The 57,671-nt window shown below is 33.1% G+C and carries 53 protein-coding genes, 2 tRNA genes and 1 pseudogene (1 of these 56 cut by a window edge); 19 read left to right on the top strand and 37 right to left on the bottom strand.

Annotation, left to right across the window (positions count from 1 at the left end):
* Positions 1 to 1,165 carry the 3' portion of a Fe-S cluster assembly protein SufD gene (gene sufD, locus HNP35_RS03240; protein ID WP_184158508.1) on the top strand. 152 nt of this gene lie to the left of the window's left edge, so 1,165 of the gene's 1,317 nt are visible here — the last part of the coding sequence; the start codon falls outside the window, past its left edge; the stop codon is at positions 1,163 to 1,165.
* 106 nt (positions 1,166 to 1,271) lie between these two features.
* Here the strand turns inward: sufD and HNP35_RS03235 are convergent, their stop codons facing one another.
* Together HNP35_RS03235 and HNP35_RS03230 are read right to left on the bottom strand one after the other, a co-directional pair.
* Positions 1,272 to 1,742 carry a hypothetical protein gene (locus HNP35_RS03235; protein ID WP_184158510.1) on the bottom strand — a complete coding sequence of 157 codons (471 nt, stop codon included), beginning with the start codon at positions 1,740 to 1,742 and terminating at the stop codon, positions 1,272 to 1,274.
* Positions 1,743 to 1,745: 3 nt separating this feature from the next.
* Positions 1,746 to 3,095: a serine hydrolase domain-containing protein gene (locus tag HNP35_RS03230; RefSeq protein WP_184158512.1), complete on the bottom strand. Its 1,350-nt coding sequence runs from the start codon at positions 3,093 to 3,095 to the stop codon at positions 1,746 to 1,748.
* Positions 3,096 to 3,314: 219 nt separating this feature from the next.
* Between HNP35_RS03230 and HNP35_RS03225 the strand changes: the two genes are divergently transcribed.
* The 6 genes from HNP35_RS03225 to HNP35_RS03200 all read left to right on the top strand — a co-directional run bounded on the left by HNP35_RS03225 (position 3,315) and on the right by HNP35_RS03200 (position 7,483).
* Positions 3,315 to 4,529, top strand: coding sequence for an aminotransferase class V-fold PLP-dependent enzyme (locus HNP35_RS03225; RefSeq protein WP_184158514.1), 1,215 nt, complete (start codon positions 3,315 to 3,317; stop codon positions 4,527 to 4,529).
* A gap of 11 nt (positions 4,530 to 4,540) precedes the next feature.
* Positions 4,541 to 4,966, top strand: coding sequence for a hypothetical protein (locus HNP35_RS03220; protein WP_184158516.1), 426 nt, complete (start codon positions 4,541 to 4,543; stop codon positions 4,964 to 4,966).
* 2 nt (positions 4,967 to 4,968) lie between these two features.
* The gene (locus HNP35_RS03215) at positions 4,969 to 5,394 is read left to right on the top strand and encodes a SufE family protein (RefSeq protein WP_184158518.1); all 426 of its coding nucleotides are present in this window, start codon (positions 4,969 to 4,971) and stop codon (positions 5,392 to 5,394) included.
* Positions 5,395 to 5,487: 93 nt separating this feature from the next.
* On the top strand, positions 5,488 to 5,811 hold the full coding sequence (locus HNP35_RS03210; RefSeq protein WP_184158520.1) for an SUF system Fe-S cluster assembly protein: 324 nt from the start codon (positions 5,488 to 5,490) through the stop codon (positions 5,809 to 5,811).
* A 134-nt stretch (positions 5,812 to 5,945) separates the two neighbouring features.
* The gene (locus HNP35_RS03205) at positions 5,946 to 6,455 is read left to right on the top strand and encodes a DUF2480 family protein (protein ID WP_184158522.1); all 510 of its coding nucleotides are present in this window, start codon (positions 5,946 to 5,948) and stop codon (positions 6,453 to 6,455) included.
* Between the two features lie 77 nt (positions 6,456 to 6,532).
* Entirely contained in the window at positions 6,533 to 7,483 is a 951-nt protein-coding gene (locus tag HNP35_RS03200; protein WP_184158524.1) for a DUF3078 domain-containing protein, read from the top strand.
* Positions 7,484 to 7,653: 170 nt separating this feature from the next.
* Here HNP35_RS03200 and hflX read toward each other — a convergent pair whose 3' ends face one another.
* The 11 genes from hflX to HNP35_RS23750 form a co-directional block, all read right to left on the bottom strand.
* Positions 7,654 to 8,889, bottom strand: a complete 1,236-nt coding sequence (gene hflX, locus HNP35_RS03195; RefSeq protein WP_184158525.1) for a GTPase HflX — start codon at positions 8,887 to 8,889, stop codon at positions 7,654 to 7,656.
* Between the two features lie 160 nt (positions 8,890 to 9,049).
* Complete coding sequence (locus HNP35_RS03190; protein WP_184158527.1) at positions 9,050 to 9,910, bottom strand: hypothetical protein; 861 nt, start codon at positions 9,908 to 9,910, stop codon at positions 9,050 to 9,052.
* Between the two features lie 136 nt (positions 9,911 to 10,046).
* A complete protein-coding gene (locus HNP35_RS03185; protein WP_184158529.1) occupies positions 10,047 to 11,396 on the bottom strand; it encodes a DUF5689 domain-containing protein in 1,350 nt (449 codons plus the stop codon).
* An 18-nt stretch (positions 11,397 to 11,414) separates the two neighbouring features.
* The gene (locus tag HNP35_RS03180; protein WP_184158531.1) at positions 11,415 to 14,231 is read right to left on the bottom strand and encodes a carboxypeptidase-like regulatory domain-containing protein; all 2,817 of its coding nucleotides are present in this window, start codon (positions 14,229 to 14,231) and stop codon (positions 11,415 to 11,417) included.
* 185 nt (positions 14,232 to 14,416) lie between these two features.
* A complete protein-coding gene (locus HNP35_RS03175; protein ID WP_184158533.1) occupies positions 14,417 to 15,637 on the bottom strand; it encodes an MFS transporter in 1,221 nt (406 codons plus the stop codon).
* Positions 15,638 to 16,076: 439 nt separating this feature from the next.
* Positions 16,077 to 17,117 carry a Gfo/Idh/MocA family oxidoreductase gene (locus HNP35_RS03170; protein WP_184158534.1) on the bottom strand — a complete coding sequence of 347 codons (1,041 nt, stop codon included), beginning with the start codon at positions 17,115 to 17,117 and terminating at the stop codon, positions 16,077 to 16,079.
* Between the two features lie 77 nt (positions 17,118 to 17,194).
* Entirely contained in the window at positions 17,195 to 18,265 is a 1,071-nt protein-coding gene (locus HNP35_RS03165; RefSeq protein ID WP_184158536.1) for an NADH:flavin oxidoreductase/NADH oxidase, read from the bottom strand.
* Positions 18,266 to 18,379: 114 nt separating this feature from the next.
* Positions 18,380 to 20,530, bottom strand: a complete 2,151-nt coding sequence (locus HNP35_RS03160; protein WP_184158538.1) for a peptidase domain-containing ABC transporter — start codon at positions 20,528 to 20,530, stop codon at positions 18,380 to 18,382.
* Positions 20,531 to 21,673, bottom strand: a complete 1,143-nt coding sequence (locus HNP35_RS03155; RefSeq protein ID WP_184158539.1) for an HlyD family secretion protein — start codon at positions 21,671 to 21,673, stop codon at positions 20,531 to 20,533. It abuts the gene before it with no gap.
* Positions 21,674 to 22,412: 739 nt separating this feature from the next.
* Entirely contained in the window at positions 22,413 to 22,538 is a 126-nt protein-coding gene (locus HNP35_RS23865) for a hypothetical protein (protein ID WP_260402232.1), read from the bottom strand.
* Positions 22,539 to 22,548: 10 nt separating this feature from the next.
* Positions 22,549 to 22,710, bottom strand: a complete 162-nt coding sequence (locus tag HNP35_RS23750; RefSeq protein WP_246453315.1) for a class IIb bacteriocin, lactobin A/cerein 7B family — start codon at positions 22,708 to 22,710, stop codon at positions 22,549 to 22,551.
* A gap of 320 nt (positions 22,711 to 23,030) precedes the next feature.
* On the opposite strand from HNP35_RS23750, the gene rseP reads away from it, so the two are divergent.
* The 3 genes from rseP to HNP35_RS03135 all read left to right on the top strand — a co-directional run bounded on the left by rseP (position 23,031) and on the right by HNP35_RS03135 (position 24,643).
* Complete coding sequence (gene rseP / locus HNP35_RS03145) at positions 23,031 to 24,374, top strand: RIP metalloprotease RseP (RefSeq protein WP_184158541.1); 1,344 nt, start codon at positions 23,031 to 23,033, stop codon at positions 24,372 to 24,374.
* Positions 24,375 to 24,457: 83 nt separating this feature from the next.
* Positions 24,458 to 24,531, top strand: a tRNA-Asn gene (locus HNP35_RS03140).
* A 38-nt stretch (positions 24,532 to 24,569) separates the two neighbouring features.
* Positions 24,570 to 24,643: transfer RNA gene (locus tag HNP35_RS03135), tRNA-Asn, on the top strand.
* Between the two features lie 150 nt (positions 24,644 to 24,793).
* On the opposite strand, the gene HNP35_RS03130 is transcribed toward HNP35_RS03135, so the two are convergent.
* Together HNP35_RS03130 and HNP35_RS03125 are read right to left on the bottom strand one after the other, a co-directional pair.
* Positions 24,794 to 25,465 (bottom strand): hypothetical protein, encoded by a 672-nt coding sequence (locus HNP35_RS03130; protein ID WP_184158543.1) that lies wholly within the window; start codon positions 25,463 to 25,465, stop codon positions 24,794 to 24,796.
* A 120-nt stretch (positions 25,466 to 25,585) separates the two neighbouring features.
* Positions 25,586 to 25,864 carry a hypothetical protein gene (locus HNP35_RS03125; RefSeq protein WP_184158546.1) on the bottom strand — a complete coding sequence of 93 codons (279 nt, stop codon included), beginning with the start codon at positions 25,862 to 25,864 and terminating at the stop codon, positions 25,586 to 25,588.
* A 156-nt stretch (positions 25,865 to 26,020) separates the two neighbouring features.
* Here HNP35_RS03125 and HNP35_RS03120 point away from each other — a divergent pair, with 156 nt between their 5' ends.
* The gene (locus tag HNP35_RS03120) at positions 26,021 to 26,416 is read left to right on the top strand and encodes a helix-turn-helix domain-containing protein (protein WP_184158548.1); all 396 of its coding nucleotides are present in this window, start codon (positions 26,021 to 26,023) and stop codon (positions 26,414 to 26,416) included.
* 77 nt (positions 26,417 to 26,493) lie between these two features.
* Here HNP35_RS03120 and HNP35_RS03115 read toward each other — a convergent pair whose 3' ends face one another.
* From HNP35_RS03115 to HNP35_RS03025, 19 genes are all read right to left on the bottom strand, one after another.
* Positions 26,494 to 27,168, bottom strand: coding sequence for a hypothetical protein (locus tag HNP35_RS03115; RefSeq protein WP_184710776.1), 675 nt, complete (start codon positions 27,166 to 27,168; stop codon positions 26,494 to 26,496).
* A gap of 203 nt (positions 27,169 to 27,371) precedes the next feature.
* Complete coding sequence (locus tag HNP35_RS03110; RefSeq protein WP_184158552.1) at positions 27,372 to 27,884, bottom strand: hypothetical protein; 513 nt, start codon at positions 27,882 to 27,884, stop codon at positions 27,372 to 27,374.
* A gap of 155 nt (positions 27,885 to 28,039) precedes the next feature.
* Positions 28,040 to 29,236, bottom strand: a complete 1,197-nt coding sequence (locus HNP35_RS03105) for an aminopeptidase C (RefSeq protein WP_184158554.1) — start codon at positions 29,234 to 29,236, stop codon at positions 28,040 to 28,042.
* A 210-nt stretch (positions 29,237 to 29,446) separates the two neighbouring features.
* Entirely contained in the window at positions 29,447 to 30,607 is a 1,161-nt protein-coding gene (locus tag HNP35_RS03100) for a BamA/TamA family outer membrane protein (RefSeq protein ID WP_184158556.1), read from the bottom strand.
* Positions 30,608 to 30,657: 50 nt separating this feature from the next.
* Positions 30,658 to 31,626 (bottom strand): SphA family protein, encoded by a 969-nt coding sequence (locus tag HNP35_RS03095; RefSeq protein ID WP_184158558.1) that lies wholly within the window; start codon positions 31,624 to 31,626, stop codon positions 30,658 to 30,660.
* Between the two features lie 72 nt (positions 31,627 to 31,698).
* A complete protein-coding gene (locus HNP35_RS03090) occupies positions 31,699 to 32,877 on the bottom strand; it encodes a helix-turn-helix domain-containing protein (RefSeq protein ID WP_184158560.1) in 1,179 nt (392 codons plus the stop codon).
* Positions 32,878 to 33,001: 124 nt separating this feature from the next.
* Positions 33,002 to 33,580 carry a DUF4136 domain-containing protein gene (locus tag HNP35_RS03085; RefSeq protein ID WP_184158562.1) on the bottom strand — a complete coding sequence of 193 codons (579 nt, stop codon included), beginning with the start codon at positions 33,578 to 33,580 and terminating at the stop codon, positions 33,002 to 33,004.
* A gap of 291 nt (positions 33,581 to 33,871) precedes the next feature.
* A complete protein-coding gene (locus HNP35_RS03080) occupies positions 33,872 to 35,317 on the bottom strand; it encodes a DUF2252 domain-containing protein (protein ID WP_246453313.1) in 1,446 nt (481 codons plus the stop codon).
* Positions 35,284 to 36,687: a DUF1254 domain-containing protein gene (locus HNP35_RS03075; RefSeq protein ID WP_184158564.1), complete on the bottom strand. Its 1,404-nt coding sequence runs from the start codon at positions 36,685 to 36,687 to the stop codon at positions 35,284 to 35,286. The genes HNP35_RS03080 and HNP35_RS03075 overlap by 34 nt, the downstream gene beginning before the upstream one ends.
* 24 nt (positions 36,688 to 36,711) lie before the next feature.
* Positions 36,712 to 38,187: a DUF1254 domain-containing protein gene (locus HNP35_RS03070; protein ID WP_184158565.1), complete on the bottom strand. Its 1,476-nt coding sequence runs from the start codon at positions 38,185 to 38,187 to the stop codon at positions 36,712 to 36,714.
* Between the two features lie 24 nt (positions 38,188 to 38,211).
* Positions 38,212 to 39,495 carry a DUF1214 domain-containing protein gene (locus tag HNP35_RS03065; RefSeq protein WP_184158567.1) on the bottom strand — a complete coding sequence of 428 codons (1,284 nt, stop codon included), beginning with the start codon at positions 39,493 to 39,495 and terminating at the stop codon, positions 38,212 to 38,214.
* A 12-nt stretch (positions 39,496 to 39,507) separates the two neighbouring features.
* Positions 39,508 to 40,311 (bottom strand): hypothetical protein, encoded by an 804-nt coding sequence (locus tag HNP35_RS03060; protein WP_184158569.1) that lies wholly within the window; start codon positions 40,309 to 40,311, stop codon positions 39,508 to 39,510.
* 71 nt (positions 40,312 to 40,382) lie between these two features.
* The gene (locus HNP35_RS03055) at positions 40,383 to 41,396 is read right to left on the bottom strand and encodes an HAD family hydrolase (RefSeq protein WP_184158571.1); all 1,014 of its coding nucleotides are present in this window, start codon (positions 41,394 to 41,396) and stop codon (positions 40,383 to 40,385) included.
* A 59-nt stretch (positions 41,397 to 41,455) separates the two neighbouring features.
* Positions 41,456 to 43,138 carry an arylsulfatase gene (locus tag HNP35_RS03050; RefSeq protein WP_184158573.1) on the bottom strand — a complete coding sequence of 561 codons (1,683 nt, stop codon included), beginning with the start codon at positions 43,136 to 43,138 and terminating at the stop codon, positions 41,456 to 41,458.
* Between the two features lie 540 nt (positions 43,139 to 43,678).
* Positions 43,679 to 45,112 carry a pyruvate kinase gene (gene pyk / locus HNP35_RS03045; protein ID WP_184158575.1) on the bottom strand — a complete coding sequence of 478 codons (1,434 nt, stop codon included), beginning with the start codon at positions 45,110 to 45,112 and terminating at the stop codon, positions 43,679 to 43,681.
* Positions 45,113 to 45,117: 5 nt separating this feature from the next.
* On the bottom strand, positions 45,118 to 45,606 hold the full coding sequence (locus HNP35_RS03040) for an IPExxxVDY family protein (RefSeq protein WP_184158577.1): 489 nt from the start codon (positions 45,604 to 45,606) through the stop codon (positions 45,118 to 45,120).
* Positions 45,607 to 45,731: 125 nt separating this feature from the next.
* Positions 45,732 to 46,472 (bottom strand): ribonuclease III, encoded by a 741-nt coding sequence (gene rnc, locus HNP35_RS03035; RefSeq protein WP_184158579.1) that lies wholly within the window; start codon positions 46,470 to 46,472, stop codon positions 45,732 to 45,734.
* A gap of 9 nt (positions 46,473 to 46,481) precedes the next feature.
* The gene (gene fabF, locus HNP35_RS03030; RefSeq protein WP_184158581.1) at positions 46,482 to 47,735 is read right to left on the bottom strand and encodes a beta-ketoacyl-ACP synthase II; all 1,254 of its coding nucleotides are present in this window, start codon (positions 47,733 to 47,735) and stop codon (positions 46,482 to 46,484) included.
* Positions 47,736 to 47,972: 237 nt separating this feature from the next.
* The gene (locus tag HNP35_RS03025) at positions 47,973 to 48,209 is read right to left on the bottom strand and encodes an acyl carrier protein (protein WP_007137004.1); all 237 of its coding nucleotides are present in this window, start codon (positions 48,207 to 48,209) and stop codon (positions 47,973 to 47,975) included.
* Positions 48,210 to 48,384: 175 nt separating this feature from the next.
* Between HNP35_RS03025 and purN the strand changes: the two genes are divergently transcribed.
* From purN to rnhA, 3 genes are read left to right on the top strand one after another with little or no spacing between them, the layout of a single operon-like run.
* The gene (purN, locus tag HNP35_RS03020) at positions 48,385 to 48,948 is read left to right on the top strand and encodes a phosphoribosylglycinamide formyltransferase (protein ID WP_184158583.1); all 564 of its coding nucleotides are present in this window, start codon (positions 48,385 to 48,387) and stop codon (positions 48,946 to 48,948) included.
* Positions 48,949 to 48,952: 4 nt separating this feature from the next.
* On the top strand, positions 48,953 to 49,558 hold the full coding sequence (locus HNP35_RS03015) for a hypothetical protein (protein ID WP_184158585.1): 606 nt from the start codon (positions 48,953 to 48,955) through the stop codon (positions 49,556 to 49,558).
* Between the two features lie 2 nt (positions 49,559 to 49,560).
* On the top strand, positions 49,561 to 50,037 hold the full coding sequence (gene rnhA, locus HNP35_RS03010) for a ribonuclease HI (protein ID WP_184158587.1): 477 nt from the start codon (positions 49,561 to 49,563) through the stop codon (positions 50,035 to 50,037).
* Between the two features lie 50 nt (positions 50,038 to 50,087).
* Here the strand turns inward: rnhA and HNP35_RS03005 are convergent, their stop codons facing one another.
* On the bottom strand, positions 50,088 to 50,438 hold the full coding sequence (locus HNP35_RS03005; RefSeq protein ID WP_184158589.1) for a DUF6249 domain-containing protein: 351 nt from the start codon (positions 50,436 to 50,438) through the stop codon (positions 50,088 to 50,090).
* Between the two features lie 274 nt (positions 50,439 to 50,712).
* On the opposite strand from HNP35_RS03005, the gene HNP35_RS03000 reads away from it, so the two are divergent.
* The 4 genes from HNP35_RS03000 to HNP35_RS02985 all read left to right on the top strand — a co-directional run bounded on the left by HNP35_RS03000 (position 50,713) and on the right by HNP35_RS02985 (position 54,790).
* Positions 50,713 to 51,300 carry an RNA polymerase sigma factor gene (locus tag HNP35_RS03000; protein ID WP_184158591.1) on the top strand — a complete coding sequence of 196 codons (588 nt, stop codon included), beginning with the start codon at positions 50,713 to 50,715 and terminating at the stop codon, positions 51,298 to 51,300.
* Positions 51,284 to 51,679, top strand: coding sequence for a hypothetical protein (locus tag HNP35_RS02995; protein WP_184158593.1), 396 nt, complete (start codon positions 51,284 to 51,286; stop codon positions 51,677 to 51,679). Before HNP35_RS03000 ends, HNP35_RS02995 begins: the two co-directional genes overlap by 17 nt.
* A gap of 206 nt (positions 51,680 to 51,885) precedes the next feature.
* Entirely contained in the window at positions 51,886 to 52,809 is a 924-nt protein-coding gene (locus HNP35_RS02990) for a PfkB family carbohydrate kinase (protein WP_091490398.1), read from the top strand.
* An 82-nt stretch (positions 52,810 to 52,891) separates the two neighbouring features.
* Positions 52,892 to 54,790 carry an amidophosphoribosyltransferase gene (locus HNP35_RS02985; protein WP_184158595.1) on the top strand — a complete coding sequence of 633 codons (1,899 nt, stop codon included), beginning with the start codon at positions 52,892 to 52,894 and terminating at the stop codon, positions 54,788 to 54,790.
* Positions 54,791 to 55,397: 607 nt separating this feature from the next.
* On the opposite strand, the gene HNP35_RS02980 is transcribed toward HNP35_RS02985, so the two are convergent.
* Both HNP35_RS02980 and pth read right to left on the bottom strand, forming a co-directional pair.
* Positions 55,398 to 56,009, bottom strand: coding sequence for a superoxide dismutase (locus HNP35_RS02980; protein ID WP_132987705.1), 612 nt, complete (start codon positions 56,007 to 56,009; stop codon positions 55,398 to 55,400).
* Positions 56,010 to 56,149: 140 nt separating this feature from the next.
* A complete protein-coding gene (gene pth, locus HNP35_RS02975; protein ID WP_184158597.1) occupies positions 56,150 to 56,827 on the bottom strand; it encodes an aminoacyl-tRNA hydrolase in 678 nt (225 codons plus the stop codon).
* A gap of 235 nt (positions 56,828 to 57,062) precedes the next feature.
* Here pth and HNP35_RS02970 point away from each other — a divergent pair.
* A pseudogene (locus HNP35_RS02970) lies at positions 57,063 to 57,671 on the top strand (hypothetical protein); the annotation flags it as partial.

Here is a 57,671-nt window from a genome sequence, read left to right as displayed (position 1 = left end):
ATCGCTAAACGCCATCCTAAAAAATGACTTTACGGTTTTTCCAAAGCAGGAAAATGCAATCGAATTCAATCAGGTAAAAAAATACTTTTTACACGAAATTGATACATACAAATTAGTATTTATTGACGGGGTTTTCAGTTCGCATTTGTCTTCTACAACTCACGACGGAATTGACGTTTGTTTAATGTCTTCGGCATTAACAAAACCAAAATACAAAATGGTTATTGATACGTACTTCAATCAAATTGCTAGTAAAGATGATAGCTTGACTTCATTGAATACTGCTTTTGCAATTGAAGGTGCTTTTATCAATATTCCGAAGAAAAAAGTGGCTGACAAACCAATTGAGATTATGTATTTCTCAACTGGAAATGAAGCAGCTTTAATGGTTCAACCAAGAAACTTGGTTATTGTGGGTGAAAATTCACATGTTCAAATTATTGAGCGTCACCAAAGTTTGAATGAAAATCCGGTTTTAACAAACTCTGTTACAGAGATTTTTGCTCAAAAACGTGCGATTGTTGATTATTACAAAATTCAAAACGATAACAGCGAAGCGAATTTAATAGACAATACTTACGTTTCTCAACAGCAAGAAAGCCACGCTTCTGTTCATACTTTCTCATTTGGAGGAAATTTAACTCGTAACAACTTAAACTTTTACCATTTCGGAGAAAGATTAACAAGTACGCTTAACGGAATTTCTATCTTGAATGACAAACAACACGTTGATCATTATACTTTAGTAAACCACGCACAGCCAAACTGCGAAAGCTTCCAAGATTATAAAGGAATCTTCTCTGATCGTTCGACTGGAGTTTTCAACGGAAAAGTTTTAGTAGAAAAAGAAGCTCAAAAAACAAATGCTTTCCAAAAAAGCAACAACATTTTATTGAGTGATAAAGCGACAATCAACGCAAAACCTCAATTAGAGATTTTTGCTGATGACGTAAAATGTTCTCACGGATGCACTGTTGGACAGCTTGACGAAACAGCAATGTTCTACATGCAGTCACGCGGAATCCCGAAAAAAGAAGCTAAAGCTTTATTGATGTACGCATTCTCAAATGCCGTTATCGAAAGCATCAAAATACCAGAATTAAAACAAAGAATTACTAAAATTATTGCCATGAAATTGGGCGTGAATTTAGGATTTGATTTGTAGTCAGGTTTTACCGCAAAGACACAAAGGTTACGCAAAGTTCGCAAAGGTTTATTACAAAACTTTGCGAACTTTGCGCTTTTTACTTTGCGCCTTTGCGGTTAATTTTCTATAAAATTTCGGCAGTACCAATTAAATTAGGACCTTCATGAATCCACCAGACTTGTCCTTTATTAAGATATTTTTCAATTGGTTGATTAAGTAGAAATCTGACTGTAACTATTTTTTCTTCGCCCGGTTCAATAGTCGATTGATTTTCAAAAATAATATCTCCCATAAAGGCTTGATTTACTTTTCCATCATTTCCATACTCAAAAATATGATCAGGTCTATAACCGCTAGCAATACCAAGTTTCCTTCCTCCTTCATTAGTTCCTTTAAGTTTAATCTTCGCTTTTACTGAAAACAATTCATTTGAATTCTCATATTGCAAATCTTTATAACTCATCAAGGTATATTTGTCATAAGCCATAACATCAATTATTATAGAATTTCCAGAACTTAGCCAACGCTTAAATATCAAAACTCCATTCATATATAAATAAAGCTCATCATTTTCTATTCTTTTTAAAATTGCCATTTACTATTTCTTCACACTCTCAATAATCCCCTTCAAAAACCCATTAAAATCAAATCCAGGTTCTTCTTCTCTCACTCCCATTCTCACAATTACCATGTCTTTAGACGGAATAATCGCCACCATTTGACCTTGGTAACCACTGCAGTAAAACATATCACGAGGAACATCTGGGAATTTTCCGCCTGCGTTTAGCCAGAATTGTGCTCCGTATTTTCCTTCTGAAGTATTCGTAGGCGTTGAAGTATATTTTACCCAGCTTTCGTCAAGGATTTGTTCGCCGTTCCAGTTTCCTTTATGAAGGTATAATAATCCGAATTTTGACCAGTCGCGCGGCGTCGCCCATCCGTAAGATGAACCCACAAAAGTTCCCGACATATCTTGCTCGACAATCATCGAGTTCATTCCGATTTTGTCGATTACAGCGCTGTACCAAAAATCAAGATATTCTTGCTGTGTTTTGAATTGTCTTCTTAAAATAAGAGACAAAAGATTCGTAGTTCCTGACGAATAATTCCAATGTGTGTTAGGCTTGAACTGAGCTGGTTTATCCAATTGTACTTTTCCCATATCTTCTGCCTGAAAAAGCATTTTTGTTGCGTCGCAGATTGTGCTGTAATTCTCTTCCCATTCTAAACCCGAATTCATATGAAGAAGATCATTAAGTGTAATAATTTTACGTTCATCATTCTGCCATTCTGCAACTGGAGCAGGTTTATAAATATCGATTTTTCCTTGTTTCGCCAAGACTCCAAAAGCAGAACTGGTAATACTTTTTGTCATTGACCAACCCAAAATTTTACTGTCTTTGTTGAAACCTGTATCGTATTTTTCTCCAATCAATTTGTCTTTATACAAAACCACAACAGCGCGCGTGCGTTTTGCTTTTCCACCGTTTTTATCAAAAGAATCGTCGATTGCTTTCTTCAATTTTGAGTAATCCACATTCGCGAAAGCGGTATCTTTTGGTTCATTATTTCCGTATGGAAAAGGAAGATTATTAACCAATTTTGTTCTTTTTGGAAGCAAATACGGTTTTGAAATATCATAATCATCATTAATCAATAAAGCTCCCAAACCTTCTCTGTAAATCGCTTTTCTTTCTTTTAGTCCATAAACTGCCGATGTTGCCAATTTCCCTGCGTCATTAATTGTATTAGTTGCAAGATCTAACAAAGGAATATCATTGTCTGTTTTCTGAATTAAATCAAGCGAACGATGATCCATAAAATGTCCTGAGGCAACACTTTTAGCAGAAAAACCGGAAATCAAATCCAATTTCGGATAAGTCGTAAACCCGAAATACAAAAAAGCAAGAACCAAAACAAGAGCAAGTACTTTGAGAATTTTTTTCATGATGATATGTTATTTTTCCTGCAATATAAATAATTTATGTTCACGATATTCGAACTCAAATCATAAATACAATTCGGATAATGCAGAAAACTGATTTGTTTTTTAGAGAATCAGCATTTACAGTCGCTGACAATCGCACCATAAAAGGAAATTATAGAATTACTGTATAAACAAATTTAGTTTTAGTACTTTTGTAGATAGATTTTTTCTAAATAAGACATGCTAGATATTCAAAAAATAAGAGCTGATTTCCCGATACTTTCACAAACTGTAAACGGAAAGCCATTAGTATATTTCGACAACGGAGCTACTTCGCAAAAACCACAAATTGTGATCGATGCTGAAGTAAAATATTATCACGAAATCAACGCCAATATCCATCGTGGCGTTCATACTTTAAGCCAGTTAGCTACTGACGCTTATGAGATTTCTCGCGGAAAAGTAAAAGACCATATTAACGCAAAACATGCTCATGAAGTACTTTTTACTTCAGGAACAACGCACGGAATTAACTTAGTTGCAAACGGTTTTGCATCAATATTAAAAACTGGTGACGAAGTTGTGGTTTCTTCATTAGAACACCACAGCAACATTGTGCCTTGGCAGATGTTATGTGAAAAAACTGGAGCTGTTTTGAGAGTAATTCCAATTGATGAAAATGGAGAATTAATAATTTCAGAATTTGATGCTTTACTTTCTGAAAAAACGAAAATTGTTACCGTAAATCATATTTCGAATGCGTTGGGTGTAATCAATCCAATCAAATATATTATTGACAAAGCGCACGCTGTTGGCGCTGCAGTTTTAATTGACGGTGCTCAGGCTGTTCCACATTTGAAACCAGATGTTCAAGAATTAGATTGTGATTTTTATGCTTTTTCAGGACATAAAATGTGCGGTCCAACAGGAACTGGAATTCTTTACGGAAAAGAAGAATGGCTGAACAAACTTCCTCCTTATCAAGGTGGTGGCGAAATGATTAAAGAAGTTACTTTCGAGAAAACAACTTACGCAGATTTACCTCATAAATTTGAAGCTGGAACGCCAAATATTGCTGGTGGAATTGTTTTAGGAACTGCAATTGATTATTTAAATGAAATTGGTTTTGATAAAATTCAGGAATACGAAAATGAATTGTTGGAACATGCAACAAAACGTCTTAACGAAATTGAAGGCATTAGAATTTACGGAAACACTAAAAATAAAGCTTCTGTAGTTTCGTTTAATATTGATGGAATTCATCCGTATGATGTTGGTTCTATTATAGATAAACTAGGAATTGCTGTTAGAACTGGGCATCATTGCGCACAGCCTATCATGAACTTCTTCTGTATTCCAGGAACCATTCGAGCTTCTTTTTCTTTTTATAATACAAAAGAAGAAATCGATGCAATGGTTGATGCTGTTAAGAAGGCACAAACTATGTTAAGCTAAAAATCTATTGTATGAGAATATTGTCTTTATTGCTTTTAACAGTCTTTATTGCAACTGGATGCTGTAGTCAGAAAAAAATAGATATGGCTTCGACTCAAATTGAATATTCTGCCATGTCCAGAGGTTATTACAAAACTATAGTTGCACAAAACAAAACTGTTTTGATTACTAAACAACGTAATGCAGAGCCTGAAAAAATCACTATTGATGATGCGAAATGGAATGAGATTATTACTGCATATTCAAAAGTAAATTTAGACAATCTTTCTTCTCTAAAAGCTCCAACTAATAAACGTACTTACGATGGCGCCGCGATAGGAAATTTAAAAATAACTAAAGATGGAAAAATCTACGAAACTCCAGGTTTTGACAATGGTTTTCCTCCAAAAGAAATCGAAAAACTAGTAAATTTATTAGTTGATTTTGCTAAAGAATAATTATGACTATAAAAGAAATACAAGACGAAATAATAGATGAATTTTCAATGTTCGACGACTGGATGCAGCGTTATGAATACATCATCGAACTAGGAAAAAGTCTTCCGTTAATTAAAGAAGAATACAAAGTAGACGAAAATCTAATTAAAGGATGCCAGTCGAAAGTTTGGTTGCAAGGCGAGCAAAACGACGATAAAATTGTTTTCACCGCAGATAGTGATGCGATTTTGACAAAAGGAATTATTGCGATTTTAATTCGCGCTTTTTCTAATCAGAAAGCATCTGACATTATAAATGCAAATACTGATTTTATAGACGAAATCGGTTTAAAAGAACATTTATCAGCAACACGTGCAAACGGTTTGGTATCAATGATCAAAAACATCAAAATGTACGCTTTGGCTTTTGATGCTAAGAATAAAAACTAAGTTTTTTCGCCACGAATTTCACAAATTTCCCGAATTAAAAATTAGTGTGAATTTGTGAAATTCGTGGCAAAAGAAAAAAAACAAATACACAAAATGGAACAAGAAATAGACACAAACGAATTAGGAGAATCTATCGTAAGAATCTTAAAAGGAATTTACGATCCTGAGATTCCTGTAGATATTTATGAATTAGGATTAATTTACGACGTAATGGTAAATACAGATTACGAAGTAAAAATCCTTATGACACTTACTTCGCCAAACTGCCCAGTTGCAGAAAGCTTACCAAGAGAAGTAGAAGAAAAAGTAAAAACAATCGAATACGTAAAAGATGTAGAGGTTGAAATTACCTTCGATCCGCCTTGGAGTAAAGATTTAATGAGCGAAGAAGCTAAGTTAGAATTAGGAATGCTTTAATAAAGTGTTCAGTTTTCAGTCACAGTTTTCAGTAATTAACTGTGACTAAAAAACACTTTAGAAACGTATACAGTTTTCAGTCTCAATCACAGTGATCAACTGCGACTGAGACTGCGACTGAAAACTCAAAAGAAATGGAAGAAATCATCAATAAAGTTGCCAATAGTGCTTTAGAAGTTTTTGATTTAGAGGATTATTATCCAAAAGGAATGCGTGTGCAGATTGATATTTCTCAATGGCTTTTGGAAGGTTTTCTTTTGAAAGAAAAAGACTTTAGAGAGCATCTTAAAAATCATGATTGGTCGCAATATCAAGACCAATATGTGGCGGTACATTGCAGTACAGACGCTATTATTCCTGCTTGGGCATTAATTTTAGTGAGTGTTCATTTAGCCCCTTTTGCAAAAAAAGTGGTTAATGGAACAATAGAAGATTTAGACGGAAGTTTGTACGAAGAAATTTTGAGCAAAATAGATTATTCTGTTTATCAAAGTAAGCCTGTAATTGTAAAAGGCTGTTCAAGAAAACCTGTCCCAATGCGCGCTTATATATTAGCGACAAACTATTTGCAGCCCTTTGCAAGAAGTATTATGTATGGAGAAGCGTGTTCGGCGGTACCTTTATACAAAGAATCTAAGAAATAACCTGCATTAACAGGCATTCAACCTTTATCTTTCGATTGGTTTTTAGTATATTTGATTACACACTTAAACTAGATACCATGAGAAAGATCTTTTTATTACTCTTCGTTTTAGCAAATCTTACTTTTGTTCAAGCCCAAAACACAGAAAAAGAATTAGCTCAAAATACCGAAAAAGCCGTAAAAAAACTCAATGATACCATTGAAAAAGAAGGCTGGAAAGCAAAAGGAACTGTATCGCTTTTACTAAACCAATCAAGTTTTAACAACTGGATTGCTGGTGGTGAAGACAGTTTCTCAGGAACACTCGGAATCAATTATGATTTTAATTACAAAAAAGACGATGTAACTTGGGACAATAAAGTCTTGGCTTCTTACGGTATATTACAAACCAAAAATACCGATTTTAGCAAAAAAACCGACGATAGATTAGAATTCAACTCTATTCTTGGTAAAAGGGCTTTTGGCGAATGGTATTACTCTTTCTTTCTAAATTTCAGAACCCAATTTACAACGGGTTACATTTATGGGCAAGATGCCAACGGAAAAGAAATTAGAACAGAACAAACCAAGTTTATGTCACCTGGTTATCTTACAGCTGGTCCTGGTATTTACTGGTCTAAAGACGAAAATTTAAAAATTAACTTTGCTCCTTTAACATCAAAATTCACTTTTGTAGACAATGCCTACACAAGTGGAATTGATAGATTTACAGGTCTGCCTTATGTAGATGGTGATTATTTTGGAGTTGACGAAGGCAAAACCATGCGTTATGAGCTAGGTTTCTATGCATCTGTTTATTACAAATTGGCCATTATGACCAATGTAACGGCAGAAAATACGCTAAACTTATATTCTAATTATTTAGAAGATCCTCAAAATGTAGACATTAATTATTCGTTAAACATTATAATGAAAATCAACAAATTTCTGTCGGCGAATCTTGCTTTCCAAGCGATTTATGACGATAATGCTTTTGAAGGTCTTCAAACCAGAGAAGTATTTGGTTTAGGAGTTAATTTTGGATTTTAATTTGCCTCTCTAAAACGCTTAAATTTCTAACGCAAAGGGCGCTAAGATTTTATTAGTTAGTTTTTGTATAAAAAAAGTTCGCAAAGATATATAGATTTAGCTTTGCGAACTTAGTATTTTAATAAGAGCTTATTATATAAAATCTTAGCGCCCTTTGCGTTAAAATTAATTTATTCCTGCTCTTCTTCTTTTTCAATTGCATCTTTATAATCAGGATACAAGAATTTATTATAAGGAAAACGCGTTATATGAATTTGTCGAACTGCTTCATAAACTCTTTCTCTAAATTCTTCAAAATTTTCTTTTTGTCTTGCCGAAATAAACAATGCTTTATCTTCTCCAACATTACTCATCCAAGTTTGTTTCCATTCGTCAAGAGTATAATGTTTACGAGTTCTTTCTGTAATTAGATCGTCTTCGTCTATGGTAAGATGCTTGTAAGTATCGATTTTATTGAAAACCATGATGGTTGGTTTGTCATTGCTTTTAATTTCTTGCAAAATCTTATTAACCGATTCAATATGATCTTCAAAATCAGGATGCGAAATATCTACAACGTGCAAAAGTAAATCTGCTTCACGAACCTCATCTAATGTACTTTTAAAAGAATCTACCAATTGCGTTGGCAATTTTCTAATAAAACCTACTGTGTCTGAAAGTAAAAATGGAAGGTTTTTGATCACTACTTTTCTAACTGTCGTATCTAAAGTTGCAAACAATTTATTCTCAACAAAAACGTCACTTTTTCCGATTGCATTCATCAGAGTCGATTTTCCAACATTGGTATAACCAACAAGTGCGACACGAACCATTGCGCCACGGTTACTTCTCTGAATACCCATCTGTTTGTCGATAGTTTTGATTTTCTCTTTCAATAACGAAATTCTGTCACGAACGATACGTCTATCTGTCTCAATCTCTGTCTCTCCAGGTCCACGCATACCAATTCCCCCTTTTTGGCGTTCAAGGTGCGTCCATAAACCAGAAAGTCTTGGCAACAAATATTGGCACTGCGCCAATTCTACCTGTGTTCTTGCGTATGAAGTTTCAGCTCTCTGCGCAAAAATATCTAGAATCAAATTGGTTCTGTCTAGAATTTTACAGTCTATGATTCTTGAAATATTTTTTTGCTGTGAAGGCGTTAATTCATCATCAAAAATTACAGTCGATATTTTGTTCTCTTTTACAAAAAGATTGATGTCGTCAATTTTTCCCGTACCTACAAAAGTCTTCGGATTTGGGCGTTCCATTTTCTGCGAAAAGCGTTTTATCACCTCACCGCCTGCGGTAAATGTCAAAAACTCCAATTCGTCTAAATATTCATTTAGCTTTTCTTCACTTTGACTTTGAGTAACGATTCCAACAATTACCGTTCTCTCAAAATTTATAACTTCTTTTTCTAACATATTCTTGAATAAGGTGCAAATTTAATCATTTGTCAGCTACAATCAATTACACAATTTGGTTTTTAAATTTATATCCAAATGATTATCATAAAAAAGATGGAACTCCATCAAGATTTACCTCGACAAAATTCCACCTCTGAATGGTATTATTTAAAAAACTTTATTCGTAAATAAATGTTTTCTCTGTTTTTACAATTCCGTTTTCCTCAATTTGTGAGCAAGAAATTGGAAAATTCAATTTGTTGTATTTGTATTTTCTGCTTACTGCAACTAGAGCTGTAGAAGAAGGGCTAAAATTCATTTCATTATTATAAGAAATAGATTCAAAAGCAAATTCATCTTCATGATAAGAAATCATGGGTACAATAACCTTATAATTATCTCCAAACAGACTTTGAACAATCAATTGATCTACTGATTTTTTGTCATCATAAGTATATGTTTTAGAGATTTTGTCACCAACCAAACCTTTATGTTTAGACACATTATCGTTTACATAAACATATTCTAACTTCCCAATAATTGCTTTATTTCTGTCGCGTGAAGTTCTTCTAACGATTAAGCCATTTTCAACAAGGTATTCAATATCATCAACTAAATTCTGGTGATTGGTGCTCTTTTTCGTTGTTACTTTTACTCTAGCGCCTTCATAAAAAAATGAAACCGTTTTTGTGATATAATTTGGTCCTTCCTGATATTTTTTTACAAACTTAGTAATGTTGTTGTCAGCGTTATAAGTATAGTTTACCACTTCTTTCCAGTCGCTTCCTACTTTATCTTTGACGGTCATATCCAGCAAACCGCTTTTATTGTAAAAGAAATGTTGTACAACGTCTGAAGTTGTTACTGTTTGAAGTTTACCATCTTTAAATGCAAACGTTTTATTTACAATTTCGCCGTCTTTAGAGTTTTGGTAATTTGTCTTTACAACGTTGATTTGTTTTAATCGTACAGGAGCGTCCTGACTGTGTATTACGCATGGAAAAACCATCATTAAGATGGCAAGAAAGTAGGTTTTCATGTGATATTTGTATTGATTTGGGATGACCAAAATACAAAATTCCATTAAATTTTAGGAATTTGAAGTACAAAAACTACAAACTTTTCAATAAAACTCTAAAAACCAATTTATTATTTATTAATTCCCAAATCGTATTTTATTTTTCTCCAAATATCTTAATATCATCTACCATAAAAGCGCCGTTGAGTGTTTTGTCTTTTCCAGAACCAATATATTTAAAAGCGATATTAATATTTCCCGAATAAGCAGAAAGATCAATTCCTCCTGAGCTTATAAAAGTTTTCGCCGGTGTTTCTAAGGAAGGAATTTTGGCTTCCAATTTTGTCCATTTTGCTTTGGTGACACTAGAACCATCAAAATTGTTTGAAACGTAAACTTCTAAAGTGTTTAATGGTGAATCCAGTTTTAAATCGTGTTGCGCACTTCTAAAAGAAAGTACTGCATTTTTATATCCTGCCAAATTAATTTTTGGAGAAACTAGCCATGCAACATTTTCGGCCGCGGTCGTGCTGGTTGTATTGAATTCTGCATAACCATTGCCAGAATATACCATGCTTTTCCAGAGCTTACTTGCTTTTTCAACAATATTGCTCCAGCCTGGAAGAACGAAATTCACATTGTTTTTAACCGATTGAAAATCTTCAGAAAAAAATGGCGTATTTCTTTTTCCATTCATTTCAATATCTTTTTCCGAACGAACCATAAACTGATAATCTGTACCGTATTTAGTCAAAATACCTCTTACTTTTCCGCTTCCTTCAGGCACTAAATGATCTGCAAATTTTGCGTAAGCACTGGTTCTAAATATAATTTGATTTCCTGTTCTATCTCTTAAATTCCAATTTGTTGAGCCTCCGACATTATTAGATTCTTCAAAATAATGTCGCCCCAAAGCAACTTCTGTAAACTCAACATCATTTAATTCGATCAATGTATTAAGTTTAGAATCAGAAAGAGCTTCTTCAATAGAAAGTGACTCAACCAATCGATTTTCATCCAAAATTGTGCATGAAACATTCAGAACATTTCTAAACTCATTTTGAGAAACTCTTCCAATTGTAGGATCTCCTGCATTACTTACATATAAGCTTCCTATTCTTAATCCTCCAAAATACAAATCGGTAAATTGATTTTTTAATTTCACATAAACCTTATTGCCAATTCTATAATCGATATAAGTGTTAGAAACATCAACTGGGACATTAAAGCCAATTGAAGGACTGTTGTCTGAAGATTTTGTCTGCAAATAAATACTTTTGAAAAAATTGCCTTCTTCATCGCTTGAAACTACATAGGCTTCAATAACATCATCGTATACATATTGTTTGGCTGTTGCGGCAGAAAGTTCATAGACTTTTTCGACCGATTGATTTGCTATAAAGTCGGGTTGTGTACAAACTAGTTTTGGTGTTTCAATTTCATTATTACACCCGAAAATAAATAATAATGGTAGTGAATAAATTACATTTAAAAGAATCTTTTTCATAACAATACATCTTAATTTTTATAACCCGATTGTGAGATTTAGAAAATAAGTTCGTCCATATCCATAATAATATTTAGGCCCAAAAGAAGGAGTGCCACTAGAAACATCTTGATTTAAAGCTCTAAAGTTGGCATTTCGCGCCTGTTCAAAACCACCAGTTTTATAGATTAAATTCAGAACATTATTTACGCTAGCAAAAAGTCCGACGTATTTTTTGTAAATGCGCCACGATTTGCCGCCACTTAAATTCAAAAGCATAATTGGATCAAACTTTTCTTGCTTCAATAATTCATTTCCTCTTTCTGAAGTGGCTTCGGGAAAAGGAAATCCGTTTACTGGATTAATGTAAAATTGTGAAGTTCTAGAAATTGGAGAAACATCAATATAACTATCCATCAGGTAATTAATATTAGCTCCAATCCACCAAAATTTAGGATCCCGATATTCTAGTCCGAATGAATATGCTTTTTGAGGAGTTCCAGATTGTTTGTAATTTTTAAGATATGCTGGTCCGAAGTCAAATGTTGTTGACATACTTTTTGCAGCATTTGCGTCATTTGTAATACTTACATTCGGATTGCTGCTATAAACATAATTTCCAAAAGCGGCTGATAAAGTAGCTTTAAGCGTTGAGGAAATTTGATATTCTGAACCCAATTCCAAACCTATATTTTTCTTGTCTAATTTTGTCAAGGTCTGACTGACAAAAGCATCTGTAGGGTCATAACCTGCTCCATTATCAAAAATTCCTTCAGCGTAGAAATAAGAAGTTTTGGAAGTGTTTTTAATTAATGAATAATAAACTGTCATTCTCAATTTCAATTTCGGCGAGTGATAGCTGTAATTTGCTTCTCCACTAGTTATATTTTCACTTTCAAGTCCATTAACGATTGTATTATTTAATCTTGAATTTGAAAATGTATTTCGAAGTGAAGGTGCTCGTGTAAAATGTGCACCATTAAAAAACAACGATTGTTTCCCTGAAATTTTATACGTGAATCCGCCTTTGAATCCAAAATTTTCAAAATTTACTTTCTCGCTTTTTCCTAGAGAATTGTTTGGATAAAGTCCGTTTTGATAAAGTCCTTCTCTTTGATAATCTGAAATAGAATACAACTGCGAAAAATAGAATTCTGTTTTATTGTAAGTAAATTTAAACTGTGTAAAAGCATCTAAAGTATTGCCAAATAAATTGTAATTATAACCATAAGTATCTCCTTGTTTTACTTGACGATTTGGATGCTGTAAATCTGATTGCGAATAGCTTCCTTTATAAAATGCATCAATATCTTCAAAATATTCTCCTCCAAGAAGATCCAATAGATTCTGAAAATTATGCGATTTCAATTTCTTAAAAGTAAAACCTCCATCAAAAAAAACATTTGATGTTATTTGTGTATTTAAGTTTGAATTGACCGCAAAAGTTCGATCATCAGTTCGGTCTTCATACAAAACATAATGGCTTTTCGAAGGCTGAAAACCATTTTCTGTCGATTGCTGATTCGCAAAATACATCTCATTCCAATTGATTTGAGAATTAGATAAAAAAGCAATTCTATTTTTCTCTGCATTTTCATAGTCTGGTGTAAATTCTCCAGAAAATTCTCCATGGTCTTTTGCATAAAGCGAACTAAAATAACTTGGCATCTTTTTGTAGTAGACAGGATCTGGGCTATCGGCATTTTGATAATCAATATTACTATTGCCTACTTTCCCAAATTGATACATTAGAACAGAATTCAGATTTGTCTTTTCATCAATTTTGTAATAATGATTAACCATTAATAACGGTTCAGCAACATTTTTAACTCGTGCATTTCGTTTTTTTCCATTCTGAAATCCCCAATATGAATTATAATTTTCTCCCATTAAATGGCTCACCTCAGCTGTATTTGCCGAATTTTTACCTCTCGAATTTGGCGTGTAAAATCCCGTAAAATTTAGAGCATTTTTACTGTTTAATTTTTTTTCTATGCTGAGAAAAAAAGAATCTGCATTGAAGTTGGTTCCTTCAAAATATCCTTCATCAGCCCAACGTTTTCCAGCTGAAATTACATACGCCCAACCCGCTTCATTCATACCTGAAGCGTAAGTTCCAATTCCACGTAAAATATAAGTAGTGTTACTTCCTGAAAATGTGAGCGAAGTTCCTTTTCTATATAATGAAGCACGAGTAAAAATTTGCTGTGTGCCTAAAATTCCGCCAAAAGTATAGTTAGATGCTGCTGTACCAACCGAAAATTCTTGATTTCGAAGTACATTATTCAAACCTCCCCAATTGTTCCACTGTGGTCTTCCATCGTAGATTTTATTCATTACAATTCCGTTGAGCATCATCGTTCCGTTTTCACTGTCTAAACCACGAACACGAAATCGAGCCTGACCCCAATTGAATGCGGAAGTCTGCATAAAGGCATCTTTGGAAGATTGTAAAAGCCCAGAAGTCATTTCGGATGAACCATTATCTTCAGAGAAATCACTGTCTGATAAAGTAATTAGTGCCGCTGGAACTTCATCAGAATAAGTGTCTTCTAATTGTAATATTCCGAGATTAATATTTTGGTCAGAATTGGATTTTATCTTTAAAAGAAAATCTTTATAGCCCTGACTTCTTAGTAAAAGCAGTTGCTCTTTTTGTGGAAATATATGAAGTTCAAATTTCCCCGTTTTTGAAGTGAGTTGCATTACGGCCGTATTCTGTATTGTAACCACTACATTTTCTAACGGATTTTGCGTTCTCGTGTCAATAACAACTCCAGAAACTGTTATTTTTCGTTGTGCAGATGCAAAATTAAAAAGCAAAAAAATAAGAAAGACTGCGTATTTTTTTATCATTAAAATCCAATTTACTTTGAAAATAATTTTAGGATATCAATCCTGAATTCAAAAGATAAAATTGGTTTTTGAAAAAATTAATGATAAGTATACACTTATAAATTCAAATATAAACAAAATATTTAATATTAAATAAATTCTTACAAATTTGTTTAATATTTTATAATTCTAATCAGAAAACGTAATTACGACGTTGTTCTAATTTTAGAAACCATAAAGGCGATTAGAACACCGAAGATTCCGATAAAAGCAAAAGAAAATCGTAATCCGAAATTTTGTGCAATGTGTCCAATTACTGGCGGTCCCATTAAGAAACCTAAGAAACTTACACTCGAAACAATCGTTAAAGCCTCTCCCGCAGGAACGGTCGGATTTTTTCCTGCAATACTATAAACAGTAGGAACAATAGTAGCAACTCCTAAACCTACAAACATAAATGCGATAGTACATGGAATTAAATAAGGAAGAAAAACTGCTGTAAAAAGTCCCGCCGAAATCATAACGCCACTAATCTGCATAACGCGTTCACGTCCAAATTTATTGATTAATCCGTCGCCTAAGAATCTTCCACTTGCCATCATAATCATGAATGAAGTATATCCTAAAACTACTAAAGGTCCTGGCGCTTGCACAATATCTTTAAAATAGACACCGCTCCAATCGAACATAACACCTTCACTTGCCATACTGCAAAATCCGATAACCCCTAACCAAAGTAAAGCTGAATCCGGCTTTACAAATAATTTTTTTCCTTCTTCTTTAGGTTTTGCTTTTTCTTTGGCTCTCACCAAAAATCTAAAATTAAGCCCTACCATAATTAAAACAATTACCGCAACAATTATAAAATGATGCAACGGACTCAAGTTTAAAGCCAGCATTCCTAAACCGACCAATGCGCCGGTAAATCCTGCAAAACTCCACATTCCGTGAAAAGATGACATGATTGTTTTTTTAAATAGAACTTCTGTATAAACTCCTTGTGTATTTACAGCGATGTTGGCTAAGTTTCCAAATAATCCGAATAAGAATAATCCGAGCGATAATTGCAATGCGGTTGTTGCCAAACCTAAATTGATTAGACAAAAAACATACATAATTAATGAAAAGATCAAGATACGATGACTTCCAAATTTCGTTACCATCTTTCCAGAAAAAGGCATAATAGCCAATTGTCCAACTGGAAGTGCAAAAAGTATCGAACCTAAATCTCCTTCTGTTAAATGCAAGGCTGTTTTGATATCTGGAATTCTACTCGCCCAAGTTGCAAAACTTAAACCCATTCCGAAATAAAACATTCCAACGGCAAATCGAATTCGGTTTAAATAAGAGGCTTTTGCTTCTCTAAATACTTTCTTGATTTTTCCTTTGGTCTGAAAAAGCGCTAATGGATTAAAATTTATCAGCATATTGAATTTTTATTGGATATTGTCAAAAATACTAAAAACGTACTTCAAAGCCTATAGAGTCTAATGTTATGCACAATTTACAACGTTATTGTTTATAAATTAAGAAGTTTTCGATTGATTTCTTCTTATTAAAATTACAACATTTCGGCTTTAGTAGAATATAATTTGCTTCATTTTTAAGCAAAGCTAAAAAAGGAGCTCTCCATTTTTGAAAAAGCTCCTTTTGATTTTATGCATTTTATGTTCCGTAGGAACATTTCGTCGGTAGAAAAATTATATCGTTGTTATGTTTTACGTTCCGTAGGAACGTTTGGTGCATTTAGATTGTAAAAAATTGACGCGCAAATCAAACGTTCCTACGGAACGTAAATACGGATAAACACTATTTATTTCTACCGACGAAACATTCCTATGGAATGATAGCTTTATGAATGTCTTACTATATACTGATTACCTTTTGTTGGGCATTGCTTGCAATTGCAGCTTCTATAACCTGCATTACTTTTACGCCATCTTGTGCCGTAACAGGTTCCTCTTTATGGTTTGCAATCGAATCGTAAACGCCATCAAAGAAACTGAAATAATTACCTTGAAGTGTCGGCACTTTTTCTCTCACAATTTTTCCGTTTATCTCGGTATGCAAAAGTCCTTGTAAACTTTCGTCTTCTGTTCCCCAAGCTTCTAAATTTGGTTTTTTACCCACTTTTAAATCATCTTCCTGAACATCTCCACGAGGTTTTAAGAAAGAGCCTTTTTTTCCGTGAAGCACGTAAGCCGGATTCGCTTCTCTAACAAAAAAACCTGCTTTTAGTCTTACCCTAAAATTAGAATAAAACAAAGTCAAATCGATCCAGTCGTCTACAACTGAGTTTTCTCTTGTTACTCTAATGTCTCCAAAAACAGCTTTTGGGCAACCAAATAAACTTATAGCTTGGTCAATAATATGAGGCCCTAAGTCTTTTAAAACTCCTGCACCATCATTGGCTGTTTCTTTATGTGCTTTCGGACTCAATAGTGGATTGTATCTGTCAAAATGAAATTCTGCTTCTACTAAATCTCCTAAAACGCCATCATCGATAATTTTCTTAATGGTTTTAAAATCGCTATCCCATCTTCTGTTTTGAAAAACGGCTAATTTCAATCCTTTATCTTTTGCAATCTTTGCCAGTTCTTTTGCTTCATCGACCGTTGTTGTGAACGCTTTTTCTACAACGGCATGTTTTCCTGCCAAAAGCACTTTTTTAGCATATTCGTAATGCGTGCCAACTGGCGTATTTACAATTACCAAATCGACATCGTCTGCTAAAAGTTCGTCTAGAGTGGCATAACTTTTTACGTATGGATAATCTTCCTGAATTAATTTTTTGCTTCTTTCCCAAGAACCTAATAATTCAAATCCTTGATGAATATCTAAAAACGGAGCGTGAAAAACTTTTCCCGACATTCCGTATGATAATAATGCTGTTTTTATTTTCTGCATGTTGTTATGGTTTTTTAGCCACGAATTTATTTTTAAATAAAATTTATAATTCGTGAATTCGTGGCGGAAAAAAAATATTAAAGTTTAGCTCTTTCGTATTGTTTTGGCCATTGAATATCGCTTTCTAGTTCTTTGGCAAAATCCAAAGGCAAATTCGGATTTCTCAATGATTCTCTGGCAAATAAAATTAAATCGGCTTGACCGTTATTTAAAATTTCTTCGGCTTGTTTGGCTTCGGTAATTAAACCAACTGCGCCAGTTGCAATTCCCGATTCTTTCTTTACTTTTTCAGCAAAAGGAACTTGATAACCTGGTCCAAGCGTAATTTTTTGATGCGAAACCAATCCACCTGACGAAACATCGATTAAATCTACTCCTTTTTCTTTTAATATTTTAGAAAGCTGCACAGATTCTTCTGGGTTCCAACCGTTTTCTGCCCAATCTGTTGCTGAAATTCTAACGAATAATGGAAAATTAGAAGGCCATTCCGTTTGAACTGCTTCAACAATTTCTAGCGTAAAACGAATTCTGTTTTCAAAACTTCCTCCGTATTCATCTGTTCTTACATTGGTTAATGGAGATAAAAACTGATGTAGTAAATAACCATGGGCAGCATGAATTTCTAAAACCTGATATCCAGCTTCGACCACTCTTTTGGTTGCTGTTTTAAAATCTGAAATTACTTTTTGGATTCCGTTTTTGTCTAAAGCTTCTGGAAGAAAAGGTTCGTCATCATGATACGGAATTGCACTTGCAGAAACCGTCTGCCATCCGCCTTGAGCGAAATCCAACTTTTTATTGCCCAACCACGGAGCCGAAACACTAGCTTTTCGCCCTGCATGAGCCAATTGAATTCCAGGAATAGAATTTTGAGAAACAATAAATTGATTAATTTCTTTTAATTTTTCGATATGCTCGTCTTTCCAGATTCCAAGATCTGAAGGAGAAATTCTAGCTTCGGGAGAAACAGCCGTTGCTTCTTGAATGATTAAACCTGCGCCACCGCTAGCACGGCTTCCTAAATGAACCAAATGCCAATTGTTTGCAAAACCGTCTTCGGCAGAATATTGACACATGGGCGAAATAGCAATTCTATTTTTTAAGGTAATGTTTTTTATAGTTAAAGGAGAAAATAATTGTGAAGCCATAATTGTAACTTTAAATGGTTTTATACTACCTATTAGTATAAATAATGTTGAAAAAGTAAAGTTACAGTATCTTCTTAAAACGAGATATTTAAATGTTTATTAATTAACAAACATTTAAATCAAATTCTGTTTATTCCAAAGATTATAGTATTCTGACTTTTGTTCTAAAAGATCAAAATGATTTCCAGATTCTACAATCATTCCGTCTTTCATTACTAGAATTGTATCTGCATTGGCAATTGTACTTAAACGATGTGCAATAACAATTATCGTTTTTCCTTGAGCTTTAAAATTATCAATCACATCTTTTACAATTTGTTCTGAATTTGTATCTAAAGAAGCTGTTGCTTCATCCATCAGTAAAATTTCAGGATTTTTATATAATGCTCTTGCAATTGCAATTCTTTGTTTTTGACCTCCCGAAAGCATAGCCCCATTTTCTCCAATTTGAGTTTCAAAACCATTTGGCAGTTTTTCTACAAATTCAGTTATTCCTAATTGTTTTGACAAATCTAAAATTCTCTGTATGTTAGGAAACGAATCTCCTAAAGCAATATTTTCGATGATATTTCCAGAAAACAGATTAAGCTGCTGTGGAATAACCCCTACTATTTTTCTTAAACTTTGATAATGGATAAATTTTGTATCGTAATCTCCAATATAAATTTTACCCTCTTTTATCGGATATAAATTTTGAAGCAGCGAAATCAAAGTTGTTTTTCCGCTTCCACTTTCTCCAACTATAGCTGTTGTTTGGTTTTTCTTAAATACTGCATTAAAATTTTTGAAAACTTCAGTACGAGATCCATAGCGAAAAGAGACGTTTTCAAATTTTATATCTCCTAAATTTTCTTTTGATAGCTCCACTTTATTTTCAGTTTCCTCTCTTTCTAAATCCATAATTTCAAAAAGCCTGTCTGCAGCAATCAAAGCATTTTGGGCTGTTTTATTCATATTAATAAGAGAGGCAACTGGCGAAGTAAAATATCCTATTAAGGCATAAAATGAAAATAATTCTCCAGGAGTAATGGCTCTGTCAATTACATAGCCAGAACCAATCCACATTAGAATCACAGTAAAAGCAGAAGCTAAAAACTGTGTCGAAGTAGTAGCAAAAACTACATTTAATCCTGATTTATAAGTGGTAAATAAAAGTTTTACAAATTTGTTTTCTGTTTTTAAGTTTGAAAATTCTTCAATCCCAAATTCTTTTACCGTTCTTACATGAGTAATACTTTCGACTAATTGAGTTTGCAGTTCTGCCGCATTTTCCATGATGTTTCTTTCAACCTTTTTATTGAATTTATTAAGCAGAAAATAAATTAAAACATAAAAAGGAATAACCACAACAATTACCAAAGCCAACTTCCAATAGTACGTAAACATTAAGGTAAACGAAAAAATGACTATAAAAATATTCACAATCATTTCTATCGCCGTTTCATTTATAAAAGAGCGAATTTTTACAGCATCATTTATTCTTGAAGTAACTTCACCTATTTGCATGGTATCAAAAAATCGTTGTGGAAGGTGTAATAGATGTTTGTAATATCCCAGAATTAATTTAGCATCTATTAATTGCCCCGTTTTCATAACAAATACACTTTTCTTTGAACCAATATATGCCTGAAGTAAAATTATCGCAATCATTGAAACACTCAGTAAATTGAGTAGATTTCTATTGCCATCTACTAAAACATAATCTGTAATTTTTTGAATATAAATTGACATAGCCAATCCTAAAACAGTAAATACTATTGCCCCAATTAAAGCCTGAATTAAAATAGTTTTGTGTGGCTGAATTAAATTCCAAAACCTTTTTAAAGGCGAAGTTTTTTCATTTCTAGTTTTAAAATCATCATTTGGTGCAAAAAGAATTAAAACACTTGACCATACTTTTTGAAATTCTTCAAAAGTATAGGTTTCCATTTTTCCAAAACCTGGATCCATAACTGTAATGGTAGATTTTGCAACTTTGTAAATAACTAGATAATGATGATACTGCTCTTTTGTTATAATATGCGCAATGGCTGGAAGTGGAATTTTATCTAAAACATCTAAACCGCCTTTTACTCCTTTTGCCGTAAAACCCATTTTTTCTGCAGCTTCAATTATCCCTAAGACATTTGTACCACGTTTATCAGTATTAGCATATTGACGAATTCTCGCTATAGGAAGATTAACTTTGAAATGGTTTCCAATAGAAGCCAAACAAGCAGCACCACAATCTTTAATATCATGTTGTTTTATTTTTATGGAAGCCATTTATTTTTTAGCTGATAATTGTTTTGGGTTTAACCAATTGTCTATTTTATCAAATAGCAAATCGAATAAACTTCGGCGTGTAATTATATATCTTGTCGTTAAGGTCATTCCTTTTGATACATCGGTTTTGTAACCTGATTTAAGATGTAAAGCATTAGAATTTAAGGAACAGCGAACCTTAAAAAAAGCCTGCTCTCCCTGTATGGTTATATTATGATCAATATCTATTACTTTCCCTTCCAGTAAACCCCATTGATTGTAATTGAAAGCATCTAACTGGAATTTTACTTTTTGATTTTTCTTTATTAATCCAATATCATTTGGAGCAACACTATTCTCAACAATAAGATGGTCTACTGAAGAAATTGTTGCAATAGATTGTGAAGCATTTATAAAAGATCCTTTTTGAATGCCCGAAAAATTTTCTATTGTCCCAGAAATAGGAGCCAAAACAAAATAATTATTTGATTCGGCATTTATTTTAGCAACCGTTCCGTTAAGATTTTTTAAGCGATCTTCTAAATCTCTTTTTTGATTTTCCCACGTTGCTTTTTGCTGACTTATAAAACTTTGCATTTTTTGTTTTGCCAAACGCAATTCATATTCATACTTTTCAAAATCTGCTTTAGCGATTATATCTTTATCGTACAAAATCTTATTTCGATCACAATTTATTTTAGCCTGCGAGATTTTGCTTTGAAGTTCATTTTTTCCTGATTGAAATTTAAAAAAATCTTCTCGTGCTGTAGAAGTCTGCAAATGTATTGTTTGATCCTGAAGTAAATTATTAATATCACTTAATAATAAAGAAACTGAATCTGATAATACATCTTGAGTTCTTTTGTCACTTTCCAGATTTTCTTTAGAGATTTTAAGAAGTGTGTCACCTTTATTTACAAATACGTTATTTTTTAATGCTATCCAATTTATCTTGCCGCTAACAATTGTTGTGACAGGAACATTGTCTGTTTTACTACGAATTATTCCACGACTTTGGCTGCTAATGTCCATTTTAATTATGGGGAGCAGTGCTAAAAAAGTAATTAGAGCCAAAAGAATTATCAGATAAATTGAGTAGCTTTTAGTTTTGTTTCTTGAAATCAGGTTTTCTAATGTGTTTATTGGATCTGAAGTAAAATTCATAAATATTATTCTAATATTCCTTTTAAAAAGAAACACTACAATTAGGTTTTTAACTATTGTAGTGTTTAACAATTTAATTGAAAAAATAATGGCATACTCTACCAATTATATAACCTAAAACATATAATGCAAACGTTATATAAATTATGCTTTCAATTGTATAGATTTTCTTTTTTATCATATTAATTATTTTAAAATGGAACCAATTGCATAACCCAAAATGTATAAAGACAAGCATACAAATATTCCAAGTCTTATTTGTTTTAAAAATTTGGATGATTCCATAAAATTAGATTGTAATTAAGATGAATTTCTTTTAATTCTATGCTTACTGTAATTTGTTTTCAAAAAAAAAATTGACATTTTAACAATTTTATTTTGCCACGATTCTTCCTAAATAAAACCCTAAATAGAATAAAACAAATGCTATAATAAAGAGATAAGAAATAAAATTAAATGTATTTTCTCTTGCATAAAGAGCAACTTTATATGATACTTTCTTCATATTATTAATTTATCTTATTCATAATATATACACATAATTTAAACCGTATTCTCAAGAATATTTTAGGCGATATCTCAAAATACCACCTAAAATATCTCAAAATTAAATATCATTAAAGCTTAATTAACTAAGTAATAAATAGCTTTTCCAATTACTTTCCCACTGTAATATGCAAAAATTACTAACGCTATAATAGTGGCTACAATTTCTAATCTAGTACTAGTTTTCATTTTTTTATTTTGCTACTTCTCTTTCCATTTCTTTATATCCCATGTAAAGCCCTAGCATTGCAGCCCATAATAATAGAGCTCCTCCATTAATTTCTTTTTGCTCTTCTAATGTTAATTCTTTTAATTCCATGATATTTATATTAATGAGTTAATAAATATATTGCCTTTCCTACTTCCTTACTCCCATAATAAGTTGCGCTTGTAATTGCAATAATACTTAAAGCTAAAGATAAAATCCCACCTTCAACCTCTTGTACTTCTTGAGCATTAAGCTCTACTAAATTCAATTCTTCTAAATTCATAATTTTAAAATTTAAATGGTTAATTAATAAAGTTTAACAAAATCATTTTCTCGAGAACGTTTTCGCTGTGATAAAATTAAAAGTGTTATTCTAAAAAATGTTCCTCATAAAGTTTTTAAAATATCAGAATAAGACAATTGTAACAATTTGGACAGATTAATTACTAATTCTATCGAGACAAGAATCAAGACTACTTTATTGTTTAATAAAAACTAAGACAATTATTAACAAACATTTAAAATCTTAAACATTATCTTGCACACTTATATTAAAATAGAAAACGCTACTTTTGTGCGTTAAATACGAACTAAAAATAAAAAATGGATATAGTTATCAAACTCTCTCAATTTCTATTGAGTTTATCTTTACTTATTATTCTTCACGAATTAGGGCATTTTATCCCTGCTAAATTATTTAAAACAAGAGTCGAAAAATTTTATTTGTTTTTTGATGTTAAATATTCACTTTTCAAAAAGAAAATCGGAGAAACAGAATACGGTATCGGATGGCTTCCGCTTGGAGGTTATGTGAAAATTTCTGGAATGATCGATGAAAGTATGGACAAAGAGCAAATGGCTCAAGAACCACAGCCTTGGGAATTTCGTACTAAACCAGCTTGGCAACGTTTAATTATTATGCTTGGCGGTGTTACAGTAAACTTTATTTTGGCTTTTATTATTTATATAGGAATGGCTTTCGCTTATGGGGATACTTATATTGCTAATGCTGACTTAAAAGATGGTGTGGCAATTGAAAATCCTGCAATGATTAAAGCTGGTTTTAAAACTGGTGACAAAATCATTTCTATTGACGGAAAAGCGGTAGAAAACTACGACAGCGACATGAACATGAATGTGATCATGGCAAAGCATGTTTTAATAGAAAGAGACGGAAAACAACAGACTATTACAATGCCAACTGATTTTGTAGACCAACTTTCTAAAACGGAAAAAGGCCTTCTTATCGGAATACGCAGACCTTTTGCAATTGGACAAGTAGCTGAAGATTCTCCAAACCAAAATTTAAAGCCAAAAGATTTGATTCTTTCTCTTAACGGACAAAAAATTAAATATTTTGATGAAGCAAAAACAGTTTTAGAAGCTAATAAAGGAAAACAAATTCCAGCTGTTGTTTTACGTGATTTAAAAGAAACTCCAATTTCTTTAAAAGTTACTAATGACGGAAAATTAGGTGTTGTTGCTGGTGGTTTAGATTTAAAATCATTAGAGAAATTAGGATACTATAAAATCAGTACTAAAGAATATGGTTTCTTCGAATCTATTCCGGTTGGTCTTGAAAAAGGAAAAGATCAGTTGGTGGGTTACGGAAAACAATTGAAAATGATTTTTAATCCAGAAACCAAAGCGTACAAACAAGTAGGTGGTTTTGCGGCAATTTTCAATATTTTCCCTACTTCTTGGAGCTGGGAAGTTTTCTGGTCAATCACTGCTTTGTTATCAATTATGCTTGGAGTTATGAATTTATTGCCAATTCCTGCTCTTGATGGTGGACACGTAATGTTTTTATTGTATGAAATGATTAGCGGCAAAAAACCAAGCGATAAATTCCTAGAGAATGCGCAAATGGTTGGTTTTGTTTTACTTATTTCACTACTACTGTTTGCTAATGGTAACGACATTTACAAGGCAATTGTAGGCAAGTAAAAAAAAGTCAAAAAAAGAGTAAAAATGTTTTTGAGAAACTAAAAATAGTTTTATATTTGCACTCGCTAAAAAGAGCAACAACTTCCTCCTTAGCTCAGTTGGTTAGAGCATCTGACTGTTAATCAGAGGGTCCTTGGTTCGAGCCCAAGAGGGGGAGCAACTTTTTTTAGCAAACATATTTACCTTTAAGGTGATTCCTCCTTAGCTCAGTTGGTTAGAGCATCTGACTGTTAATCAGAGGGTCCTTGGTTCGAGCCCAAGAGGGGGAGCTTAAAAAAAGACGATCAAATTGATCGTCTTTTTTTTGCTTTAAATTTAACCGCAAAGAGCGCAAGGGTTTATACGCCAAGGTCGCAAAGCTTAATTATTAAACTTTGCGACCTTGGCGCTTTTACTTTGTGTACTTTGCGGTTAAAAAATTACTTCACCACCAAAGTCTCACTTTTAAATCTTTTCATCAAAATATTTGCCTTGTCAATTTGATTGATTGCTTTTAAAGACTGAGCATATCTGTAGTAATAAATAACATCTGGATCTTTTACCAAAATAAACAACTGCTCATAATAACCTGCTGCTGTATTTAGGTTTCCTTCAAAGTAAAGTCGGTCGGCTACTTTTTGAAGCATTTCTGGCGATTTATAGCCTTTCTCTAAGACTTTTTCATACGTTGCCGTTACATCAACGTTTGTGTATTGCGTTTCTTTAGCAGGAGCTTTAATGTCGATTTTGACTGGTTGCAATGCTGCTGTTAGATTTCCCGTCTGAGGTTTTGTTTCAGCAACTGCAGTTACCTTTTGTTTTCTTTTTATATATTTCGGGATTATCGTTCGAACATTATTCGGACCTAAATCGTAAGTATCGACCATATCGAGTTTGGAAACTTCGTAGGTTATAATTCTTCCACCAAACAATTTATTAATTCGCTCTTCTACATAATAAGACTTTATATACCAATCCTCATTTGATCTATTATCGGTCAATAATATCGTTTGTCCTTTTACTGATTCGGAAGCATTTGCTGCGCGTTGAGCAAAACAATTAAGAGAAATAATCAATAAAAATGCGCTCAGAAACGTTTCATGCTTTTTCATAAACAATTCAATAAAATTAACGGTTTGTCTTAAAATTTTATCAAAAATATTGCATTGCTGAAGTTTTGCTAAATATTTTCCGCAAACAACTCGAAAAAACGTTAAAATGCTTTTTTTCTGTTAAGCGTTCCTGATTACGGAAAAAGCTTCCTCAATTTGTTCCTCCGAAAATGGTTCTAAGGCTTTTGCGAGCATTTTACTGGTTTTAATACAGCTCAGCATCTTGGTTCGCAATCTGAGATTGTTGCCTGTTTCGGTTTCTAAAATGTGCTCGAAGATTTCGGTTAAGTAATTAGGATAATTTTTAAATTCTCCCTCAAAACAAATGTCTGAGACAAATTGATACAAAGATTCTAATACATTGTTCTGGCTAAGAATGGCGTTGTTTTCTGTTTTCATGGCGTTTATTTATTATACGAAAAATCGTATTTTTGTTTCACCTAATTAAACAATAGAATACAATCTGGCAAAACGTTTCTAGATTGTATTTCACAAGTAGAAAGATTGTATTTTACTATATTCCTAATTTTTAAGGATTTTTAATATCTTTGAAGTATGAGCACAGCAACAAAACCAAAACATATCGGGAGAAACATAAGCCGCATTCGCGAGCTTAGAGGAATGAAACAAGAAGCACTTGCCATTGCTATCGGCGTAAGCCAGCAATATATTTCGACTCTTGAAGGAAGCGAAACGGTTGAAAAGGAAAAACTAAATTCTATTGCAGCTGTTTTAGGTGTTTCGACTGAAGCTATTGAAAATTACAGTGATGAAAATGTTTTAAACATCATCAACAATAATTTTACTAGTCATGATAGCTCAACTATAAATGCAATCAATGTTCAACCTAATTTTAATCCACTTGATAAAATTGTGGAACTTTATGAGCGTTTGGTTCAGGCTGAAAAGGATAAAGTGGAGTATTTGGAGAGGTTGATGAAGGAGAAGTAATTTCTGGTTTTTGAAAAATATATAATAGAAAGAGGCGCATTGATTGCGCCTATTTTTATTTTAAGTTATACAGTATATCAACTTTTTCCATACTTTCTAAATGCAGAAATTGTTTGATAAATCCCATATCCAATAAAAATTTTAGAAGCAATAAATATCAAATATAAAAAACCATTACTCTGTATCTCTTTATTATCAAATCCAAAAGAGAAAATAAACTTTAAAAATTCTGTAAGTATTTGAGAGTAGGAAGCAATTTCTTCTTTGAAATTAAAATAAAGTGGATATCTAGAAATCACGAAACTATTTACAATCAAAAGCAATAAAAAAAACTGAACTCCTATTTTAATTGTAAACTTTATTCCCAAAATCCAATTATTCCCAAAATCATTCGACTGTTTATTTAAGTTAAGTAATATTCTGTCATTTACACTTAATTTTGAATTTCTCAAAAGATTATTATGCTCAATCGCATTGTATTTCAAATAATCAATTTTATTTTCAACTTTAAGTAAGTGATTTTTTATCAGCCTAATTGTTTTTAAATCACAATTATCTGGGTTTCTAATATTTATATCATTAAAGAACGCAACTTTATCAAAATGAGTTCTGTTGAGTTTTATTTTATCACAACTCAAGTTTTGAAATGAAACAATTTCTTTAAAAAAAGTTGTGTCAAAACTTATTTCAAAAAAATCAGATTTATCGAAGTATACATATTTATCAAAATTACATTTAGAAAATTTGAACAATGTCCTTTTATTTTGTACACTTTCGAAATTGCAGTTTCCTAAAAATTTTATTTCATCAAAATTCATTGAATTCCCATAATTAGAATTGTAACCTCTTAATTCACTAAATGAGCAATTTTTAATAAAAGATTGTGAAATTAATTGATTCCGCCAAAAACTAAAACTTCCCTCAAAAACAGAATCTGAAATGTGAATTCTATCAATTATGTTTGTATTAATAGTAACTTCTCTTTAAAGATGGAATTATTAATATAAATCATCCTCTCAAATTTATTTAATCTTATATCTATAGATGTTTTTTTAAACGATAAATCATTCAATGTTAAGCTATATATTTTATTATATTTTCCTGGACTTCCTACAATACTTATTCTATTTATATCAGATGAAGATATAGAAAAATTATTTGAAACGATATGAACATTTTTAAATTCAAGACTATAAAGACTACAATTTTTAATATATAAATCATTTCCAAAAATACAGTCAACAAATGACAAACTACAAAATTGATCTTTAATGTCATCATTTCTAACAAAATCAGAGAAATCGATTCTACCTCCCCTAAAAAAACAATTATTAAATTCAATTGAATCAATATTTAAATTAATATCTAAATGATCTTCAATTTCTATTTCAAAATCATTTATCTTAATACTATTTTGAATAGCATTATTCATTAATTGCAATAAATCCTTTGAATTTAAAATTTTCATTTATTAAATTTTTTTAGGATTTCAATTTAGAGATATTTTTTAATATTCTCGAATATTAAAAGGAAAGATCTTATTGAAAATTTTATTCATAAAAACAAAAAGCGCCACAATCCTAAAGATTACGGCGCTTTTCTATTTCTTAAAACTTTTGGTTATTAAACCCCTAATTTCTTAGCAATCTCAGCAGGAATTCCTCCTTTGTTTACTAGTAATGCAGTAGTTTTATATTTTACGAAGTTCTTAGTTACAAACAAGAAACCTTTGTAGTCGTTTGTTTCTCCCCAAGAATTTTTTACGATATAATATTCTTTTCCAGTTTGGTCTTTTGCTAAACCAATAATGTGCATTCCGTGGTCGTCTGTTGTAGTGTAGTTATCAAACGCTGCCTGGCGCATTTCTGGAGTAATTTCTGGCTCTGCTTTTGGTCCGTTAAATAAGTCTGCTTTTTCTTCTGCAGTCATATCGTCGAATTTTTTAGTCGCTACATAAGCAACACCATTTTTCCAGCTGAATGTTTTTTCGCTAACATCTGTTGCCCAAGCTACTGTGTATCCTTTTTTCAACGCGTTGTCGATAACATCTGTCATATCGTTCAATTTTACGTTGTAAACTTGATCTAATGACCAGTTGTCTGGCACCATCATAGTTGTTTTTTGGTAGTATGGCGTATTGGTAAAAGATGACATTTCTACATAATCGTCAGGGTTAATTCCTACTACTTCTTTAGCAAAAGATTGTGGCGTATAGTTTTTTCCTTTGTATGTAAAGTTATCTGGCACTTTTCCTAAGTAAGAATCAATTACAGCTGAGTATGCTTTTTGCCAGTTTGGAGTCAATTCTCCGTTCGGGTTTTTCACCACTGCTGCCAAAACACCTTCTATAAGAGCACTCATTTCCGCAAATTTGTTTTTGTCTGTTCCGTAGTTTAGACCTGTGTAAACTTCTCTAGGAACAGTTCCGTATTTTTTGTACATATTAATTACATCGTGAAGAGCTCCTCCGTCACCAAGTGTAATGGCACCGTGCATACGAACATAATTGATACCTTTCTCAACATATACATTTCTTGCAGAATAAATTTGAGATAGTTCTACTGGCTGTTTTCCTAAACGAATCATTTCTGACTCTAAGAATGAGTTTGTTGAGTAACTCCAGCAAGTTCCAGATGATCCTTGAGTTTTCACTGAGGTTGTTCCTAAGTTAATTACTTCTGTAAATTTAAAGTTCTCTTTGCTTTTGTCGCTTGCATTTAGTTTTAGTGAATTTACTAAAATGTCCTGCGCAAAACAGCCTGCTGTTCCAGCTAAAAATACTGAAGCTGCAAACATTGATTTGAATGAAAATGTATTCATAATTTATGTTTAAGATTTAACAAAATTAGTCTGCAATGTTTCTAATTTGTTACAAAACAATTAAATATTATACAATTTGTGTGCTCCAAATTTGTTAATATTTTCTTAACGGAGCTAATTATTAAGTTATTTACGACAAAAAGCCTCTATAACGTTATATAAAGGCTTTTGTGCACTATTTTTTTATAAATCAACTTCTTACAACTTTTTCTACCTCATCCAATTGCTTCCAAAAACGATATAGTAAGCCCAGTCTTCATTTCCTTTGGCAACATCTATACCCATTCTGAGTTTGAATTTTCGCGCCATTAAATACCTAAAACCAGTTCCGTAACTGTATACAACAGGTTTTGCAAAAGCCTGATCCCAGTCGTTAAAAGCACTTGCTAGTCCGCCAAAACCCATTACGCTCCATCTTTTGTAGACGTCCCATCTTAATTCGGCTTCGGTTACAATGCTGGTTTTGCCTTGGTAGCGCGCTGCGGGAATTCCTCTTAAATTAATTCCTGGCCTCAAATAAAAAGGCGGACTCCCAAACGCCTGCTCTCCCTCTACCCTAAGCCCGCCAATTAATGTTTTTGCTAATGGATAATATCCTATTGCCGATAAATTAACGCGCCAGGCATCGTAGTCACTTCCTATTGCGTTATCTGACCAAAAGAAATCTGATTGAATTCGGATTCCTTTATCTGGTGTAAAAATATTGTCTCTGTTATCAAACTGAACGGCTCCTCCCAACTGACTCACCGTACTTTTTATGTCGCCAGGTTTTACAAATGGCGGTGGTAAATTAAAATCTGGAAGGTTTATTTTTGAATTCAAAAACATATACTGAGGCCCAGCGCTCCATTTTGCATTTTTGAATTGTTTGAGCCATTGTGTATAAAAAATGGTGGATCTAAAATTTAGCTTGAATTCTTCGTCTGGCAGATTGGGTCTATTATTCGCATAAAATGATAAATTCACGTCTCCGTAACCCGCGGCAACACGATATAAGATTCTTGGTTTTACAAGAGTTGCCGAACGAAAAGCACCAACCATCCAGCTTTTGTTTCCCGTATACATTCCGATTCCTCCTGTGATATCTGGGTTTACAAATCGTTTTTTACCATCTTCATCAATTACTGGAGCGTGTTTTTTTAGAAAAATAGGAACCAATGCACCTCCAATATTTCCTAAAGCGGGTTCTGTAATAATAGTGGGAACTACAATAAAACCATGGGCATAAATAATGTAATCGCTCAAATCGAAAGCTCCGTCTAAGGAATCTTTTACACTGATTTTATATTTCTGAGCATTTAAAGTATTAAATAACAACAGAATCAAAAGCGAGAATAAGATATTTTTTCTTGATAGTTTGCCGTTTTTCATAAGAATCTGAATCTTTAATTACAATTAAATTTACCTTATTCTAAAAAACATTACTTTTTCTTGAGGCTGAAAACATGGGCTAGAGTGATGAAAAAAGTATTTCCCTGAAATCTATTTTCGGCTCCAAATTCGGAAACCCATCTAAAACCAGCTTGCGTCATACAGCCAATATGAAGATAATTGACCTCAGCACCCAATGCGCCTACATGATCTTTGTCTGGTTCAAGAACTAAAAATTCTCCAACCGGAATTTTATCGTCTGAAACTTTGTACTGGAAATAATAGATTAATCCTGCATTCAATATTCCTTTTGGAGCTGTTTTCTCGGCATTCATGCAATAGAATGTTTTTCCTAAACCTCCTTCAATACTTAAAATATCTCCTGTTTTTATATCAGTATCTTTCTTTTTTCCATTGATTTCATAAGACGCTAAAGCTGAAAAATGGAACGTTTTTTTATCATTAAAAAATAATGTTGTTCCCGCTGAAAACTCGTTCATAAACATTCCTAATCCGCTGTTATCGCTTCCGCCCAATTCATATTTTCCTGTTGGAATATACATTTGATAACTAAATACAAAATCGGCTTTTTTGTTATGCCAGCCCAACTGAACAGGCTGAATGTACATATCTGTAAAAGCAAAATTACTTTTAGAATCTATATAACTTCCTTGTATGGTATTTGAAGCTCCTGCCAATAAAATTGTAGCTCCGTAATTGGCTCCCAAAATTTTGAAATCACTTACATAATTACCTCCAACACCAGTTATAAACATCGTTAAATCTGGATTTCCAATCTTATCTCCATCTGCATTTTTTAAGCAATTTGCAGTATAAATATAGGCAGGCACGTAGACACTAAAAGTATTTTCCGGCGCCTGAGTACCCGACTGCAATCCCATTGCTCCTAAAATATGTCCGCCTTTCAATTGTGCATTTCCAATAAAAGAAACGAACAGTATCATCAATGTAAAAGCAGATTGCAACACTTTTTTTGAATTAGTATTTTTTGCTTTCATACTAAATTTTTTTAAAATGAATTAATACTTTACAATTGCGGCTAATAAATAAGATTTTAATAGAAGAGAGATTTATTTGAAATAAAAAGTGCTTGTAGTATGCTCTGGATTTATTCTAATGGTTTTGAAGTATTCTGAAGGAGATTTCCCGGTATGTTTTATAAATGCCCTAAAACAAGTTGTGCGAGATTTAAAACCTGAACCCCAAGCCATTCCTTCCAATGATAAATCTTTCCATTCTGGATCGTTTATTTTTTCTCTGAAATACTCAATTCTTTTTAGATTGATATAATCCTGAAAATGAAGTCCGAATTCTGAATTGATTAAATTTGATAAATGATGGACAGAGATTCCTGTTTCGTCTGATAAATCTCGAATTACAAAATCCTTCTTAAGGAAAAGATTTTTAGAATTTAAGACATAATCTAATTTTAAAAGGTAATCTTCTTTTTTTTCAGCAGTTAATTCGTTCGTTATCGGAATTACGCTTTTTGCTTCTTTAGATTTTACGAGAATAGTATTGTCAACAACAAAGTCGAATGTCTCTTCTTCATCATGAAAAATATTTGGTTTAAAATAAAGCCAGCCAACCGTAAAAAACAGGACAGATGAAATTAAAACATAACAGGAAATATCAACAGCAACGACTTTTCTAAGGAGAAAATGATGCACAAAAAGCGCCGAAAACAGAAATAAAATCATCAGGTTATAAACCTTAATCCAATTGATTACTTTGCTTCTATGAAATTGGTTTCCTTTGAATTTTTTCAGATCATAGTTTAAAATCAACATGGTTTGAAAAAAAACATAACACAACCAAAGTGTAAGTGTGAGAATCGAAAATGGATTTTTAATTATGTTCGCGAGATAATCAATCGCTTTTATATTGGTGAAACTTCCAATGTAGACTATGATAGTTAAAACAAAGTAGATAACAAATGGCATAAAATGCAACCAGTCATATTTTCTAAAACTTTTTTTAAGAGATAAAATATTTCTAACATACAAAAACGAGCAAGGAGCTGTTAGAAAAATGAATGCTTTGGTAATGGTAATCAAATCTGGAAAGTCTTTAAATATATTAGCAGATAAATAAAAATTATAAATACTAACAACAGCCAAACTCAGCAAAAAAACACCCAAAAAGAAACTCTTCGAATAGTTTTTCCTAGACAAAAGAACCATTAAAGCTGTGGCAAAACCAGCAATTGTAGCTATAAAGAAGAATAGCGAAAGTAAAATATCGATCATGTTTTTTTAGCTTAATTTGTTTGTATACTTTCTAAAAAGTGCTTCGAAAGGGGGCTTTCGTTTAGAAAACAAATGTGCTTATAGGCTGATTAGACCAAGCACATTTGTCTGTATCGCAATCAGATTATTTCTTTTCTGATCCTGGAGGAAAATTGGCTAATATTTTCTTTATTGCTCCATTGATAAATTCTTCAGGATTATCTGGTTTACTGTCAATTTCGGAGTTTCCGACTCCTTGCCAAAGCAATTTGTCTGTTTTTGTAGATACGATATCAATTATAAGCGAACCGTCTACATAATCGTAGGTGTTAAATGTTGTATTGGCACCACCCATCATAGCGCCTCCACCCCAATATCCGTAAGGGCGATACATTCCTCCGTAACCGTAAAAATTGGTATTGGAACTAACCGAAGTTTTGTTTTTTAAGATCGAAACGGCATTTACTTTTAAGTCTGGATTATCAGATTCTGTAAAACCTTTTGCCAACATTTCGTTCTTAATTGCTTTTGTTACACGATCAACATTCAACTGATTAACTTGACCTTCTTGCGCTTTTAAATCGTAAACCGCAAAAGTTTTGTACTCACCGAAATTTGCTGCATGATCATAATCACTTGTTACTTTTACAGATGGGGAACAACTGTAAATTAAACCCAAAAACAACATTGGGATTATGCGAAGATTTGTTCTTTTAATATTCATCTTTTAAAATTTAAATTAATAATTAAATCAGTTAAACTCGAATGTATTAAAATCTAAAAAATCTTGGATGAAGGGCGAAAACTAAATTAACAATTGTTTAATGATTATAATCAACTAACAAACAGTAAATTAAGTCATTATCAAAGATAAACGATTTTATTTAATTAACACAATTAAACAAATAAAATCTTACTTAGCTTTTTTTTGCTCTTCAACACTCTCAAGACTTGTACTTGTTATTTACCTTGCAAGACTACAGAACGTCTTGCACCTCTTTTAATTCCTCAAAAATTATATTTCTGCCGAAATAGGCAATCTTCCTTCTTTTACAGCCTCGACCATTTTATTATAATCGAGTTCATTTTGGTGTGCATAGGAAATTGAGAATTTTGAGATTGCATTTGCAAATTCATTATTATTCCCAATATAACCTGACAGCATCGACGGATCTCCAGATCGCGCATGAGCCCGTGCAAGCGCCCAACCACAGGCTTTGGCATAATCTGCCATGTTTTCTACTTTCATGATTTCGATGACAGGTTTTATCTTAGCATCACGAAGCTGACGGATATAAAAATATCTTCCCCTATCATCGTTAGTCCATCCTAAAAACATATCCGAAGCCGACTGCATTAACTTTTGTCCCATTACAATACGCTCGCCTTGATGACTGTATTTTGGTTTGTTTTTTACATTCGGTTCCAAAACGCTTTGTCTGGCTTCTTTAAATTGTAAAAAAATAGGTTCTCCCGTTGCCGACATCAATAAACTTATACCGCAAAGCGTTCCGACACTTCCTACACCTACAACTTTTATAGCAAAATCGTGCATAGTGTAACGGCTTAGCAAAACTTGCTTATCTTCTGGAAGCGATTCTACATATCGCTTATGAATAAGCTTGGCTTCTCTTAACGTATAATTTTCATCGGTCCCTGACGGATGATAAATCAATGGTGGATCATCTTTTATCTTTGCCCGAACTCCATCGAGATAGGTCATTTTTGCAAACTCTTTTTCATGAGCTGTAGATTCTGCTGCTTTTTTTATTCGCTTCTGCTGAAACTCTTTTAATTCTTCATCTTTACCTAATTCAATAAGCTGAGCCAGATCAAGATCTGCATACCAAATTTGAAGTGCCGATAATTTACTGTATTCCAGCATATGTCTTTTGTAACTATCTGCTACATGCCAGGCAAATTCTTTACAATCTTTATTGGAAAATTTTCTCCATTTTCCAGCAATGGCAAAACTTACGGCGAGCCTTTTTACATCCCATTCCCAAGGGCCATGAAAAGTTTCATCAAAATCATTGATATCAAAAACCAGTTTACGTTCTGGAGTTGCAAATCCGCCGAAATTCATTAGATGACAATCTCCGCAAAGCTGTAATTGCATTCCCGTATTGGGAGTCTTGGCTAAATCTGCGGCCATAATCGCTGCAGCACCTCTATAAAATGCAAAAGGCGACTCGATCATTCTTCTGTATCGAATTGGAAGTAAATCTTCAATTCGTCCGATACTTGTTTTAATTAAAACAGCAATTGGGTCTTCTCGATCTTCTGGCGCCGTCCATTCCTGATGTGAAGAACGAGGCACTGTTTTTCTGATCGCTGCGCCTTTGTCGTAACGTTCTGCTTTTGATGCTAATGGATCAAAAAAATTATCGGTACTATTTGCTGTTTTTTCGGACATCTGTAGCGACTTTACTTCACAAGTTCTGGTTGTGGTGCTTTCCATGCGCCACTTATCAAAGACTCTTTAGGACCATAAACCCTAATTAAATAATAAAATGCTTCTTTTGGAGCCGGAAGCCAATTGGACTCTTTTCCTTTAGGAGCTTCATTTTGAATATAAATAATCAGATCTCCATTTGGTTCGTATTTCAATCCTGATGTTCGGTCTCCAATTGAGTATCTGTTAATTGGATTTTCAACCAAATAACGTGATGGAAGATTATACAACGTAATACTCCAAAAATATTGAGCCGGAGGCGTTTGCCCTTTTGGGAAACGAATAATGTATTTATTCTGCCCAGAAAGAATGTTTTTGTCCTTATCTGTTCTTGTCCCAATATAAATGGCTTCTTCTTTAGTATTACCAAACAACCCTGCTGCCGCGCCAAGAGCTCTGTTGGTATAATTTCCGTTAAGATCTTGTCTTGTTCCAAACAAAAAGGTTGCATTGGTCAGTTTATTTGCACCATCTTCGAGTTCTTTGCTTGCTTCCTGAACTCCCTCGTCAATTGCTTTTAAGACTTCCGGAGTATAACTTTTGGGGTCAAACTCTTTCCCAGAAACAATTCCAATTCTCGCAAATTTTGCCAGCAAATCTTTCTCTACAGGATTTGGAGAAGTATATTGAAGTAGATTATTGGTTAATCCGATGAACTTTGAAGAACCTAAATCTGCACGATCAAAACCGGCGAAAGGCAGTGCAAAATCTTTGTGTGGAGGTGCTGCTGTCTTTGTAAACTCATGAAACGGCATCAGTTTATACTGTGCTTGTATTTTTTTTACGTTTTCAATATCTCCCGAAGCCATTTTTAGTTCGGTACGTCCTAACAATGTTACCAAATAGGTTTCAGACTGAATTACCTCCATGATTCCTGCTGGCTTTTCGCCTTTCCAGTCTGGTCCTGCAATTAAATATTTTCCAGCTTTATCTCCAGTTGTACGGCTTCCGATGTACGCAAAATTATAGGTGTACAAATCAACAAACTGAAAAGAGTAATATCGATCTTTAATTGCTGGCACTTCCAAAACGACAGGTTCATCTTTAAGATTTAAAGTTGCCCAGGAATAAGGTGTATCATTATTTGGTGTAACTACTGCTGTATCTGCTGCTGTAAAAATTTTATCATAATGTCTAAACTTATTAAACCCTCCCGCATAATCAGAATAGGTTTTATCTAAGGCATACAAATGCATTGTTCGATAATTCATTGCCATCGAAAAAGCATAAGTCCAAGCTTCTTTTGCAATTGCTTTGGCTGAATCTGGATATTGTGTAATCGAAGTTGTTGTGGTTACTTTTATATCTTCGGTTTCTTTCTTTTTACAAGAAAAAATAGCTACAAAAACTAATGCTAAAAAAAGTAATTTTTTCATCTTAATTGATTTTAAATGATCTTTCTATTTCACTTCTTTGATATCATCCATTTTCCAGCTTTTATCAAAATAAGCAGCCGTTGGACCGTAGAAACGCATATAAGTAAACCAGTGTTTTCCTGGTAAAGTCTGCACCCAGTTTTTCTCTTTTCCCGCTGGAGCTTTTGGTCCGAAATACAAATCGACCGAACCATCGCTATTTTTGATTAAGTCTTTACGAGAAGACAAATCAGCATTTTTCTGCGGATTATCAATCAAACAACGTGTTGCAGAATCATAAATCGTAATTGACCAGAAATTAACCGCAGGCGGATTTGCCGGAATATTTAAAGTATAGTTTTTAGCACCGTCTAACCAATTTCCATTATTATCAAAATAAGCGCCTAAATAAGCTTGGCCTACGTTTGGTATTTTGGTCATCATCGCTTTTGAGTAAGTAACCGCTTCATAGAAATAAGATGATCTTTCGAAAAACTCATCATAATTGGCTGTCCTTTGCGAAGGATCTGAAAGAATCATAACATAATCCCATTTTTTATCTGGCCAATGTTTTACATCTGCAAAACGCTTACTAAAAGAATTAGCAATTGCCATTTGTTCTCCTTTTTTGGCAGCTTCGATTAAAATCTTTTTTTGACGTTCGTCTGGAGCAAAAGGTTTTCCTTTTTCAATACCCAAATTTTTTAGCCAAGCCATAAAAAAACGGTCACGGTCTTCAACCGGCTCATCTTGCAAAATAGCATGAAGACGTTCCCAATATTTAATTCCCGACGGTTGGATTCCGTACCAATTTTTATCAGCAGGCGGGCTTACTATTTTAGTTGGAGTCGGATTTGCTCTTTGGGCGTAAGGATATATTTTTACTTTTTTTACCAATTCTTCTGTTACTTTTGGATCTGGGTCTAATGTTCTAAATCCAAAAAACATATTTACTGTAGCACATGGAATTATATAATATCCATCTGCTTTAAAATCTTTTAAAGTTGGCGGTACTAGAACATATTTTCCGCCTTTTCCTTTATCAGGGCCCATTTCGCCAATTGTGGCTTGTTCTCTCTGCCAGAAATCACCAAGTCCTCCGGCAGTTTTTCCAGCGGGCATTTCGATAACAGTTGGGCCATTTGCCTTTAAATCTATAAATGACATGACATAGGGAGTTGTGGCGTTTGCCGTTAAAATTCCTAATCTGTCATGATAAGTGTTATACAATACAAGATCATTGCTTGTGGCATTGAATGTTTTATAATGTTGTTGCTGCCATTCGGCGAAAGCCACAATTGGAAGCCCCCATAAATAAGATTGTGTTGCCTGTTGTAAATCCATTTCGTCAAACAATGCCGAAATAGATTCTTTTGAAGGCAAATCTCCATCCATTTTTATATCAGAACTAGATGGTGTAGCAGTTTCTGCTGTATCTGAATTTTTGATTGTTGATTCTTTACATCCATACGTAAGAATCAATGCAAAAAAGACGGAAATAAATAAGTATCGATTTTTCATGAGTCTGATTTTATTTATAGGGAATTATTTTATCTGTTCAATTGGTGCAGGAAACCATTGTCCATCAAGAACTGGTTTCTTAGAAACATACATTCTCATTGTTAAAGCAAAACCTTTTCCTGCCGGAGTTGGCAACCAATTGCTTTCAATAGCATTTTTAGGCAATGAAGATGCCAACCAAATGCTCAGAGAACCGTCGGGGTTTTTCTTTAGTCCAGAAACATTATTAAGATTATATCTTTTTAGTTTATTATCGACTACTCTATAATCTGGAACGCTGTATAAAGTAATAGACCAAAATGCATTTACAAAAGCATCTGGCAATTGGTCTTTGGCGAATTTAATTTCGTAGACTTTATCTCCGCTTAAAAGTTCTTTATTGCTGTCTGTAAGTCCAACAAAATAAATGGCTTCCTCAATTTGATTTGCCCATAAACCTCCATAATTAATAATATCTCTGGCCATAATATCATCGCCAAATTTTCCCGCAACATACGATACAGACCATCCTCCTTTTTGAGTTCCAAAACCTTTTGCTCCAGCTAAAAATGCAGGTATTGCTTTTGTTTTAACAACTTCATCAACATGTGCTTTTGTCTTTTCATCTGTTTTAGCATAAACACCAACAATAATTGCTTTTTCTTGATATTCTTTTGCCTTTGGCATAACATCAGGATAAGAATTCAGCACTTCTTCTACTTTATCAAATATTTCACCTGCAATTGGCGCTTTTGGGCTAAAATCAGGAATTGTTATTGGTGGAGCGATTTTGATTCCATCTGGAACAGTAAAAGTAAATTGCTCTTGAAGTTTTTTGGCTGTAGCCGAAGTTCCTTTAAGTTCAACTCTTGCCAGCATTTTAGCTTTTTCAGATGGCAATTCAATTTTAACAGCACCCGAAGGAATAGTTGGATTTGAGCCTTTTAAAACCAATGCAAATTTTCCATAAGGCGTTTTCGGAAAATTACGCTCATTGATATTTACAATAACTTCTCCCCAGCCATCTAATATTTGTGCGGTATAATAACGTCCTTCTATTTTAGGCACATTTAATTTTACAAACTGTGCTGATCCCAGCGGATTATATTTGATCTTATTATAACCAACTTTTTCTACATTTATATCATGATTTTCCTGCTGAATTACAAGATATCTTCCATATAAATAAGTATAAGCATCTATAATATCTTGATCTGTTGGAGATGAATTACTTTCTGCTGCTGCAGGCGAAGCTTCTACCGTTGATTTTTCTTTTTTACAACTGATAAAAAACAAACTTATGACGATAATAAAAAGTACTTTTTTCATGAATTCACTTTTTTAAGATCCTGGAAAGACAAAAGCAACAACCGCTCTTAATCCCCAATCTGGTTTTATGGCTTGATGTCCGACAATAGGAATTAAGGGCTGTACAGAAAATTGAACAATCTGATCTCCAAATTTGGTAATTCCTCCCATCATTGGATTGAGAGAAATTAAGGTTGTATTGGCTTCCCAATTTTGGGTAATTTCTGCGTTGACTCCCCAGTTTGCACCACTTTTATAACTATGAGACATAAATATCTGTGTATAAAAGCTATTAAAATCCGCACGTTCTGATGCTCCTGCAACAGACCAGATTTGATTGGCAATAAAACCAACCGACAAACCTTTTCCCTGATGCATTACTAATACACTTGGTCCAACACCAAATTTTTCTGTTCCCAGTAATTTGTCTGTTGCTGTGGGTACTAAAAATGCGGGACCAATTCCGTAGATGATTTTTTCGCTTTTTGGAGCAAAAAAAGCCGTAACAGTAGCATCACTCAGACCAAATTCGTGTGTATTCAATCCTGTAATATTTCTTTGATCTACAACAGGAAGAATCCAGCGGCTTATTAAATTTAAGTTGTCACTTAATTTGAAGGGAATAACTGGCTGTACATTAATAGTGTATTTTACACCATTATAAGGGCCAATTCCATAATTCAAATTATTCTGAAGCGGCACACTGATCAAACTTGCTACAGGGTTCGCTAATTTATCTGCAAGCTCTTGCGCGCTGTTTCCAGGTTTTTCTTCTTGTGCAGAAATTGTAAAATGAACTGATAACAGCAGCATTATTACGAGGAAAGAATATTTCATACGACTTCATTTTATTGATTAAAAACAACTCAAATCTATAATCGTCAATCTGCAAACAATCCTTTAGATCATTAGTCCGCAAAAACTTTCTTCCAATCGTCTTTCATATTGATGACATGGTACTTGTTTTTTGCTGCTGTACTAAGTGATAAATTATCTTTTTCCTGATAATTAAATTCTCTAATCGAATCGTTGTGATTTACCAGCATTTGAAAAGATGGATATTTACTGCCTTGAGAATATTTCAGCATGGCAAGATCTCCTCCTGCGCCTTCATTTCCGCAGGCAAAAACAGGACGTTGCCCGATATGAAGTTGTATGCCTACAGGTTTTGCTTCTTTATCATTAAAAAGATCCAAAGCCGGTTCTCTCATCACTACATTTTTAGCAGGATCATATTTATACTTAAATGAAGTTCCAACCACTTGTTCTTTCGGAATACCATAAAAATCTTCAGAGATGCCTCTAACTACTTCGATCGTTCCTCCAGTTACAATAAATGTTTTAAATCCGTTGGCACGCAAGTAGTTTAACAATTCCAATTGCGGCTGATAGCGTATATTTTTTAATGCTGTTTCTTTTCCTGGAATTTTCGCATCTTTAAAAAATTCGGTAACCGAAGTTTCAAATTCATCTTCAGACATTCCGGTATGAGTAGAAGCTACCAATTCGATAAGCGCTTTGTCTCCACCCTTTTCAAAATAGCTTTTATCTTTTTCTAATACTGCTTTAAAAGGTTGCTTTTGAGCTAAAGCAGGATTGGCTTCAACCATTTTTTTTACTCGGTAAAAAGCAAATAATTCCTGAACTAAAGGTTTTTCGGCCCAAAGTGTCCCATCATTATCAAAAGTGGCAATTCTGTTATTTACCGGAATAAAATCTGGACTTCCTTCTTTGGTTACCTTTTCAACATAAGCTATAATGTCTTTTTTTAAAGCGCCATCATTCCAACTTGGTAACGGATCACCATTTACAGTTGTTTCGGCTTGTTTTGTTTCTGTCGTAGTTGTAGTTGCTGGTTCTGATTTTTTACAAGAAACTAAAAATAAAACGACAGCTGATAAAATAAATATTCTTTTCTTCATGGTGATTTTATTTTATGGAAGAGATTCAGACCAAACAGCCTGAGTCTCTTATAGGATTATTATTTTTTCTTTTTGGCCGATTCTTGAGCTTCTTCTTTTACTTTAGGCAATACATTTTTTTCAACATATTGTTTTGTTTTAATATCTTTTATGGCTTCTTCCATAATAGTATAAGCTGAGAAACTTGGCGGAATTGATCTAGGCGGATATTCTTTAAATGTTTCGGCAAAAACAACTACATCTTGTATGGCACCATACATAGAACCTACATGATTCATCTGCCAGTCCCAAAATGTATTTGAAGTGATATCTGCTCTTTCAAAAGGATCTTGAAACAGATTGAATGTTTTTTGCAAACGTAATTTCGTAAAGGGTTCTGCCCAAACTCCCATTGTACCTTCTAAACGCTGCTCTGCAAAAACGTATTTATAATCTCCTTCTCTCAACGCGACCAAGAGACCATCATCGTCTGTGTAGAAAAATTTATCTCTCGCACTTTTTTTCGTTTTACCGCGTAAAAATTCGCTTTGATCATAACCGTCTAAATGCACTTTATAGTTTTTGCCATTAGCTGTATAACCTGTCAGTAGTTTTTTAGTCAAATCTGGCTCACCAGCTATAGAAGCTAAAGTTGGCATCCAGTCATTATGACTCATTAATTCAGTAGTTACAGTTCCTGGTTTAATAACTCCAGGCCAACGTACAATACATGGTACACGGAAAGCTCCTTCCCAGTTCGTGTTTTTTTCTGAACGAAATGGCGTCATTGCACCATCTGGCCATGTATTCATATGAGGACCATTATCTGTAGAATACACGACTATAGTATTATCAGCAATTCCTAAATCATCTAAGATTTTTAAAATACTTCCAATAGTTTCATCATGTTCGATCATACCGTCAATATATTCGCTGTCGCCATGAGTATATCTTCCTCTGTGTTCTGCTCTAACATGTGTTCTGAAATGCATACGAGTTGAATTAAACCAGCAGAAAAATGGTTTTCCAGCAGCATTTTGTCTTTTTATAAAATCAATTGCAGCTGCAGATGTTTCGTCATCTACAGTTTCCATTCTTTTTTTAGTTAATGCGCCTGTATCTTCAATTTTTTGTTTTCCTACTCTTCCAAAACGAGGGTCAGTTGTCGGATCGTCAACATTGGTTGCAGTACATTTTAGAACTCCTCTTGGTCCAAATTTTTTCAAGTATTCAGGATCTTTAGGGTAATCTGGCAATTCTGGTTCTTCTTCTGCATTTAAGTGATACAGATTTCCAAAAAATTCATCAAAACCATTTACTGTTGGCAAGCTTTCGTTACGATCACCAACGTGGTTTTTACCAAATTGTCCTGTTACATAGCCAAGGTTTTTCATTATTCCTCCTATAGAAGGATCTAACTGGCTCATTCCCATTGGTGCACCAGGAAAGCCAACTTTTGTTAATCCGGTTCTCAGACCATGCTGTCCTGTTAAAAATGCCGCACGTCCCGCTGTACAGCTCTGTTCTCCATAATAATGTAAGAACCGTAATCCTTCATTCGCAAGTCGATCAATATTAGGTGTTGTGAAACCCATAAGTCCATCACTATAAGCACTTATATTGGTTGTACCGATATCATCTCCCCAGATAATCAAAATATTAGGTTTCTTGCTCTGAGCCGTAACAGAAACTCCTGCAAAAAACAGTAGTGTAAATACCATTATAGTATTTATAAATCCGCATTTTAATTTGATTTGTTTCATGATAATAAAAATTCGTTAATGATTCTTGTTATATGTATGAGATCGTAAATCCAAAAAAACAAATGGGAAATTATGGGTAAGCTTTCGAAAAATATCTCTTAATTAAAGTTTCATTTTTCTATATGTTTCAAATTCATTTTGAATTAAAATCTGAAACAAAATATTTTTTAACTTTTTTTTAAGTGACTCAAAATTAACTAATAAAAAAGCGAACAACAGTATTTATTCGGCATGAGCTTGTTTCATATTATAAAATGAAACAACAAAAATTTAGAATTTGCACCAAAATGTTTCATTTTACAAAATGAAACACAGTAAATATGCAGGAAAATAGCTCTAATTGTTTTTTTAGATAAACTTGTATTAAAAACTATTTAAAGTATGTTTTATGGCAAAACGGAATGGAAATTTCTAAATAGTTGATCAAATGAAACCTGATTTATTATAATTTAAACTTGAAATAATAATTAAAAAAGTATTAAAACAAAAAAAGGGCTGTCTTTTAAGACAGCCCTTTTCGAAATATTGTATAAAGAAATATTAGTCGATTTGAGATACTCTCATTGTATTAACCATTCCTTTTTCTTTAATTGGCATTGCAGCAAGATTGATTAAATAATCTCCTTTTTGTGCATATCCTTTTTCAACTGCAATTTGATTTACATCTGTTACAGTATCATCTGTACTTTCGTCATTATCATAGTAGAAAGATTTAACTCCCCATAATAAGTTCAATTGTGTTAAGATTCTTCTGTTTGAAGTAAATACTAAAATATGAGCTGTAGATGGTCTCCAAGCTGAAATTTGGAAAGCTGTATAACCGCTGTTTGTTAAAGTACAAATTGCTTTAGCTTCAATTTCGTTAGCTAATAAAGCTGCTTGGTGACAAACTGTTTTAGTTACAAAACGGTTTGTTTTAATTTGTGGCGTATTTTGAGGTACCTGAATAAGTGGTGAATTCTCAACAGCCTCACAAATTTGTGCCATTCTTTGAATTACTTGAACTGGGTAATTTCCAGTTGCAGTTTCTCCAGACAACATTACAGCATCTGCTCCGTCCATTACTGAGTTAGCAACGTCATTTACCTCTGCTCTTGTTGGAGTTAAACTTGTAATCATTGTTTCCATCATTTGTGTAGCAACGATAACAGGAATTCTAGCAGTTTTTGCTCTTCTGATCAAATCTTTTTGTACCAATGGCACTTCGTGAGCAGGAAGCTCAACACCAAGATCTCCACGAGCAACCATTAAACCGTCGCAATATGCTACAATTTTATCCATATTCTCAAGAGCTTCTGGCATTTCAATTTTAGCTACGATTGGAATTTTAACCTCAGAATGTTTAGCGATTAATTCTTGTAAATCTTGTAAATCGCGAGGAGTTTTCACGAATGAAAGTGCGATCCAGTCTACTTTTTGCTCGATTGCGAAAATCGCATCAGCAATATCTTTTTCAGTTAAAGCTGGTAAAGAAATTTTTGTGTTTGGAAGATTAACCCCTTTTTTAGATTTTAATTCTCCTCCTTGAATAACTTTAGCAACAACTTCTGTTTTTTTATCTGTTGAAACAATTTCGAAAATAAGTTTACCGTCGTCAAGCAAAATGCGCTCTCCTGCGTTAACATCATTTGGGAAATTTTGATATTTCATGAACACTCTTTTTGATGTTCCGATAATATCTTCTGCAGTTGTAAAAGTAATTTCATCACCATCATTTACAACAGTTCCTTCTTCCATTACACCAACTCTAAGTTTTGGTCCTTGCAAATCTCCTAAGATTGCTGTAGTGTAACCAAACTCTTCGTTTAGGCCTCTGATGATATTAATCTTTTCTTTTACTCCTTCGTAATCTGCATGCGAAAAATTGATTCTAAACACATTAACACCTGCTTCGATCATATCTTTAATGATCTCTCTTGTACTACAAGCGGGGCCAAGTGTAGCAACAATTTTGGTTTTCTTGTTTGTTAGCATTTTTTTTAAAAAATTAGATTGTTTTTTGATTTTATATTGTCCGTATCAACAGCATAAATTGCTGCAATACTTTCGATTGTTTTTAATTTTTGTTGAATTTCTGAAAAATCAAGCGCCTCTTCGCTATTATCAATTTTCAGGAAAAAATCGACTTTTTTAAATTCAGGAAGTAAATGAATTGTTGTCGAAACCTCACTTGTTTCATTAGAAAACAAATTCTGAAAATCATTTGTACTCACCGAAATGATTTCATTTTTATTCTGAATTAAATTCCAGGAAACAGCTTTTTCTTCATCATAATAATAGAATCTGGAAAAATTTGCTTCACCTTCCTTAGTTTGAGCATGGATCTCGTTTTTGCTCTTACTTAAGTTTATCGGAAGGATTTTATTGATAAAATAGGCTAATCTATAATCTTCTAATGAAGTATGAATTGCCATTAAATAATAATCAATTTCGTCAAATTCGTCTAAATCCAATTTATGAATAGCCATGTCTTGAAAAATCAAGTTGTAAATATACTATTTCTAAACGGAGCATCAACAGTTATGACATGCTTGTTTTGTTAAATTATAAACGAAAACGATGTAGCCTTGTGATACTTACAACATTTTTGCAGCTATTTCTTGTCAATTTTTTCTTGAAACGCAAAATAAGCTCTTTGTGATGCTTTTTCTTCAGCTTTCTTTTTAGAAGTTGCTCTCGCTCTTGCAACAACTTTATCATCAATACTAAGCTTTACACCAAATAAACGCTGTCCGTCTATTCCGTTATCTTCAAAAATGTCATAATGAAAAACTCTTTTTTCTTTTTGGCACCATTCAATAACAAGACTTTTATAACTTATAACTTTACCCTCCAATCGAGCAATATCAACATAAGGTGTAACCACTCTTTTCTCGATAAATTTCTCGCAAAAAGTATATCCCTTATCAAGGTAAATTGCTCCAATTAAAGATTCAAAAATATTACCGTGAATGTTTTCTCCAAAATGTTGAATTGGCACTTTACTCTCTACAAATTGCACTAAATTCAAATCCTTTCCTAATTCGTTCAAATGCTCACGGCTTACAATTTTTGAACGCATTTTGGTTAAATAACCTTCGTCGCCATTTGGAGCTTTATTAAATAAATGTGCAGCAATGACAGCACTTAACATAGCATCTCCTAAAAATTCTAATCGCTCATAATTAATAGGCTGGCCATTTTGATCTAACTTATTAGACGAGCGATGTGTAAATGCTCTTCTATAAAAATCAATGTTTGTTGGCTGAAAACCAAGAATTTTCTGAATAGTGTCAAAAAAAATCCCGTCTTCTAGAGAACGGGATTTAGAAAATATTTTTTTGATAATATTCATATACAGAAATTAGTCAGCTAATTTTTTAAACAATACGCAAGCATTGTGTCCACCAAAACCAAATGTATTACTCATAGCAACATTTACCTCTCTTTTTTGAGGTTTGTTTAAAGTAAGGTTTAAAGATGGATCAATATTTTCGTCAACTACTGTATGGTTAATCGTTGGAGGAACAATCCCGTGTTGCATTGCTAAAATAGAAGCAATTGCTTCAATAGCACCAGCAGCACCAAGTAAGTGTCCTGTCATTGATTTTGTTGAATTGATATTGATATTTTTAGCATGATCACCAAAAACTGCACTGATCGCTTTTAACTCAGCAACATCTCCTAATGGAGTCGAAGTTCCGTGAGTGTTAATATGGTCAACTTGATCTGGAGTCATTCCTGCATCTCTTAAAGTATTTTCCATTACTGCAATTACTCCAATTCCTTCTGGATGTGGTGCTGTTAAATGGTAAGCATCAGATGACATTCCGCCACCGCCAATTTCGCAATAGATTTTTGCACCTCTTGCTTTAGCGTGTTCGTAATCTTCAAGAACCAAAGCTCCTGCTCCTTCTCCTAAAACAAAACCATCTCTAGTTGCGTCAAAAGGTCTTGAAGCTGTTTCTGGACTTTCGTTTCTTGTAGATAAAGCGTGCATTGAGCTGAAACCACCCATACCTGCAATTGTTACAGCAGCTTCAGAACCACCAGAAACAATAACATCACACATTCCTAAACGAATGTAGTTGAAAGCATCGATTAATGCATTTGCAGAAGACGCACAAGCAGAAACCGTAGTATAATTTGGTCCCATATAACCATTACGCATAGAAATATGCGCAGGAGCAATATCGGCAATCATTTTTGGAATAAAGAACGGATTAAACTTTGGAGTTCCATCACCTTTTGCATAATACAATACCTCTTCTTGGAAAGTTTCTAAACCTCCAATTCCTGCTCCCCAGATAACACCAACTCTTTGTTTGTTTACGTTATCATTTGTAATTCCAGCATCTTTAATAGCTTCATCACTAGCAGCAATAGCGTATTGTGCAAATTTATCTAATCTACGAGATTCCTTGCGATCCATGTAATCTTCAATATTGAAGTTTTTCACTTCGCAGGCAAATTTCGTTTTATGCTTTTCTGTATCATAATATGTTATAGGAGCCGCTCCGCTAACCCCATTCACAAGTGCATCCCAATATTCTTGGATATTATTCCCGATAGGAGTAAGTGCACCTAATCCTGTTACAACAACTCGCCTTAATGCCATAAATATGTGTTTTGTACTTTAAACAAATAAAACCCACGCTTTCTTAACTATTTGTTACGTAAGAGCCATGGGAATTACAATATAAATATATCTTTTTGATTGAAAATCAATCGAACTTTTAAATTTAAAAAAATAATAACACCCGATTTTAAAAATTCCAATTTTTCAAAAAACAAATTCCAATTTTGGGATTTGGAAATTTAAATTTGGAATTTTTAAAAATCGGGTGTGGTATTATTATTTTTTAGCTTCCTCGATATAAGAAATAGCTTGACCAACAGTAGCAATGTTTTCTGCTTGATCGTCTGGAATTTGAATATCAAATTCTTTTTCGAATTCCATAATAAGCTCAACAGTGTCTAATGAGTCAGCTCCCAAATCATTAGTGAAGCTTGCTTCTGTTACAACTTCGTTTTCGTCAACACCTAATTTGTCTACGATAATCGCTTTTACTCTTGATGCAATGTCTGACATAATCTTTAATTTTAGAATTTAATTTGTTGGCAAAAATAAAAAACTTTATTTTAAAACAACTATTTAGTTTATAAATGTAACACTAATTTATAAAATTAATTTCAAGAAAGGTCTTTCAAAGCTATTTATTTTCGATTTTTATTCCGTTTTTTGCAGTCTCAAAACACACAACTTTATGAAAAAAATTATCGTTTTTGCCTCAGGATCAGGAACTAACGCAGAGAACATTATAAAATACTTTTCGAATATCGAAATTGCAAAGGTGGTTTCTGTTTTTACAAATAATGCTTCGGCAAAAGTGATCGAAAGAGCAAAAAATCATCAAATTCCTGTCGAAATCTTCTCAAAAAACGAACTTTTAGAGCGTAATGTCTTACAAAAAATACAAAAAATCGACCCGGATTTGATAGTTCTTGCTGGTTTTCTTTTAAAATTTCCTGAGAACATAATTGAACAGTATCCAAATAAAATAATAAACATTCATCCAGCGCTTTTACCTAATTATGGAGGCAAAGGAATGTACGGAATGCACATTCATAGAGCAATTGTAAATAACAAGGAAAAAGAGACTGGAATCTCCATTCATTATGTAAATGAAAACTATGATGAAGGAGCAATTATTTTTCAGGCAAATGTGGCATTAACGGATGAAGATACTCCAGAAACAGTTGCAGAGAAGATTCATGAATTGGAACAAAAACATTTTCCAGAGGTTATTCATAGAATATTAGGGGAATAATTTCATGAGAAAAATTATCCTTACCTTAATATCATTTATAATCTTTTCTAATTTTTATGCACAAGAAAAATTAGAAATAAAGAGAATTGGATTTTCTATAGATATTCCACAAAAATGGATTTTTACCAGCAATGAAGAGGTGTTGAAAAATCTGGATAATTATAATTTTACAGATAAACAGTTAGAGACTTTATTAAAATCTACTAATGCTTCTATAGGTTTAGCAACATTAGTTAAATATGATCCTAAAACTTATCCTGGAATAATTCCGACAATAAAAATTAGAACACAAGAGGTTAAAACAAAAAACATTCAAGAATTTGCAAGTCAGCTTAAACAATCTGGCGAAGACCTAAAAAAAACATTGAATGATTTTAAGTACATTGACACGCCTTCTGTTGTAGAGATTTCAGGAAAAAAAGTCGTCAAGTTTTCGGTTCAGTTTCGTCTCAAACAAGAAAATAACTCTTTTAATATATGTAGCAGAAGTTATTATATACTTAAAAACGGTTACTATATTTCTTTAAACTTTATAGAAGAAATTGGCAAAGAAGATAACAGTTTGCTTTTTGAAGATCTTATAAAAACAATTTCATTGACAGATAAATAATAATGAATCACGAAGTACATATATATACAGATGGCGCGGCAAAAGGAAATCCTGGCAATGGGGGTTACGGAGTAGTCATGGAATTGGTTGGCACTCCTTATAAAAAAGAATTCTATGAAGGTTTTCGTTTGACTACAAATAATAGAATGGAACTTTTGGCAGTAATTGTTGGTTTAGAAAAACTGAAAAACCCAAACATGAAAGTGCTTATAGTTTCAGATTCTAAATATGTCGTAGATTCAGTCGAAAAAAAATGGGTTTTCGGCTGGGAAAAAAAAGGCTATAAGGATAAAAAAAATCCAGATTTATGGAAACGTTTTTTAATCGCATACAGAAAACATCAAGTAGATTTTAAATGGATAAAAGGTCACAACAATCATCCACAAAACGAACGTTGTGATCAATTGGCCGTTATGGCATCACAACAGCCGAAACTTTCTGTAGATGTTTATTACGAGACCATCGGATCTAAAGAATAAAAAAAACGCATCAACTATTTGATGCGTTTTTCTTTTCTAACTTAAAGCTCTTATTCTTCTTTGTCTAAATCTTTTGCCGTTTTAAATCCGATCAAAAGTCCGATACCTGCCATTATAAAAATAATTGAAGGATATACAGCTCCATCATTAAGAGAAGTATAGGTTGTGATTATTAAGGCAAGAAAAATTCCAACACCGCTTCCTATTAATAGAAAAGCTAGATTTACAACAAAAATTTTCCAAGCCGAACTTCCCTTTGTTCTTCCTTTTAAAAATATACTGGCATCTGCCCCTTTTTCTATAAGAGCTAAACGTTCTCTATTTCTTGTTGAGTAAAAAAGATAGACAATCCCAAATATCATTGCGAAAAGACTAAACGGTACTAAAACTTGTGGTCCCATAATTTTTATGTTTTTATAATTGATTGATACTCCATAGGACGACACCTTTTAAATTGAGGTTACAAGATTCTAAAAAAAATTTCAATTTTTAAATTCCAAATTCCAAAACTTACTGATAATCAATTAATTTTGAATAAGCAATAATTTGTAAACTCTAAACTTTGACAAAGTTCACGCTATAATATATGTATAGCTCAAAATTGGAATTTGGAATTTTTGAATTTTTATTTCATTTCACTGTAACCTAAAACAACAAACTGTCGTCCTATATAATATGAGTACAATGAATGATCAACATTATATCGATAGAATTCTGCAGGGCGAGACAAATTTGTTTGCCGTGCTGGTTGATCGTTATAAGGATATGATTTTTACATTGTCGCTCAAAATGGTTAAAAACAGAGAAGAAGCTGAAGAAGCCGCACAAGATACTTTTATTAAGGTATTTAATTCTTTAAATAAGTTTAAAGGCGATTCTAAATTTTCAACATGGATTTATAAAATCTCCTATAATAATTGTTTAGATCGTTTGAAGAAAAACAAAAAAGAAGATTTAAATATTTCTATAGATGAATTTTCATCGCATTTGGTCAAAACAATGGACAATGCTTTGAGCGCTTTGGAAGATAAAGAACGAAAGCAGGCAATTCAAAATTGCTTAAATTTGTTACCAAGAGAAGATAATTTTCTGCTGACTTTATTTTATTTTGAAGATCAGAATTTAGAGGAAATTGGAAAAATAATGAACCTAAACTCTAATAACGTAAAAGTCAAATTGTTTAGAAGCCGACAAAAATTAGCCGTTATTTTAAAAAAGCAGTTAGAACCCGAAATAGTAGAGTATTATGAAAGAGGAAGATAAAAACTTAGAAAATCTTATTGAGAAAATGATGGCCGAAAACACTTTGCAATCGCCATCTGCTGACTTTACTTCAAATTTAATGTCGCAAATTCTTGTTGCCGAAAAAGCAAAAATCAAACCTTACAAACCTTTGATTTCTATTACAACATGGGTTTTTATTGGAGTTGCTTTGGCTATTTTAATTGTTTATAATGTGTTTTTTGCAGGAACTCAAAATAATTTAGAAATAGGAAAATCGTACACAGATAAAATTTCTGCGGTTATTTCTGGAATCCATATTTCAAAAACCTTATTGTATGCTATTTTAATTGTACCTTTTATGGCATTGGTTCAAATTGGTGTTTTAAAGAATTATTTTGATAAGAAGTTCAACTTGTAAAATATTCGCAATTATTTTCGAAAAACTTGCAGATTAATTCTGAAAAACCTATTTTGACCTTCATTAAAAACAGTTTTTAACCTATTCATTTACAGTAATTTCAATCACAAATCGTTCTCTTTTTTTTAAGAAAATTTTGAGACTCTAAACCGTTGCAAGATTGTAACTTATGAAGTATCTTTGCACCCTAATTCGAAATTCATAAAATGAATAAACTATTGATTGTTGGAACAGTTGCTTTCGACGCGATTGAAACTCCTTTCGGAAAAACAGATAAAATTTTAGGTGGTGCTGCAACCTACATCGGATTATCAGCGTCATTTTTTAACTTACAATCGGCTATTGTTTCTGTAGTTGGAGACGATTTTCCTCAAGAACATTTAGATCTTTTAACTTCAAAAAATATCGATATCTCTGGTATCGAAATTGTAAAAGGAGGAAAAACTTTTTTCTGGAGCGGTTTATACCACAACGATTTGAATTCTAGAGACACTCTTGTAACGGAGTTGAATGTTTTAGCTGATTTTCAGCCAAAAGTTCCTCAAAACTATAAAGATGCTGATGTTGTGATGTTAGGAAACTTACATCCGTTAGTACAAAGCAGTGTTTTAGACCAAATGGAGAAAAAACCAAAATTAGTTGTTTTAGATACAATGAACTTTTGGATGGATTGCGCTCTTCCAGAATTATTAGACGTTATTAAACGTGTAGATGTTATTACAATCAATGACGAAGAAGCAAGACAACTTTCTGGTGAATATTCATTAGTAAAAGCAGCTGCTAAAATCCAAGATATGGGACCAAAATATGTGGTGATCAAAAAAGGAGAACACGGAGCGCTTTTATTCCACAATAGAGAAGTATTCTTTGCACCAGCTTTACCATTAGAAGAAGTTTTCGATCCAACAGGAGCGGGAGATACTTTTGCAGGTGGTTTTTCTGGATTTATTGCGCAAAGCGAAAACATTTCTTTTGGAAACATGAAGAATGCAATTATTTACGGTTCAAATTTAGCTTCGTTCTGCGTGGAGAAATTTGGAACCGAAAGGATGGAAAATTTAAGCAAAGCCGAAGTAGCGATTCGATTACAGCAATTTAAGTCGTTAACTCAGTTTGACATAGAAATATAATGCCTAAGAGCCTCGATAAAACGGGGCTTTTTTATTACGTTAATACACACAACTTACAACAACACACAAATAACAAAAAACAATGAGCGACGCTTTAAAACACGAATGTGGTATAGCCTTAGTTAGACTACTAAAACCGCTTGAATATTATAAAGAAAAATACGGAACTGCATTTTACGGAATTCAGAAAATGTATTTAATGATGGAAAAACAGCACAACCGTGGACAAGACGGTGCTGGTTTTGCAAGTATTAAATTGGATGTTGATCCTGGACAACGCTACATAAGCAGAGTTCGTTCAAATCACTCACAGCCAATACAAGACGTTTTTAAACAAATCAATGAAAGAATCAGCGAAGAGTTAAAAGCAAATCCAGAAATTGGTGATGATATTAATAAAATCAAATCTGAAATTCCATATGTTGGAGAATTGTTTCTAGGACACGTTCGTTATGGAACTTTCGGAAAAAACAGCATCGAAAGTGTTCACCCATTTTTACGTCAAAGTAACTGGATGCACCGTAATTTGATTTTAGCCGGAAACTTTAATATGACAAATGTTAAAGAACTTTTCGAAAACCTTGTTGAACTTGGACAGCACCCTAAAGAAATGGCTGATACGGTTACTGTAATGGAAAAAATTGGTCACTTCTTAGATAAAGAAGTAATGCAATTGTACCAAGACTGTAAAGCTGAAGGATATTCTAAAAGAAATGCTTCTCCAGTAATTGCAGAACGTTTAGATATCGCAAAAATCTTAGCTCGTTCGGCTAAAAACTTAGATGGAGGTTATGCAATGGCTGGATTATTAGGTCATGGCGACGCATTTGTTTTTAGAGACCCAGCAGGAATTCGTCCAGCATACTTTTATCAAGATGACGAAGTAGTAGTTGTTGCTTCTGAAAGACCAGTTATTCAAACTGTATTTAATGTACCTTTTGAAAGCGTTCAGGAAATTGACCCAGGAAACGCCTTGATTATCAAGAAAAACGGAAGAGTTACCATGAATCAGATTTTGGAACCAACTGTTAAAAAAGCATGTTCGTTTGAAAGAATCTATTTCTCAAGAGGAAGTGATGCTGAAATCTATCAAGAGCGTAAAGACTTAGGTAAATTAATTTTGCCAGCCGTTCTTAAAGCAATTGATAGCGACACAGATAACACTGTTTTCTCTTATATTCCAAATACAGCAGAAACTTCATTTTATGGTTTGGTTGAAGCTGCTCAGGATTTCTTGAATCAGAGAAAGAACAATTATATTTTAGAAAATAGAAATACACTTACTGCTGAAACACTTCAGGAACTTTTAGCTGTAAAAATACGTACAGAGAAAGTTGCAATTAAAGATGCTAAGCTAAGAACCTTTATTACAGAAGACAGCAGCCGTGACGATTTAGTGGCTCACGTTTATGATGTTACTTACGGCGTAATCAAACCAGAAGATAATTTGGTTATTATCGATGACAGTATCGTTCGTGGTACTACATTGAAAATGAGCATCATTAAAATGATGGATCGTTTAAAACCAAAACGTATTGTAATTGTTTCATCAGCACCACAAATTCGTTATCCGGATTGTTACGGAATTGATATGGCGAAATTAGAAGGTTTAGTTGCTTTTAGAGCAGCACTTGCTTTATTAAAAGAAAGAAATCTTTACCATATTGTAGACGAAGTTTATGCAAAATGTAAAGCTCAAGAAAATTTTGCAGATAAAGATGTTGTAAATTATGTAACAGAAATTTACAGCCAATTTACAGATGAAGAGATTTCAGATAAAATTGCAGAAATGTTAAGCTCTCCAGAGATCAATGCTGAAGTGAAAATCATTTTCCAAACAGTAGAAGATCTTCATAAAGCGTGTCCTAAAAATTTAGGGGATTGGTACTTCACTGGAGATTATCCTACTCCTGGTGGAAATCGAGTTGTAAACCGTGCTTTTATGAATTTTTACGAAGGAAAAGACGCTAGAGCTTATTAAAAAAGTATTAATAAAAGGTTAATTTGTGCATTTCATCGGTTTTTTTTGCCGTTCATCCTGTTTGTTTGGTAAAATTGAAAAGCAATGATACTTTTGAGATACCATAACATTAGTAGGTTAAGTTTATGGTAGATTTGGGGCAAAAAAGGTGGAAGAGATTCCACCTTTTTTATTTTAACTTTTTTAGAAAAGAAAATAAAAAATGAACCATTTCATACAAGAGAACTATTTATAATCTTTATCGTACATCCCTCATTATAGACTCTTTAGGCTATTTTATCCAAATTTTTCCTTTAAAAGGACAGCCTAATAAATTATAATCCATTTATCGGATATTAATACATTTCATCTGAATTTTTTTCTACTCGAAATATCCTTCACTACTTTTACTAAACCATAACATTAGTAGGTTAAGTTTATGGTAGATTTGGGGCAAAAAAGGTGGAAGAGATTCCACCTTTTTTATTTTTCTTTTTTTTAGAGGGAATAGATAAAAGAAAATAGAACAAAGATTATAGATAAAATGTATAGATAAAATGTATAGATAAAAAAAAAGACGAGAACCTTTCGGCACTCGTCTTTTGTCTTTATTCTTTACTCTATTTTCTTATTTATCTAAAGCAAATCTTCTTGCAACTTCTGTCCAGTTAATTACACTAAAGAAAGCTTCAATATAATCTGGTCTTCTGTTTTGGTAGTTTAAGTAGTAAGCGTGCTCCCAAACGTCCATTCCTAAGATTGGAGTTCCACCGTGACCAGCAACTTCTGGCATTAATGGATTATCTTGATTTGGAGTACCTACAACTTCTAATTTCCCTCCTTTTTGAACTGTCAACCAAGCCCATCCAGAACCGAATTGTGTTGCACCAGCTTTAGCAAATTTTGCTTTAAATTCTTCGAAAGTTCCGAAAGAAGCTTCGATAGCTGCTAATAAATCTCCTGTTGGTAATCCTCCTCCATTTGGAGACATTACAGTCCAGAATAAATTGTGGTTGTAGAAACCTCCACCATTGTTACGAACTGCTGCATTTGATTTATCTAAGTTGATTAAGATATTTTCGATTGTTTTTCCTTCTAAATCTGTTCCTGCAATTGCTGCATTTAGATTTGTAGTATACGCATTATGATGCTTAGTATGGTGAATTTCCATTGTACGCGCATCAATATGTGGTTCTAATGCATCGTATGCATAAGGTAATTGTGGTAATTCAAAAGCCATGATATTTCTAATTTTTATGGTTTATAATAATTTATTCCAAATTTAGACATTTAACTTTGGAATTGAAAATACTATTTCGTTATAATTCAATTAAATTAACTGATAATTTATTTTTTTATTAGATAAACAACTGTAAATCTTTATTTTCCATTAAAAGTTGTCATTGTATTTTCTAAACCTGCCGTTCCAAAAGTTCTAATAATTTCTGAAGAAATTTCTAAACGTTCTGTTAGTTTTGCTTCTTCTTCAGCATTCCACTCTCCTAAAACGTAATCTACCTGTTGTCCTTTTTTAAATTGATCGCTTATACCAAATCTATAACGAGTATAGTTTTGTGTATTTAAAACCAAATTGATGTTTTTTAGTCCATTGTGGCCACCGTCGCTTCCTTTTGGCTTAATTCTAATTGTCCCGAAAGAAAGATTTAAATCGTCAGTAATTACGAGAATATTTTCTAATGGAATATTTTCTTTATCCATCCAGTATTTTACCGCTTTCCCACTAAGATTCATATATGTATTTGGCTTAAGCAGAAAAAATGTTCTGCCTTTGAATTTATATTCAGCCAAAGCACCCAATTTCACGGTTTCGAACGAAAGTCCTTCTTTTTTAGCTAAAAAGTCTAACACTTTAAATCCGATATTGTGTCTTGTGTTTACATATTCGGCGCCAATATTTCCCAATCCTACGATTAAATATTTTTTACTCACGCTTTTTATATTGTTTTGTTGGTGTTCATGTACCTCCAGTTTCGTATTGTCTTCTATCTTCTCTTCTTTTCGTGTTGATGAAAACAGTTTTGTTATCCATTTTATCATCTGGCAAAAATAATATTAATTACACAATTAACTTCTTTAACATCTTACAATTTTGCTTCTGTCTTTTATTAAAAACAATGAAAATAATATCTAAAAACGAACAAAAAAAACACAAATATCTAAAAATCAAAACCTTAAAAAAAAACCTTAAAATACTAGTTTAAAAACTTGCAGTAGCAAAAGAATCTTGAGTTTGAACAGAAATTTGCAAAAAATTTAAACGATAATTTCTACTATGAAACACAAATTATTAATATTGTTTTTTATTCTAGGATCTTATACCGTTTTTTCGCAAGTTGTGGTTGGAAAAGTAACTCCCACATCTGAATCTTCTCAATTAGAAGTTTATGCTAAAAACAAAGGTGTATTGATTCCTAGGATAGCACTTACAGGAAGTCGCGATGAAACCACAATGTATAATGGTAATATAAATAGTCTGTTAGTATTCAATACTGCTACTGTTTCAGATATTACGCCTGGATATTACTACTGGCACATTGATAAGTGGCACAGAATGGCTGCTGCCGATGAGATTAAGGCCATTTCTAAAATTACCATCAATCCCGATACTGGTGATATAATCGTTAAGTATATTGACGGAACAACCGATAACGCAGGTAATGTAAAAGGTTCAAAAGGAGACAAAGGTGATACTGGAACCGGAATCTCTTCTACCGCTATCGACCCAGCGACAGGAAACCTAATAATTACCTACACCGACGGAAGAACATTTGATGCAGGAAAAGTAAAAGGCGACACTGGTGCGAAAGGCGAAACCGGCGCGAAAGGTGATACAGGAACAGGAATCTCTTCTACCGCTATCGACCCAGCGACAGGAAACCTA

Origin of the sequence: Flavobacterium notoginsengisoli (assembly GCF_014207905.1) — a bacterium.
In the GTDB taxonomy this organism is placed as follows: Bacteria; Bacteroidota; Bacteroidia; order Flavobacteriales; family Flavobacteriaceae; genus Flavobacterium; species Flavobacterium notoginsengisoli_A.
The sequence above is the reverse complement of the archived record's forward strand: the minus strand, read 5'-3'. Positions and strand labels throughout refer to the sequence as shown.

What these genes read in the sequence shown, in the direction of transcription:
- HNP35_RS03070 (WP_184158565.1), bottom strand. Translation starts at nt 38,187, where the DNA reads ATGAAAAATCGATACTTATTTATTTCCGTCTTTTTTGCATTGATTCTT.
- HNP35_RS03095 (WP_184158558.1), bottom strand. Translation starts at nt 31,626, where the DNA reads ATGAAAGCAAAAAATACTAATTCAAAAAAAGTGTTGCAATCTGCTTTT.
- HNP35_RS03125 (WP_184158546.1), bottom strand. Translation starts at nt 25,864, where the DNA reads ATGAAAACAGAAAACAACGCCATTCTTAGCCAGAACAATGTATTAGAA.
- HNP35_RS03105 (WP_184158554.1), bottom strand. Translation starts at nt 29,236, where the DNA reads ATGAATACATTTTCATTCAAATCAATGTTTGCAGCTTCAGTATTTTTA.
- HNP35_RS03110 (WP_184158552.1), bottom strand. Translation starts at nt 27,884, where the DNA reads ATGAAAATTTTAAATTCAAAGGATTTATTGCAATTAATGAATAATGCT.
- purN (WP_184158583.1), top strand. Translation starts at nt 48,385, where the DNA reads ATGAAAAAAATTATCGTTTTTGCCTCAGGATCAGGAACTAACGCAGAG.
- HNP35_RS02980 (WP_132987705.1), bottom strand. Translation starts at nt 56,009, where the DNA reads ATGGCTTTTGAATTACCACAATTACCTTATGCATACGATGCATTAGAA.
- rnc (WP_184158579.1), bottom strand. Translation starts at nt 46,472, where the DNA reads ATGAATATTATCAAAAAAATATTTTCTAAATCCCGTTCTCTAGAAGAC.
- HNP35_RS03060 (WP_184158569.1), bottom strand. Translation starts at nt 40,311, where the DNA reads ATGAAATATTCTTTCCTCGTAATAATGCTGCTGTTATCAGTTCATTTT.
- HNP35_RS03205 (WP_184158522.1), top strand. Translation starts at nt 5,946, where the DNA reads ATGGAAGAAATCATCAATAAAGTTGCCAATAGTGCTTTAGAAGTTTTT.
- HNP35_RS03100 (WP_184158556.1), bottom strand. Translation starts at nt 30,607, where the DNA reads ATGAAAAACGGCAAACTATCAAGAAAAAATATCTTATTCTCGCTTTTG.
- pth (WP_184158597.1), bottom strand. Translation starts at nt 56,827, where the DNA reads ATGATAAAATGGATAACAAAACTGTTTTCATCAACACGAAAAGAAGAG.
- HNP35_RS03080 (WP_246453313.1), bottom strand. Translation starts at nt 35,317, where the DNA reads ATGGAAAGCACCACAACCAGAACTTGTGAAGTAAAGTCGCTACAGATG.
- HNP35_RS02995 (WP_184158593.1), top strand. Translation starts at nt 51,284, where the DNA reads ATGAAAGAGGAAGATAAAAACTTAGAAAATCTTATTGAGAAAATGATG.
- HNP35_RS03190 (WP_184158527.1), bottom strand. Translation starts at nt 9,910, where the DNA reads ATGAAAACCTACTTTCTTGCCATCTTAATGATGGTTTTTCCATGCGTA.
- pyk (WP_184158575.1), bottom strand. Translation starts at nt 45,112, where the DNA reads ATGCTAACAAACAAGAAAACCAAAATTGTTGCTACACTTGGCCCCGCT.
- HNP35_RS03230 (WP_184158512.1), bottom strand. Translation starts at nt 3,095, where the DNA reads ATGAAAAAAATTCTCAAAGTACTTGCTCTTGTTTTGGTTCTTGCTTTT.
- HNP35_RS03120 (WP_184158548.1), top strand. Translation starts at nt 26,021, where the DNA reads ATGAGCACAGCAACAAAACCAAAACATATCGGGAGAAACATAAGCCGC.
- HNP35_RS23750 (WP_246453315.1), bottom strand. Translation starts at nt 22,710, where the DNA reads ATGAATTTAGAAGAATTGAATTTAGTAGAGCTTAATGCTCAAGAAGTA.
- HNP35_RS03090 (WP_184158560.1), bottom strand. Translation starts at nt 32,877, where the DNA reads ATGATCGATATTTTACTTTCGCTATTCTTCTTTATAGCTACAATTGCT.
- HNP35_RS03175 (WP_184158533.1), bottom strand. Translation starts at nt 15,637, where the DNA reads ATGCTGATAAATTTTAATCCATTAGCGCTTTTTCAGACCAAAGGAAAA.
- hflX (WP_184158525.1), bottom strand. Translation starts at nt 8,889, where the DNA reads ATGTTAGAAAAAGAAGTTATAAATTTTGAGAGAACGGTAATTGTTGGA.
- HNP35_RS03025 (WP_007137004.1), bottom strand. Translation starts at nt 48,209, where the DNA reads ATGTCAGACATTGCATCAAGAGTAAAAGCGATTATCGTAGACAAATTA.
- rnhA (WP_184158587.1), top strand. Translation starts at nt 49,561, where the DNA reads ATGAATCACGAAGTACATATATATACAGATGGCGCGGCAAAAGGAAAT.
- HNP35_RS03015 (WP_184158585.1), top strand. Translation starts at nt 48,953, where the DNA reads ATGAGAAAAATTATCCTTACCTTAATATCATTTATAATCTTTTCTAAT.
- HNP35_RS03165 (WP_184158536.1), bottom strand. Translation starts at nt 18,265, where the DNA reads ATGGCTTCACAATTATTTTCTCCTTTAACTATAAAAAACATTACCTTA.
- HNP35_RS03085 (WP_184158562.1), bottom strand. Translation starts at nt 33,580, where the DNA reads ATGAATATTAAAAGAACAAATCTTCGCATAATCCCAATGTTGTTTTTG.
- rseP (WP_184158541.1), top strand. Translation starts at nt 23,031, where the DNA reads ATGGATATAGTTATCAAACTCTCTCAATTTCTATTGAGTTTATCTTTA.
- HNP35_RS03075 (WP_184158564.1), bottom strand. Translation starts at nt 36,687, where the DNA reads ATGAAAAAATTACTTTTTTTAGCATTAGTTTTTGTAGCTATTTTTTCT.
- HNP35_RS03160 (WP_184158538.1), bottom strand. Translation starts at nt 20,530, where the DNA reads ATGGCTTCCATAAAAATAAAACAACATGATATTAAAGATTGTGGTGCT.
- HNP35_RS03185 (WP_184158529.1), bottom strand. Translation starts at nt 11,396, where the DNA reads ATGAAAAAGATTCTTTTAAATGTAATTTATTCACTACCATTATTATTT.
- HNP35_RS03050 (WP_184158573.1), bottom strand. Translation starts at nt 43,138, where the DNA reads ATGAAACAAATCAAATTAAAATGCGGATTTATAAATACTATAATGGTA.
- HNP35_RS03000 (WP_184158591.1), top strand. Translation starts at nt 50,713, where the DNA reads ATGAGTACAATGAATGATCAACATTATATCGATAGAATTCTGCAGGGC.
- HNP35_RS03235 (WP_184158510.1), bottom strand. Translation starts at nt 1,742, where the DNA reads ATGGCAATTTTAAAAAGAATAGAAAATGATGAGCTTTATTTATATATG.
- HNP35_RS23865 (WP_260402232.1), bottom strand. Translation starts at nt 22,538, where the DNA reads ATGGAATTAAAAGAATTAACATTAGAAGAGCAAAAAGAAATTAATGGA.
- HNP35_RS03180 (WP_184158531.1), bottom strand. Translation starts at nt 14,231, where the DNA reads ATGATAAAAAAATACGCAGTCTTTCTTATTTTTTTGCTTTTTAATTTT.
- HNP35_RS03065 (WP_184158567.1), bottom strand. Translation starts at nt 39,495, where the DNA reads ATGAAAAAAGTACTTTTTATTATCGTCATAAGTTTGTTTTTTATCAGT.
- HNP35_RS03040 (WP_184158577.1), bottom strand. Translation starts at nt 45,606, where the DNA reads ATGGCTATTCATAAATTGGATTTAGACGAATTTGACGAAATTGATTAT.
- HNP35_RS03215 (WP_184158518.1), top strand. Translation starts at nt 4,969, where the DNA reads ATGACTATAAAAGAAATACAAGACGAAATAATAGATGAATTTTCAATG.
- HNP35_RS03170 (WP_184158534.1), bottom strand. Translation starts at nt 17,117, where the DNA reads ATGCAGAAAATAAAAACAGCATTATTATCATACGGAATGTCGGGAAAA.
- HNP35_RS02990 (WP_091490398.1), top strand. Translation starts at nt 51,886, where the DNA reads ATGAATAAACTATTGATTGTTGGAACAGTTGCTTTCGACGCGATTGAA.
- HNP35_RS03210 (WP_184158520.1), top strand. Translation starts at nt 5,488, where the DNA reads ATGGAACAAGAAATAGACACAAACGAATTAGGAGAATCTATCGTAAGA.
- HNP35_RS03005 (WP_184158589.1), bottom strand. Translation starts at nt 50,438, where the DNA reads ATGGGACCACAAGTTTTAGTACCGTTTAGTCTTTTCGCAATGATATTT.
- HNP35_RS02985 (WP_184158595.1), top strand. Translation starts at nt 52,892, where the DNA reads ATGAGCGACGCTTTAAAACACGAATGTGGTATAGCCTTAGTTAGACTA.
- HNP35_RS03225 (WP_184158514.1), top strand. Translation starts at nt 3,315, where the DNA reads ATGCTAGATATTCAAAAAATAAGAGCTGATTTCCCGATACTTTCACAA.
- HNP35_RS03200 (WP_184158524.1), top strand. Translation starts at nt 6,533, where the DNA reads ATGAGAAAGATCTTTTTATTACTCTTCGTTTTAGCAAATCTTACTTTT.
- HNP35_RS03055 (WP_184158571.1), bottom strand. Translation starts at nt 41,396, where the DNA reads ATGAAGAAAAGAATATTTATTTTATCAGCTGTCGTTTTATTTTTAGTT.
- fabF (WP_184158581.1), bottom strand. Translation starts at nt 47,735, where the DNA reads ATGGCATTAAGGCGAGTTGTTGTAACAGGATTAGGTGCACTTACTCCT.
- HNP35_RS03130 (WP_184158543.1), bottom strand. Translation starts at nt 25,465, where the DNA reads ATGAAAAAGCATGAAACGTTTCTGAGCGCATTTTTATTGATTATTTCT.
- HNP35_RS03155 (WP_184158539.1), bottom strand. Translation starts at nt 21,673, where the DNA reads ATGAATTTTACTTCAGATCCAATAAACACATTAGAAAACCTGATTTCA.
- HNP35_RS03220 (WP_184158516.1), top strand. Translation starts at nt 4,541, where the DNA reads ATGAGAATATTGTCTTTATTGCTTTTAACAGTCTTTATTGCAACTGGA.